Origin of the sequence: Blastococcus goldschmidtiae, assembly GCF_031845325.1 — a bacterium.
Lineage (GTDB): Bacteria > Actinomycetota > Actinomycetes > Mycobacteriales > Geodermatophilaceae > Blastococcus > Blastococcus goldschmidtiae.
This window is the reverse complement of sequence record NZ_JAVREI010000001.1, coordinates 170,207-227,877: the sequence shown is the minus strand read 5'-3', so window position 1 is coordinate 227,877 and position 57,671 is coordinate 170,207. Positions and strand designations below refer to the sequence as shown.

At 73.3% G+C, this 57,671-nt stretch carries 53 protein-coding genes (2 of these 53 running past the window's edge); 14 read left to right on the top strand and 39 right to left on the bottom strand.

Annotated elements, in window-relative coordinates; genetic code table 11:
* From RM425_RS01095 to crcB, 17 genes are all read right to left on the bottom strand, one after another.
* On the bottom strand, positions 1 to 187 hold the 5' portion of the coding sequence (locus RM425_RS01095) for a response regulator (RefSeq protein WP_311343332.1). The gene continues 176 nt to the left of window position 1, outside the view; only the first 187 of its 363 coding nucleotides appear in the window; the start codon lies at positions 185 to 187; the stop codon falls past the left edge of the window.
* A gap of 35 nt (positions 188 to 222) precedes the next feature.
* Positions 223 to 726 carry a chemotaxis protein CheX gene (locus RM425_RS01090; RefSeq protein ID WP_311344017.1) on the bottom strand — a complete coding sequence of 168 codons (504 nt, stop codon included), beginning with the start codon at positions 724 to 726 and terminating at the stop codon, positions 223 to 225.
* A 5-nt stretch (positions 727 to 731) separates the two neighbouring features.
* Positions 732 to 1,115, bottom strand: a complete 384-nt coding sequence (locus RM425_RS01085) for a response regulator (protein ID WP_311343331.1) — start codon at positions 1,113 to 1,115, stop codon at positions 732 to 734.
* The gene (locus RM425_RS01080; RefSeq protein ID WP_311343330.1) at positions 1,115 to 1,939 is read right to left on the bottom strand and encodes a CheR family methyltransferase; all 825 of its coding nucleotides are present in this window, start codon (positions 1,937 to 1,939) and stop codon (positions 1,115 to 1,117) included. The genes RM425_RS01085 and RM425_RS01080 overlap by 1 nt, the downstream gene beginning before the upstream one ends.
* On the bottom strand, positions 1,936 to 3,051 hold the full coding sequence (locus tag RM425_RS01075) for a protein-glutamate methylesterase/protein-glutamine glutaminase (protein WP_311343329.1): 1,116 nt from the start codon (positions 3,049 to 3,051) through the stop codon (positions 1,936 to 1,938). The genes RM425_RS01080 and RM425_RS01075 overlap by 4 nt, the downstream gene beginning before the upstream one ends.
* Before the next feature lie 359 nt (positions 3,052 to 3,410).
* Positions 3,411 to 4,316, bottom strand: coding sequence for a hypothetical protein (locus tag RM425_RS01070; RefSeq protein WP_311343328.1), 906 nt, complete (start codon positions 4,314 to 4,316; stop codon positions 3,411 to 3,413).
* A 217-nt stretch (positions 4,317 to 4,533) separates the two neighbouring features.
* Positions 4,534 to 5,001 carry a chemotaxis protein CheW gene (locus RM425_RS01065; protein WP_311343327.1) on the bottom strand — a complete coding sequence of 156 codons (468 nt, stop codon included), beginning with the start codon at positions 4,999 to 5,001 and terminating at the stop codon, positions 4,534 to 4,536.
* A gap of 1 nt (position 5,002) precedes the next feature.
* Positions 5,003 to 7,525: a chemotaxis protein CheA gene (locus RM425_RS01060; protein WP_311343326.1), complete on the bottom strand. Its 2,523-nt coding sequence runs from the start codon at positions 7,523 to 7,525 to the stop codon at positions 5,003 to 5,005.
* 165 nt (positions 7,526 to 7,690) lie between these two features.
* The gene (locus RM425_RS01055; RefSeq protein WP_311343325.1) at positions 7,691 to 9,358 is read right to left on the bottom strand and encodes a methyl-accepting chemotaxis protein; all 1,668 of its coding nucleotides are present in this window, start codon (positions 9,356 to 9,358) and stop codon (positions 7,691 to 7,693) included.
* A gap of 269 nt (positions 9,359 to 9,627) precedes the next feature.
* Entirely contained in the window at positions 9,628 to 11,226 is a 1,599-nt protein-coding gene (locus tag RM425_RS01050) for a methyl-accepting chemotaxis protein (RefSeq protein WP_311343324.1), read from the bottom strand.
* 265 nt (positions 11,227 to 11,491) lie between these two features.
* The gene (locus RM425_RS01045; RefSeq protein ID WP_311343323.1) at positions 11,492 to 13,099 is read right to left on the bottom strand and encodes a methyl-accepting chemotaxis protein; all 1,608 of its coding nucleotides are present in this window, start codon (positions 13,097 to 13,099) and stop codon (positions 11,492 to 11,494) included.
* 298 nt (positions 13,100 to 13,397) lie between these two features.
* A complete protein-coding gene (locus RM425_RS01040; protein WP_311343322.1) occupies positions 13,398 to 15,017 on the bottom strand; it encodes a methyl-accepting chemotaxis protein in 1,620 nt (539 codons plus the stop codon).
* 264 nt (positions 15,018 to 15,281) lie between these two features.
* Positions 15,282 to 16,889: a methyl-accepting chemotaxis protein gene (locus RM425_RS01035; RefSeq protein WP_311343321.1), complete on the bottom strand. Its 1,608-nt coding sequence runs from the start codon at positions 16,887 to 16,889 to the stop codon at positions 15,282 to 15,284.
* Positions 16,890 to 17,188: 299 nt separating this feature from the next.
* Positions 17,189 to 17,932 carry a trehalose-phosphatase gene (gene otsB / locus RM425_RS01030; RefSeq protein WP_311343320.1) on the bottom strand — a complete coding sequence of 248 codons (744 nt, stop codon included), beginning with the start codon at positions 17,930 to 17,932 and terminating at the stop codon, positions 17,189 to 17,191.
* A complete protein-coding gene (locus tag RM425_RS01025; RefSeq protein WP_311343319.1) occupies positions 17,929 to 19,419 on the bottom strand; it encodes an alpha,alpha-trehalose-phosphate synthase (UDP-forming) in 1,491 nt (496 codons plus the stop codon). The genes otsB and RM425_RS01025 overlap by 4 nt, the downstream gene beginning before the upstream one ends.
* A gap of 30 nt (positions 19,420 to 19,449) precedes the next feature.
* Positions 19,450 to 19,809: a fluoride efflux transporter FluC gene (locus RM425_RS01020; RefSeq protein WP_311343318.1), complete on the bottom strand. Its 360-nt coding sequence runs from the start codon at positions 19,807 to 19,809 to the stop codon at positions 19,450 to 19,452.
* Positions 19,806 to 20,192, bottom strand: a complete 387-nt coding sequence (gene crcB / locus RM425_RS01015) for a fluoride efflux transporter CrcB (RefSeq protein WP_311343317.1) — start codon at positions 20,190 to 20,192, stop codon at positions 19,806 to 19,808. The genes RM425_RS01020 and crcB overlap by 4 nt, the downstream gene beginning before the upstream one ends.
* Positions 20,193 to 20,285: 93 nt before the next feature.
* Between crcB and RM425_RS01010 the strand changes: the two genes are divergently transcribed.
* Positions 20,286 to 21,371, top strand: a complete 1,086-nt coding sequence (locus RM425_RS01010) for a CaiB/BaiF CoA transferase family protein (RefSeq protein ID WP_311343316.1) — start codon at positions 20,286 to 20,288, stop codon at positions 21,369 to 21,371.
* A gap of 97 nt (positions 21,372 to 21,468) precedes the next feature.
* Here the strand turns inward: RM425_RS01010 and ngg are convergent, their stop codons facing one another.
* From ngg to RM425_RS00975, 7 genes are all read right to left on the bottom strand, one after another.
* Positions 21,469 to 23,223, bottom strand: a complete 1,755-nt coding sequence (gene ngg, locus RM425_RS01005; RefSeq protein ID WP_311343315.1) for an N-acetylglutaminylglutamine synthetase — start codon at positions 23,221 to 23,223, stop codon at positions 21,469 to 21,471.
* An 11-nt stretch (positions 23,224 to 23,234) separates the two neighbouring features.
* On the bottom strand, positions 23,235 to 25,019 hold the full coding sequence (locus RM425_RS01000; protein ID WP_311343314.1) for an N-acetylglutaminylglutamine amidotransferase: 1,785 nt from the start codon (positions 25,017 to 25,019) through the stop codon (positions 23,235 to 23,237).
* A gap of 161 nt (positions 25,020 to 25,180) precedes the next feature.
* Positions 25,181 to 26,644: a S8 family serine peptidase gene (locus RM425_RS00995; RefSeq protein WP_311343313.1), complete on the bottom strand. Its 1,464-nt coding sequence runs from the start codon at positions 26,642 to 26,644 to the stop codon at positions 25,181 to 25,183.
* A gap of 176 nt (positions 26,645 to 26,820) precedes the next feature.
* On the bottom strand, positions 26,821 to 27,579 hold the full coding sequence (locus RM425_RS00990) for an iron ABC transporter ATP-binding protein (protein WP_311343312.1): 759 nt from the start codon (positions 27,577 to 27,579) through the stop codon (positions 26,821 to 26,823).
* A gap of 13 nt (positions 27,580 to 27,592) precedes the next feature.
* The gene (locus tag RM425_RS00985; protein ID WP_311343311.1) at positions 27,593 to 28,594 is read right to left on the bottom strand and encodes an iron chelate uptake ABC transporter family permease subunit; all 1,002 of its coding nucleotides are present in this window, start codon (positions 28,592 to 28,594) and stop codon (positions 27,593 to 27,595) included.
* Complete coding sequence (locus tag RM425_RS00980) at positions 28,591 to 29,625, bottom strand: ABC transporter permease (protein WP_311343310.1); 1,035 nt, start codon at positions 29,623 to 29,625, stop codon at positions 28,591 to 28,593. Before RM425_RS00980 ends, RM425_RS00985 begins: the two co-directional genes overlap by 4 nt.
* A 22-nt stretch (positions 29,626 to 29,647) precedes the next feature.
* Entirely contained in the window at positions 29,648 to 30,598 is a 951-nt protein-coding gene (locus RM425_RS00975; protein WP_311343309.1) for a siderophore ABC transporter substrate-binding protein, read from the bottom strand.
* Between the two features lie 125 nt (positions 30,599 to 30,723).
* On the opposite strand from RM425_RS00975, the gene RM425_RS00970 reads away from it, so the two are divergent.
* The 3 genes from RM425_RS00970 to RM425_RS00960 are packed head-to-tail and all read left to right on the top strand — an operon-like array spanning position 30,724 to position 32,572.
* Positions 30,724 to 31,716: an aldo/keto reductase gene (locus tag RM425_RS00970; protein WP_311343308.1), complete on the top strand. Its 993-nt coding sequence runs from the start codon at positions 30,724 to 30,726 to the stop codon at positions 31,714 to 31,716.
* A gap of 60 nt (positions 31,717 to 31,776) precedes the next feature.
* Complete coding sequence (locus tag RM425_RS00965) at positions 31,777 to 32,139, top strand: hypothetical protein (protein ID WP_311343307.1); 363 nt, start codon at positions 31,777 to 31,779, stop codon at positions 32,137 to 32,139.
* Positions 32,132 to 32,572 carry a hypothetical protein gene (locus RM425_RS00960; protein ID WP_311343306.1) on the top strand — a complete coding sequence of 147 codons (441 nt, stop codon included), beginning with the start codon at positions 32,132 to 32,134 and terminating at the stop codon, positions 32,570 to 32,572. The genes RM425_RS00965 and RM425_RS00960 overlap by 8 nt, the downstream gene beginning before the upstream one ends.
* Positions 32,573 to 32,574: 2 nt before the next feature.
* Here the strand turns inward: RM425_RS00960 and RM425_RS00955 are convergent, their stop codons facing one another.
* From RM425_RS00955 to RM425_RS00945, 3 genes are all read right to left on the bottom strand, one after another.
* Positions 32,575 to 33,285 carry a hypothetical protein gene (locus tag RM425_RS00955; protein WP_311343305.1) on the bottom strand — a complete coding sequence of 237 codons (711 nt, stop codon included), beginning with the start codon at positions 33,283 to 33,285 and terminating at the stop codon, positions 32,575 to 32,577.
* 118 nt (positions 33,286 to 33,403) lie between these two features.
* Positions 33,404 to 33,919, bottom strand: coding sequence for a flavin reductase family protein (locus tag RM425_RS00950; RefSeq protein ID WP_311343304.1), 516 nt, complete (start codon positions 33,917 to 33,919; stop codon positions 33,404 to 33,406).
* Positions 33,916 to 34,851: a hydroxymethylglutaryl-CoA lyase gene (locus RM425_RS00945; RefSeq protein ID WP_311343303.1), complete on the bottom strand. Its 936-nt coding sequence runs from the start codon at positions 34,849 to 34,851 to the stop codon at positions 33,916 to 33,918. Before RM425_RS00945 ends, RM425_RS00950 begins: the two co-directional genes overlap by 4 nt.
* Positions 34,852 to 34,996: 145 nt before the next feature.
* On the opposite strand from RM425_RS00945, the gene RM425_RS00940 reads away from it, so the two are divergent.
* Positions 34,997 to 35,905, top strand: a complete 909-nt coding sequence (locus RM425_RS00940) for a GGDEF domain-containing protein (protein WP_311343302.1) — start codon at positions 34,997 to 34,999, stop codon at positions 35,903 to 35,905.
* Between the two features lie 15 nt (positions 35,906 to 35,920).
* Here the strand turns inward: RM425_RS00940 and RM425_RS00935 are convergent, their stop codons facing one another.
* Genes RM425_RS00935 through RM425_RS00910 form a run of 6 tightly spaced genes read right to left on the bottom strand, consistent with a single transcriptional unit; the run spans position 35,921 to position 40,480 of the window.
* Positions 35,921 to 36,622: a hypothetical protein gene (locus RM425_RS00935; RefSeq protein WP_311343301.1), complete on the bottom strand. Its 702-nt coding sequence runs from the start codon at positions 36,620 to 36,622 to the stop codon at positions 35,921 to 35,923.
* Between the two features lie 45 nt (positions 36,623 to 36,667).
* Positions 36,668 to 37,003 (bottom strand): YnfA family protein, encoded by a 336-nt coding sequence (locus RM425_RS00930; RefSeq protein ID WP_311343300.1) that lies wholly within the window; start codon positions 37,001 to 37,003, stop codon positions 36,668 to 36,670.
* Positions 37,004 to 37,022: 19 nt separating this feature from the next.
* On the bottom strand, positions 37,023 to 37,430 hold the full coding sequence (locus RM425_RS00925; protein WP_311343299.1) for a VOC family protein: 408 nt from the start codon (positions 37,428 to 37,430) through the stop codon (positions 37,023 to 37,025).
* Positions 37,427 to 38,323 (bottom strand): AraC family transcriptional regulator, encoded by an 897-nt coding sequence (locus tag RM425_RS00920; protein WP_311343298.1) that lies wholly within the window; start codon positions 38,321 to 38,323, stop codon positions 37,427 to 37,429. The genes RM425_RS00925 and RM425_RS00920 overlap by 4 nt, the downstream gene beginning before the upstream one ends.
* Positions 38,320 to 39,168: an alpha/beta fold hydrolase gene (locus tag RM425_RS00915; protein ID WP_311343297.1), complete on the bottom strand. Its 849-nt coding sequence runs from the start codon at positions 39,166 to 39,168 to the stop codon at positions 38,320 to 38,322. Before RM425_RS00915 ends, RM425_RS00920 begins: the two co-directional genes overlap by 4 nt.
* Positions 39,169 to 39,217: 49 nt before the next feature.
* Positions 39,218 to 40,480, bottom strand: coding sequence for a DUF3152 domain-containing protein (locus RM425_RS00910; RefSeq protein WP_311343296.1), 1,263 nt, complete (start codon positions 40,478 to 40,480; stop codon positions 39,218 to 39,220).
* Positions 40,481 to 40,662: 182 nt separating this feature from the next.
* Here RM425_RS00910 and RM425_RS00905 point away from each other — a divergent pair, with 182 nt between their 5' ends.
* Both RM425_RS00905 and RM425_RS00900 read left to right on the top strand, forming a co-directional pair.
* Positions 40,663 to 42,411 carry a DEAD/DEAH box helicase gene (locus tag RM425_RS00905; protein ID WP_311343295.1) on the top strand — a complete coding sequence of 583 codons (1,749 nt, stop codon included), beginning with the start codon at positions 40,663 to 40,665 and terminating at the stop codon, positions 42,409 to 42,411.
* Between the two features lie 902 nt (positions 42,412 to 43,313).
* Positions 43,314 to 44,192, top strand: coding sequence for a DUF3626 domain-containing protein (locus RM425_RS00900; RefSeq protein WP_311343294.1), 879 nt, complete (start codon positions 43,314 to 43,316; stop codon positions 44,190 to 44,192).
* A gap of 196 nt (positions 44,193 to 44,388) precedes the next feature.
* On the opposite strand, the gene RM425_RS00895 is transcribed toward RM425_RS00900, so the two are convergent.
* Positions 44,389 to 45,924, bottom strand: coding sequence for a flotillin family protein (locus tag RM425_RS00895; RefSeq protein WP_311343293.1), 1,536 nt, complete (start codon positions 45,922 to 45,924; stop codon positions 44,389 to 44,391).
* Positions 45,921 to 46,475 carry an NfeD family protein gene (locus tag RM425_RS00890; protein WP_311343292.1) on the bottom strand — a complete coding sequence of 185 codons (555 nt, stop codon included), beginning with the start codon at positions 46,473 to 46,475 and terminating at the stop codon, positions 45,921 to 45,923. The genes RM425_RS00895 and RM425_RS00890 overlap by 4 nt, the downstream gene beginning before the upstream one ends.
* Positions 46,476 to 46,747: 272 nt before the next feature.
* Here RM425_RS00890 and RM425_RS00885 point away from each other — a divergent pair, with 272 nt between their 5' ends.
* From RM425_RS00885 to RM425_RS00870, 4 genes are read left to right on the top strand one after another with little or no spacing between them, the layout of a single operon-like run.
* Positions 46,748 to 46,906: a hypothetical protein gene (locus RM425_RS00885; RefSeq protein WP_311343291.1), complete on the top strand. Its 159-nt coding sequence runs from the start codon at positions 46,748 to 46,750 to the stop codon at positions 46,904 to 46,906.
* 35 nt (positions 46,907 to 46,941) lie between these two features.
* A complete protein-coding gene (locus RM425_RS00880) occupies positions 46,942 to 48,285 on the top strand; it encodes a DNA polymerase IV (RefSeq protein WP_311343290.1) in 1,344 nt (447 codons plus the stop codon).
* Positions 48,282 to 49,841, top strand: coding sequence for an FAD-binding oxidoreductase (locus tag RM425_RS00875; RefSeq protein WP_311343289.1), 1,560 nt, complete (start codon positions 48,282 to 48,284; stop codon positions 49,839 to 49,841). The genes RM425_RS00880 and RM425_RS00875 overlap by 4 nt, the downstream gene beginning before the upstream one ends.
* A 10-nt stretch (positions 49,842 to 49,851) precedes the next feature.
* The gene (locus RM425_RS00870; RefSeq protein ID WP_311343288.1) at positions 49,852 to 50,457 is read left to right on the top strand and encodes a class I SAM-dependent methyltransferase; all 606 of its coding nucleotides are present in this window, start codon (positions 49,852 to 49,854) and stop codon (positions 50,455 to 50,457) included.
* Between the two features lie 82 nt (positions 50,458 to 50,539).
* Here the strand turns inward: RM425_RS00870 and RM425_RS00865 are convergent, their stop codons facing one another.
* The 4 genes from RM425_RS00865 to RM425_RS00850 are packed head-to-tail and all read right to left on the bottom strand — an operon-like array spanning position 50,540 to position 54,529.
* Entirely contained in the window at positions 50,540 to 51,436 is an 897-nt protein-coding gene (locus RM425_RS00865) for a hypothetical protein (RefSeq protein WP_311343287.1), read from the bottom strand.
* Positions 51,433 to 52,755, bottom strand: a complete 1,323-nt coding sequence (locus tag RM425_RS00860; protein ID WP_311343286.1) for a CoA transferase — start codon at positions 52,753 to 52,755, stop codon at positions 51,433 to 51,435. The genes RM425_RS00865 and RM425_RS00860 overlap by 4 nt, the downstream gene beginning before the upstream one ends.
* Complete coding sequence (locus tag RM425_RS00855; protein ID WP_311343285.1) at positions 52,752 to 53,333, bottom strand: RBBP9/YdeN family alpha/beta hydrolase; 582 nt, start codon at positions 53,331 to 53,333, stop codon at positions 52,752 to 52,754. Before RM425_RS00855 ends, RM425_RS00860 begins: the two co-directional genes overlap by 4 nt.
* Entirely contained in the window at positions 53,330 to 54,529 is a 1,200-nt protein-coding gene (locus RM425_RS00850; RefSeq protein ID WP_311343284.1) for a PucR family transcriptional regulator, read from the bottom strand. The genes RM425_RS00855 and RM425_RS00850 overlap by 4 nt, the downstream gene beginning before the upstream one ends.
* 96 nt (positions 54,530 to 54,625) lie before the next feature.
* Between RM425_RS00850 and RM425_RS00845 the strand changes: the two genes are divergently transcribed.
* From RM425_RS00845 to RM425_RS00835, 3 genes are all read left to right on the top strand, one after another.
* Positions 54,626 to 55,735 carry a ferredoxin reductase gene (locus tag RM425_RS00845; protein WP_311343283.1) on the top strand — a complete coding sequence of 370 codons (1,110 nt, stop codon included), beginning with the start codon at positions 54,626 to 54,628 and terminating at the stop codon, positions 55,733 to 55,735.
* A 25-nt stretch (positions 55,736 to 55,760) separates the two neighbouring features.
* Positions 55,761 to 56,963 (top strand): fatty acid desaturase family protein, encoded by a 1,203-nt coding sequence (locus RM425_RS00840; protein WP_311343282.1) that lies wholly within the window; start codon positions 55,761 to 55,763, stop codon positions 56,961 to 56,963.
* Positions 56,964 to 57,322: 359 nt separating this feature from the next.
* On the top strand, positions 57,323 to 57,671 hold the start of the coding sequence (locus tag RM425_RS00835) for a glycoside hydrolase family 26 protein (RefSeq protein ID WP_311343281.1). Its footprint extends 884 nt past the window's final position; only the first 349 of its 1,233 coding nucleotides appear in the window; its start codon is at positions 57,323 to 57,325; its stop codon lies off the right edge, out of view.

The window sequence follows — 57,671 nt, the reverse complement described above, 5'->3', positions numbered from 1 at the left end:
TGCCGGTCATGTTGGGCATGTTCCAGTCCGACAGCACCAGGTCCGGCTTCTCCGACCCGACCTTGGCCAGCGCGTCGGCGCCGTCCTCGGCCTCCACGATCTCGTGGTCGTCGAAACCGGCCTGGCGCAGGGTCCGGATGACGATCTGCCGCATGACGCGGCTGTCGTCGGCGATCAGGATCTTCACAGCTGTACCTCGTTCTTCCGGCAGTAGGTGCGGGGTCAGTGGGCGGGGAGCGCCGGGAGCGCGCCCTGCACGGAGATGGAGACGGGCTCGCCGCGCCACAGCAGGTCGACGCGGCAGACGTCGGCGGCGTTGCGGGGGGCGGGTGCGTCCCCCACGTCGGGGAGGCTCAGGCCGGAGGAGCCGGGCAGCGCGGCCTTGACGTTGCCGCCGACCACGTTCGCGATCTCGCCGAAGGCGTCGACGACGTCCTCGTCCTCCAGTACCTCGGGGGAGTGCTCACGGAGCAGCGCACGGGTGAGCGCCTCGGCGGTGCGGCGTCCGGTCGTGAGGACGACGCTGCCGGTCCACGGGCCGACGACGTCGACCCAACTGGACAGCGGATCGGTGACGGGCTCCCCCGGCAGCGGCACGAGGACCTCGTCCTCGCCGACCAGGGAGATCCACGCCTCCTGGGCGATCGACTCGACGGTCGCCTCGTCGATCAGCTCGGTGATGACGGGACGGATGTCGGCACCGCGACGGCGCTCGCCGGTATCCATGGTCGTCACAGCATGGCCTCCTGGGGGAGCAGGCCGAGCAGCGCGAGCTTGTCGCGGATGGCATCGGCGGTGAACGGCTTGATGACGTACTCGTGGGCGCCGGCCGCCAGCGCGCGGACGATCTGCGTGTGCTCGCTCTCCGAGGTGACCATCATGATCGTCATCGCGCGCCAGGCCGGGTTGGAGCGCACGGCAGAGACGAACTGCAGGCCGTCCATCACCGGCATGTTCCAGTCCACGCAGACCAGGTCGGGGACCCAGCCGGTCTCGAGGACGTCGAGGCCCTCCCGGCCGTGGCCGGCCTGCTGGGTCTCGTAGCCGAGCCCCTCCAGGATCCCGGAGACGATCCGGCGCATCGCGCGGGAGTCGTCGATCACCAGAGCACGCATTACTTCCCCTTCAGCGGGCGGTAGGCGGAGCTGCGGCCGACGACGACCCGCTCCCAGGAGTCGTCCACCCCGAGCGTGGTCTCAGCCGCGCCGAGGAAGAGCCAGCCGTCGGGGCGCATCAGGTCGCGCACCCGGCGGAGGATCGCCTGCTTGGTGGGCAGGTCGAAGTAGATGAGGACGTTGCGCAGGTAGACCACGTCGAACGGACCCATCCGCGGCAGCGGGGCCGCCAGGTTGCACTCGGAGGCGGTGACCATCCGGCGCAGCTGGGGAGCGACCTCCCACTCGTTGCCGGCCCGCACGAAGTGCCGCACCAGCATGGGCGCGGGCAGCCCGCGGTTGACCTCGAGCTGGCTGAACCGGCCGGCGCGCGTGCGCTCGACCATCTCCCGCGAGATGTCGGTGGCGGTGATCGAGACCCGCGACGCCGCGTTGGGCAGGGCGTCCTCGAGCAGCATGCCGATCGTGTAGGCCTCCTGCCCGCTGGAGCAGGCCGCCGACCAGATCTGCAGCCGCTCGTTCGGGCCCCGGGCGCCCAGCAGCGCCGGCAGCACCGTGGAGGTGAGGGCCGTGAAGGGATCGCCGTCACGGAACCACGAGGTCTCGTTGGTGGTGAGGGCCTCGACGATCGCCCGGGTGCTGTCCGGGCTGGGCCGGGTGCGCACGCTCTCCACGAACTGGGAGACGTCGGTCAGCCCCGCTTGGCGGGCGATCGGCAGCAGCCGCGCCTCCACCAGGTACTCCTTGCCGGGCTGGAGCACGATCGCGCTCTCGCGGTGCACCAGCTGGCGCACCCAGTCGAAGCTGGTCGTGGTCAGGGTCATCGGAGGCCTCCGGTCAGGGCGGTGGCACCGGCGGCCGCGGGGAGGCGGCCCGGCATGACACCGGAGAGATGGCGCAGGATGGCGTCCGCCACGCGGTCGAGCGGCAGGATCTCGTCGGCGAACCCGGCCTGGCTCACCGCACCGGGCATGCCCCAGACCACGGAGGTGGCCTGGTCCTGGACGAGCACGCTCCCGCCGGCGGCGCGGATCTCGCCTGCTCCGTTGCGTCCGTCGGCGCCCATGCCGGTGAGCACCACGCCGAGCACGGCGCCGTCGTAGGCGGTGACGGCCGAGCGGAACAGCGGGTCGACGGCGGGGCGGCAGAAGTTCTCGGCCGGGCCCTGGTGCAGGCCCGTGGTGTGGATCCCGCGGCCGGGGCGCACCACCAGGTGGTGGTCACCGGGCGCCAGGTGCACGGTGCCCGGCTGCAGCGGCACGCCGTCGGTGGCCTCGACGACGCGCAGCGCGCTGAGCCGGTCGAGGCGCTGGGCGAACTGGCGGGTGAACACCGGGGGCATGTGCTGGACGAGCAGCACGGGCACGGGGAGCGAGGCCGGCAGCTGCGGGAGCAGCTTGGACAGTGCTTCGGGGCCGCCGGTGGAGGAGCCGATCACCAGCACCGCGGGCTTCTTGCCCGGGGTGCTGCGCGGCGCCGGGGGGCGCGGCGGGGCGACGGGTGCGGCGGCCCGGACGGGGCCGACCGGGCGGCCCGTGAGGCCCTTGATCTTCGGGATGAGCTGCTCGCGGACGCTCTCCATCGACTGCGCCACGCTGCCGACGTTGGCCGGCTTCGTGACGTAGTCGTTGGCCCCGGACGAGAGCGCGTCCAGGGTCGCCGTCGCACCCCGCTCGGTCAGCGTGCTGAACATGATGATCGGGACGCGGTTGCGAGCGGCGCGGATGGCGCGGACCGCCTCGATGCCGTTCATCTCCGGCATCTCGATGTCCATCGTGATGAGGTCGGGCTTGAGCTGCTCGAGCTTGCCGAGGGCCACCTTGCCGTTGACGGCGGTGCCCACGACCTCGATGCCGGGGTCCTCGGACAGCACGTCGGTCACGATCTTGCGGACGACGACCGAGTCGTCGACCACCATCACCCGGATCGGGTTCACGTGCGTCCTCCTGGGTTCCTGCCGGAATGCAGCCCGACAGGCTGTTCACCGCAGTATCGGCACCGATTCCCGGCTTCTTGAGCGGGATCGGTCGTGTGCGTGGATCGGCTCCCGGGGCTGCCCCGTCGTCCCATCCGCACCATGAGCATCGGCTGTCACAGCCGAATAGAAAAGGTCACGGACGCACTTGTTACGCAATTCCCGATGACCGCAATTCCGGCAGTCGCGATGACATTTCGGCGAGAAGTCGACACGCCTACGGGAGAAGAGAGCCGACCCGTTCCACCACGTCCGCCGGGATCGGCGCGACCTGCGCGTATGCGGCCGACCCGACCGCGCGCGCCCTCCGGGGGAGGTGGTCAGCGGGTACCGGAGACGCGCACCCAGGGGGCGCGCAGGACCGTCAGCGCGCCGTCGTCCAGCAGGTCGCCCATGGCGATGCCCTGGACGCATCCGGCGACGGCGTTCCAGGCACCGGCGGCGCCGTCGTGCCGGTCGAAACCGCCGTCGAGGAAGGCCTGGACGGCGTGCAGCTGCGCGGTGGCCAGCACGCGGGTGCGGCCCGACACGTGCGCCGCCCAGGAGGCCTCGTGCATGGCCGTGGCCCACGGCCGCCGCTCGGCACGCCCCTCGTCGACCGCGGCGCGCCAGCGGACCCGGCCGGCGTCGTCCAGCCCGCGCAGGCCGTCCAGGAACGCGACCAGCTCCTCCCCCGCCGCGCCCAGGTCGAGCGCCTCGGGGCCGGCCGGCAGCGCCGTGTCGACCACGCGGTCGTAGGAGGCGGTCAGCTCGCGCCGCACCAGCGGGGGGAGGACCCCGGCGGCCCAGTAGCCGATGGCGGCGTCGGCCAGGACGTCGGCGGCCTCGGCGACGAGGTCGGGGTCCAGCAGCGCGACGTCCGGGTGCTCGGTGCCGAGCACGTCCTCGCGCAGCAGCCGCTCGAGGGTGGGTGCATCGCCGATGGTGCCCTGTTCGAGCTGCTCGACCAGGACGGCGGCACGGTCGCTCACAGCGCCGGCACCGGCGGCAGCGGTCCGCACGTGCGGCACGGCGACGGCCATCTCGCGGGCCCGCCGGGACCGGACGGCCAGGACCAGGCGCTCGTCCCGCTCCAGGTCGCGCGCGGGATGGGCAGCGGCCAGCCGGCTCAGCGCGGCGTCGTCGCCGTGGAGGCCCGCGAGGAGGACCCCGGCGACGGCACGACCGGCGGGCAACCGGACGAGGTCGAACCCGAGCGTGGCGGCACTGACCAGCGTGTACGGCACGGCAGCGCCTCCAGAGCAGGGGATCGGATGTCCCATGCTGGTGCCCACGACCGCGGAACGCCACGCGGCCGTCACCCCAAGGCAGGAAGCTTCGGAGGTGACGGCCGCGTGTTCGGGTGGTCTCTGCTACTGACCGACTACATAGCGTTGCTGTTTGGCGGCTCCGTCCAGAGGCTCACCGCGAGCTTGCGAGTGGTGAGAGGGACGGGGTCCTTCCTCAGGCGCTGACCGCCTTGTGCACGTCCAGGGCCAGCAGCAGCTGCCCGTCGAGCTTGTACGCGCCGCGGATCAGGTCACGCCCCTGGCCCTCGAGGGTGTCCGGCGGCGCCTCGAAGTCGGCGGCGTCCACGTCGACGACGTCGGCGATCGAGTCCACCAGCAGGCTGACCGCCTCGCCGTCCAGGCGGACGACGATGACCACGGCGTCGGTGCCCTCGGGGCGCGCCGGGCGGCCGAGCCGCTCGCGCAGCTCGATGGCGGTGACCACCTGGCCGCGCAGGTTGATCAGGCCCGCCACGGCGCGGGGGGCCAGCGGCACGCGGGTGAGCTGCTGGCTGCGCAGCACCTCCTGCACGTGCTCCACCTCGACCCCGTAGAGGTCGCCGTCCAGGCGGAAGGTGGCCAGCTGGCCGCTGGTGGCCGAGGCCACCGCGTCGCTGGCCGCGTAGTCGGTCACGCTGGTCACGTCAGACCTCCAGGTAGGAACCGGTGACGCCGGCGGGCGTCTGGGCGGTGGTGTGGTCGGTGGCGGCCGGCGGGGCCGAGTAGAACGCCGGGTCCGCGGCGAGGATGGCGGCCCGGACGTCGAGCAGCTCGGTCACGCGGTCGCCGAGGACGGCGGAGCCCAGCAGCCCGAGGTCGTCGATGTCGCTGCGGATGGCGGCCTCGCCGTCGACGATGTCGAGGATCTCCTCGACGACGATCGCGACGCTGCGGCCGTGGTCGGCGTAGACGATGACCTCGAGGACCTCGCGCTCGGTCTCGCCGTAGGCGCCCAGGTGCCGGTCGAGCCGGACGATCGGCAGGATCGCGCCGCGGTACTGGACGACCTCGCGGTTGCCCACCTTCTCCACCGCGTCGGTGCGCACCTGCTCGAGCCGGGTGACGGTGTCCAGCGGGATCGCCACCCGCCGCCCGCCGCCGATGGAGGCCAGCAGCATCCGCTGGCGCTCGGTCTCGGCCGCCGCCGCGGAGCTGACGGTGGCGCGGGACTCCTGACGGTCGGCGGTCTCGGTGCGCAGGGCGCGCCGGGCCAGGGCCTGGACGTCGAGGATGAGGGCCACCGTGCCGTCGCCGAGGACGGTGGCGCCGGAGTACAGCCCGATCTGCTTGAGCTGGCCACCGACGGCCTTGACGACGATCTCCTCGGTGTTGATGACCCGGTCGACGACCAGGCCGAAGCGGCGCCCCTCCGAGCGGAGGACCGCGATGACCACGTGGCCGTCGTGCCGCTCGGAGGTCAGGCCCAGGACGTCGGTGAGCCGGACGAGCGGGAGCAGCTCGCCGCGCAGCCGGTAGACCTGCGCGCCACCGACCTCCTCGACGGCGTTGGCGGCCTTCTCCGCGTCCAGGCTGACCAGCTCCTGCAGGCTGATCTGCGGGATGGCGTACCGGTCGGTGGCGCACTCGACGGTCAGCGCCGGGACGATGGCCAGGGTCAGCGGGATGCGCAGCCGGCAGACGGTGCCCACGCCCGGGTCGGACTCGACCTCGATGGTGCCGCCGATGGACTCGATGTTGGTCTTGACCACGTCCATGCCCACGCCACGGCCGGAGACGTTGGTGACCGCCGCCGCCGTCGAGAAACCGGGCAGGAAGATCAGCTGCAGGACGTCGGCCGGGCTCATGCGGGCGAGGGCGTCCTGGGTGATCAGGCCGCGCTGGATCGCCTTGGCGCCGAGCTTGACCGGATCGATGCCGGCGCCGTCGTCCGCGACCTCGACGACGACCTGACCGCTCTCGTGCCGCGCCCGGAGCGTCAGCACGCCCTCGGCGGGCTTGCCGGCCTTCCTGCGTGCGTCGGGGGCCTCGATGCCGTGGTCGACGGAGTTGCGCACGAGGTGGGTCAGCGGGTCCTTGACCGCCTCGAGCAGGGTCTTGTCGAGCTCGGTCTCCCGTCCCTCCATGTCCAGGCGGACGGACTTGCCGCACTGCTGGCCGAGGTCGCGGACGACGCGGGGGAGCTTGGACCAGATGTGGTCGATGGGCTGCATGCGCGTCTTCATGACGCCCTCCTGCAGCTCGCTGGCGATCAGGTTGAGCCGCTGGGAGGCCCGGATCAGGTCGGTGTCGGTCTGCCGGGCGACGTTCTGCACGATCTGGTTGCGGGTCAGGACCAGCTCGCCGACGAGCAGCATCAGCTCGTCGAGGAGGTCGACGTCGACGCGGATGGTGCTGTCGGCGACCGCGCGCCGGGGCTGGCCGCCGGCCTCGGCAGCCGGGGCGTCGCTCTCGGCCTGCTCGGTGGCGGCAGGGGCCTCGAGGCTCACGGGCGGCTCCTCGGAAAGGATCTCGGGCACGGCGGGGGTCACGTCCTCGATGAGTTCGTCGGCGGGCACGGGCGCCGGCGCCGGAACGGCGGCCTTGGCGCGGGGAGTGCGCTTGGCGGGGGTCTTCGCGGCTGCCGTGGCCGGGGCCTTGGCGCCGGGCGTCGCGGGCGCCTTGGCCGGGGCCTTGGCGGCCGCCTTGGCCGGGGCCTTGGCGGCCGCCTTGGCCGGGGCCTTGGTGGCCGCCTTGGCCGGGGCCTTGGTGGCCGCCTTGGCCGGGGCCTTGGTGGCCGCCGGCGCCGCCGGGGCCGCCGCCGCGGCGGGGGCCGGCGCGGGGGCGTCCTCCATCGCGGCGGTGACGGCGGCGACCGCGGCGGAGACGTCGACGGAGCCCTCGCCCCCGTTGGCCTCGATGGAGGTGAGCAGCGCGCGGACCGTGTCGACCATCTGCAGCAGCACGTTCGTGCGGTGCGGCGTCAGGGCCAGCTCACCGTCCCGCAGCCGCGACAGCATGTTCTCGCCGACGTGCGTGACCTCCTCCAGCCGGTTGAAGGCCAGGAAGCCGCTGGTGCCCTTGATCGTGTGGATCGTCCGGAAGATGCTGGAGAGCCGCTCGCGGGAGTTGGGCTCCTGCTCCAGCGCGACCAGGTCGGAGTCCAGCTGGTCGAGGTTCTCGTGGCTCTCGACCAGGAACTCCTCGACGATGTCGTCCAGACCGTCCACGGAATGTCCTTCTCTCTGCTTCGCATCGGGGCGTGGTCGCCCCGCTGGGTTCTCGGCGCGGGGGGCGGCGGACTCAAGGTGAATCGCGCCGCCCGGCCACAGCCGTCCGGATCGTTATCGGCACTCCTCCCCTGCGGCCGGTACGGCCGCAGGGGAGGAGTCACCTCAGTAGGTGAACCTGCCGACGGTGGTGCGCAGGTCGGCGGCCATCCGGGACAGCTCGTCGACCGCCGTCCGCGTCTGGGTCAGCGCCTGCGTGGTGGAGTCCGCCGCGGCCGAGACGCCGGTGATGTTCTCCGCGATCTGACCGGAGCCGGACGCGGCCTCCTGGACCGAGCGCGACATCTCGTTGGTGGTGGCCGTCTGCTCCTCCACCGCGGAGGCGATGGTGGTCTGCCGGTCGGAGATCTGCGCGACGATCGTGGAGATCTCCTCGATCGCCGCGACCGCGGCGGTCGTGTCGCCCTGGATGGCCAGCACCCGGCGGGCGATGTCCTCGGTCGCCTTGGCCGTCTCCTGGGCCAGCTCCTTGACCTCGTTGGCCACGACGGCGAAGCCCTTGCCCGCCTCGCCGGCCCGCGCGGCCTCGATCGTGGCGTTGAGCGCCAGCAGGTTCGTCTGCTCCGCGATGGACGTGATGACCTTGACGACGTTGCCGATCTCGGCCGAGGACTCGCCGAGCTTGGTCACCGTGGCGGTGGTCTTCTCCGCGGCGGTCACGGCACGGGCCGCGACCTCGCTGGCCTCCGCGGCGTTGCTCGCGATCTCGCGGATCGAGGCACCCATCTGCTCCGCACCCGCGGCGACGGTCTGCACGCTGCGGGAGACCTCCTCCGCGGCACCGGAGACCACACCGGACTGGGCGCTGGTCTCCTCGGCCGAGGCCGAGATCTGCGCCGACGAGGCCGACAGCTCCTCGCTGCTCGCCGCCACCGCGTCCGCGGAGCCGGCGACCTGCCCGAGAACGGTGCGCAGGTTGACGACGGCCTCGTCGAGGGACCGGCCCATCTGCCCCAGCTCGTCCTTGCCGGTCAGCCCGCTGGAGCGGGTCAGGTCGCCGTCGGCGAGGGCGGTGGCGACGGCCTGCACCTTGCGGGTCGAGCGGGCGATACCGGTGGCGACGGCGAAGCCGATCGCGAGCGCGGCGAGGACGCCCACCACGATCACCGCGATGGTGAGGGTCCGCTGCGACTCGTAGCTGTCACGGACGGCGGCGCTGGCGGCGGCGGCCTGCTCCATCTCGATGCCCCGAAGCTCCACGAGATCGGCCGTCAGCTCCTCGACGAGAGGTGTCACCTGCGCGCTGTTGGCGGCGTCCCATCCGCGGACGTCGCCAGCGACGGCAAAGGGCGCCAGCACGGTCTTCTGGAGACCCAGGTAGCCCTCGATGTCGGCGCTCACCTCGTCCATCATGGCCAGCTTCGCCGGGTCCGTCGTGCCCGCCCGGTACTCCTCCACCACCTCCAAGAAGGCAGCGACGTGCTCCTCGGCGGCGGCGAACCGCTGCTGGGTCAGCTCCGGCGTCGCGACGATGAGGGCGTCACGGGTGGTCACGCGCAGATCGCTGAGCAGACCGTCCATCTCGGCGGCCAGGACGGCACCTTGCAGGTTGTTGCTGTAGATCTCGTCGGCGTCGTCCGCGGCGGCGCCCATCCCCGAGATGCCGAGGACGCCGATGCCGGCCGCGACGACCGCAGTCACCGAGACGGCGCTGAGGATCTTCGTCTTGACCGAGAGGTCGGACAACCGGGCCATGGACGAGCGGCCGGTTGCCTGGTCCTCGTCGGGGCGACGGCTGCCCGTGGCGAGGGTCGTGCGGGCGGCAGCGGTCATGGCGGTGCTCCAAGCGTGAAGGGGAAGACGCGCACCGGACCTCGCCCGGCCAATTGCGGGGCATCCTCGCGCGGGTGGTGACAGGAAAAAGATAGGGCGCGAATGGATGGCGGACAGTCCAGATGGCGGCGTGTCGGACGGACCATCGGGAATGGCTGGTCGCTGCACGTTCAATGTCGACATGGCGCCATTCCCGCTAGCTCATGAATGGCGAATGCCGGCGATGGCCGCAGGCCACCGCCGGCATCAGCCAGGGGAAGGAGGAGGGTCTAGTAGGTGAACCTTCCGATCGAGGTCCGAAGGTCGGCGGCCATCCGGGAGAGCTCGTCGACCGCCGTCCGCGTGTGGGTCAGCGCCTGGGTCGTGGAGTCCGCAGCGGTGGAGACCCCCGTGATGTTCTCGGCGATCTGCCCGCTGCCCTGAGCGGCCTCCTGCACCGAGCGGGACATCTCGTTGGTGGTGGCCGTCTGCTCCTCCACCGCGGAGGCGATGGTGGTCTGCCGGTCGGAGATCTGCGCGACGATCGAGCTGATCTCCTCGATCGCGGCCACCGCAGCGGTCGTGTCGCCCTGGATGCTCTGCACCCGGCGGGCGATGTCCTCGGTCGCCTTCGCCGTCTCCTGCGCCAGCTCCTTGACCTCGTTGGCCACCACCGCGAAGCCCTTCCCGGCCTCGCCCGCACGGGCCGCCTCGATGGTCGCGTTGAGCGCCAGCAGGTTCGTCTGCTCCGCGATCGAGGTGATGACCTTGACGACGTTGCCGATCTCGACCGAGGACGCCCCCAGCTTGCTGACGGTGGCCGTGGTGCGCTCCGCGGCGGTCACCGCACGGGCGGCCACCTCACTGGCCTCCGCGGCGTTGCTCGCGATTTCCCGGATCGAGGCACCCATCTGCTCCGCACCGGCGGCGACCGTCTGCACGCTGCGCGAGACCTCGTCGGCCGCTCCGGCCACGACACCGGACTGGGCGCTCGTCTCCTCGGCCGAGGCCGAGATCTGCGCCGACGAGGCCGACAACTCCTCGCTGCTCGCCGCCACGGCGTCGGCCGAGCCGGCGACCTGGCCCAGGACCGCACGGAGGTTGACGACGGCCTCGTCGAGGGACTTCGCGGTGCGGCCGACCTCGTCGTCCTGGGCCAGCCCGGTCGCGACGGTCAGGTCACCCGCGGCCAGCCGGCCGGCCGCGGCCTGGAGCAGGGCCAGGCTGCGACGGATCGTGCGGGCGACCACGTAGCCCAGCCCGACCGCCAGCAGGACGCCCAGGACGCACACCACGATCATCGTGCGGACGGCATCGGAGACCGTGCGCTCGTACGACGCACCCGCCATCAGCTGAGCCTCGGCCTCCTCGAGGCCGGCCTCGAGCGTGTTCTCGTAGGTCTTGCGGAGCTCCCGGGTGGCGCCGAACGCCAGGTCGATGCCGGCCTGGCGGTCCTGGGCGTAGAGCGCGAACTCCGACCGCATGCTGGCCGACCACGCGTCCAGTCCGGCCTCGAGCTCGTCGAGGTAGTCGCTCTGGGCGTCGGTGGAGGCGGCGCGCGCCTCCGCCAGGTGCACGTCGACGGTGGCCAGCCGCTCGTCGATCTCCGGGAGGAACTCCGGATCACCGGTGAGGAGGTACCCCCGCTCGTCGTTGGCGGTCGCCTTCGCGGTCAGGCCGACGTCGTGCAGGCTGTTCAGGTAGGGCATGGCGGTGCTGAGTTCCTGGGAGCGCGCGTCCCGGAGGTCGCCCAGGCTCCCGACACCCAGCGCGCCGACGCCGATCGCAGTGGCCGAGGCGATGCCCACGGCGGCGAGGACCCGCGTGGCGACCGGGCGGTTGTTCAGCCAGCCGGCGCGGCGGGCCGCGGACGTGGTGGACGAGGTCATGGCAATTCTCCTGGTCTCAGGAATGGAGGCAACGAGTGCACCGCCCGGCCGTCGTCATCACCGGTCCGCTGGCGTGCACGAAGGAATCTAGGGTGCGTGGAAGAACATCGTCTGCGGCTCCTTCGGAGTGTCCGATCCGTTTCCGCAATTGGTCGGCCAGCGGATTACCGATGTCGACATGGCCACCGCGAATGGTCGTCGACGCACTCCGGAAATGCACGAAGGGGCCCGCGACCGGTTCGGTCGCGAGCCCCTCGTCCTCGCCTCAGTAGGTGAAGCGACCCACGGTGGTGCGCAGGTCGGAGGCCATCCGGGACAGCTCGTCGACCGCGACGCGGGTCTGGGTGAGCGCCTGGGTGGTGGAGTCCGCCGCGGTCGAGACGCCGGTGATGTTGTCCGCGATCTGGCCCGACCCCGAGGCGGCCTCCTGCACCGACCGGCTCATCTCGCTGGTCGTGGCCGTCTGCTCCTCCACCGCGGAGGCGATGGTGGTCTGCCGGTCGGAGATCTGCGCGACGATCGAGCTGATCTCCTCGATCGCGGCCACCGCAGCGGTCGTGTCGCCCTGGATGCTCTGCACCCGGCGGGCGATGTCCTCGGTCGCCTTGGCCGTCTCCTGCGCCAGCTCCTTGACCTCGTTGGCCACCACCGCGAAGCCCTTCCCGGCCTCACCGGCCCGCGCCGCCTCGATGGTCGCGTTGAGCGCCAGCAGGTTCGTCTGCTCCGCGATCGAGGTGATGACCTTGACGACGTTGCCGATCTCGACCGACGACGCCCCCAGCTTGGCCACCGTCGCCGTCGTCGTCTCCGCCGCGGTCACCGCACGAGCCGCCACCTCACTGGCCTCCGCGGCGTTGGCCGCGATCTCCCGGATCGACGCGCCCATCTCCTCCGCACCGGCCGCGACGGTCTGCACGCTGCGCGAGACCTCCTCCGCCGCGCCGGCCACCACGCCGGACTGCGCGGAGGTCTCCTCCGCCGAGGCCGAGATCTGCGCCGAGGACGCCGACAGCTCCTCCGAGGAGGCGGCGACGGCGTCCGCCGAGGCGACGACCGAACCCATCAGCTGGCGGAGGTTCCCCTGCGCCACGTCCAGCGCCGCGGCCATGCGGCCGATCTCGTCGGACTGCGCGATGCCGGTCCGGCGGGTCAGATCGCCCTCGGCGAGCCCCTGCACGACGGTCTGCACCGCGGACAGGTTGCGGCGGATGCGGCGCGCGACGAGCAGGCCGATCACCGTGGCGATGACGGTGCCCACCGCGACCAACGCGATCAGCAGGATCCGCGAGCGTTCGTTGGTCGCGCCGACGTCGGCCGCCGAGGCGCGCGCCTCGGCGATCTCGGAGTCGACGAGCTGAGCGATCCCCTCGCGCAGCGAGGTCTGGAACTTCAGCGACTCGGCGTACGCGGGAGCAGCCGTCGCCAGGTCCCCGGCACTGAACGCCTCGGTCACGATGGCGAAGTTCTCGCTCCAGCCCCGGTAGTCGTCGAGCACCTGCGCGGACAGCCGCGCCTGCGCTGGAGTCGGCGCCGTGGAACCGTACTGCTCGGCAGCGACGAGGAAGGCCGCGCTGCCGTCCTGCGCGCCCGTGGTCCAGGCCTCCTTGTTCTCCTCGCTGACGCCCGGGAGCATGAGAGCGGTCTGGTTGAGCTGGATGCTGAGCTGCTGCGCCCGCATCTCCTCGGCCTGCACCAGCGCCTGGGTGCTCTCCCGATAGCTGGCGTCGAACTCCCCGGCCGCCTGGTCCAGGGAGATCGCGCCGACCGCGCCCACCGCGATCGCCGTGACGACGGCCACCGCGACCGACGCCAGGATCTTGCGCGAGACCGACACGTTCGCCAGGGACCGCCGCGCACCACCGTTCTTCGACAACGCACACATCCATTTCGCATTCAGGGAGGACCGGCCCGTCCAGTCCGGGCGGCGCGTCACCGCAAACTGCCGGCGACGCGGTCGAACATAAACCTTTGGGGAATGTTGGACAGGAGGGACACGTGTGTGTCGTGGGACTGCTGTGACACGATTGGGCAACGAAGTCGACACGCGGGAAAATAATCGCGGCGACCATTCCGGAAATGTCGACATGCCTTGTCCGCATGGCGGGTGATGCATGACGACGCACGACGGCCCCGCGACCTGTGGGTCGCGGGGCCGTCGTGCGCAAGGCCTGTCAGTAGGTGAAGCGGCCCACCGTGGTGCGCAGGTCGGAGGCCATCCGGGACAGCTCGTCGACCGCGACGCGGGTCTGGGTGAGCGCCTGGTTCGTCGAGTCCGCCGCCGCGGACACCCCGGTGATGTTCTCCGCGATCTGACCCGACCCCGAGGCGGCCTCCTGCACCGACCGGCTCATCTCGCTGGTCGTGGCCGTCTGCTCCTCCACCGCGGAGGCGATGGTGGTCTGCCGGTCGGAGATCTGCGCGACGATCGAGCTGATCTCCTCGATCGCGGCCACCGCAGCGGTCGTGTCGCCCTGGATGCTCTGCACCCGGCGGGCGATGTCCTCGGTCGCCTTGGCCGTCTCCTGCGCCAGCTCCTTGACCTCGTTGGCCACCACCGCGAAGCCCTTGCCCGCCTCGCCCGCACGGGCCGCCTCGATGGTCGCGTTGAGCGCCAGCAGGTTCGTCTGCTCCGCGATCGAGGTGATGACCTTGACGACGTTGCCGATCTCGACCGAGGACTCCCCGAGCTTGCTGACGGTGGCCGTGGTGCGCTCCGCGGCGGTCACCGCACGGGCGGCCACGTCGCTGGCCTCCGCGGCGTTGGCCGCGATCTCCCGGATCGACGCGCCCATCTCCTCCGCACCCGCGGCGACCGTCTGCACGCTGCGCGAGACCTCCTCCGCCGCGCCGGCCACCACACCGGACTGCGCGGAGGTCTCCTCCGCCGAGGCCGAGATCTGCGCCGAGGACGCCGACAGCTCCTCCGAGGAGGCGGCGACGGCGTCCGCCGAGGCGACCACCCCGGCGAGCACGTCGGCGATGCTGCTCTGCGCCGCGTCCAGGGCGGCGGCCATGCGGCCCAGCTCGTCCCGCGAGGTGACTCCGGTCCGCGTGGTGAGGTCGCCGGCAGCCATGGCCGCGGCGGCGGACTGGACCGAGTGGACCGTCCGGGTGATCCGCCGGACGACGACGACGGTCAGGCCGATCGCGAGGACGACGGCGACCAGCACCGTGACCAGCAGCTGGGTGGTCGCGCTGGACGCCTGCTGCTGGCTCTCGGCGTTGCGGGCGGCGGCCTCCTCCGACTGGGCGACCCCCTCGACCTCGAGGTCGTCGGCCATGATCTGCAGCAGCGGCTGGAGCTGCTCGGACTGCACGGCGGCGAAGCCTGCGAGGTCACCGCGGTCGGCCGCCGGGAAGAGCTGGGTGGTCAGCAGCGTCAGGAACTGCTGACGCGTGGCGAGGAACTCCTCCATGGCCGCCGGGTTCACGATGAAGGGCTCGTAGGCGTCGTAGCCGGCCTGCAGGTCGGCGGTCTTCTCCTCCATCTCGCCGAGGAGCTCCACCCGGCGCTCCGGGCTGGACACCGCGTACTCCAGGGTGCGGGCGCGGTGGGCGGCGTGGGCGCGCTGGACCTCGGACAGCGCGTTGAGCGGCTGCAGGTTCTCCGAGTAGATCTCCTCCTGCGCCGTCCGCAGCTGGTCGATGCGGGAGATGGCCAGGGCGTTGGTCGCCAGGGCCACGATGGCGAGCAGGGCGACGACGACGCCGACGCGGAAGGCGACGGGGCGGTCGGCGAACCAGGCGCCGGGTGAGCGCCCGGATCGGGCGAGGGGTGCGGGGTGGGTCACGGGGGTCTCCTGCTCGGCCTGGCAGCACATCGGGTCTGAATGTGCCGAACGCGATTTCGCCTGCACAGCATGGAATACGGACGGCCTTCCGCGAGCTTCGAAACATGCTGTGTCGAATCTCGGTCGAGAAAGGTCGGCCACCGCAATCCGGCCGGATACTTGTCGACAATTCCGGGCCATTGACCGGTGCCGGATACGCAGGAAGCGCACAGCCGGATCGGCTGTGCGCTTCCTCGTCCGCGCGGCCCCTGCGGCCGCACCAGGTCAGTAGGTGAACCTGCCGACGGTGGTGCGCAGGTCGGCGGCCATGCGCGAGAGCTCGTCGACCGCGATGCGGGTCTGGGTGAGCGCCTGGGTGGTCGTGTCGGCCGCGGCCGAGACGCCGGTGATGTTCTCCGCGATCTGGCCACTGCCCTGAGCGGCCTCCTGCACCGACCGGGACATCTCGTTGGTGGTGGCGGTCTGCTCCTCCACCGCGGAGGCGATGGTGGTCTGCCGGTCGGAGATCTGCGCGACGATCGAGGAGATCTCGCCGATCGCCGCCACGGCCGCATTGGTGTCACCCTGGATGGCGCTCACCCGGCGGGCGATGTCCTCGGTCGCCTTCGCCGTCTCCTGCGCCAGCTCCTTGACCTCATTGGCCACCACCGCGAAGCCCTTGCCGGCCTCGCCGGCCCGCGCGGCCTCGATCGTGGCGTTGAGCGCCAGCAGGTTGGTCTGCTCGGCGATGCTCGTGATCACCTTGACGACGTTGCCGATCTCCGCGGAGGACTCGCCCAGCTTCGCGACCGTGGCGGTGGTGTGCTCCGCGGCCGTGACGGCGCGTGCCGCGACCTGGCTCGCCTCGGCGGCGTTGGACGCGATCTCCCGGATCGAGGCGCCCATCTGCTCCGCACCCGCGGCCACGGTCTCCACGCCCCGGGTCACCTCCTCGGCCGCTGCGGAGACGACGACCGACTGGGTGGAGGTCTCCTCGGCCGAGGCGGCGATCTGTGCCGACGAGGCCGACAGCTCCTCCGACGATGCGGCCACGGCGTGCGCCGATCCGGCCACGCCGGCCATGACGGCGCGCAGCGACTCCTGCGCGGCGTCCAGGGCGGCTGCCATCTGACCGACCTCGTCCTTGGACCGGACGCCCGTGCCGACGGTGAGGTCGCCCGCAGCCAGCGCCTCGAGCGAGAGCTTGACGGCGCGCACCGGCCGGGTGACGGAGCGCATGGTGCCCCAGCTGACGAGGCCAACCACGGCGATTCCGACCGCCGCGATCAGCATGCTGATCGCCTGCGCGCGGGCGATGGCGTCATCGAGCTCGGTCTGAGCGAGGTCGCTCTCCGCCGACAGGGCGTCCTTGGCGGTGGACACATCGCCGTCGGTCAGGTCGTTGGCCGCCTGGATCTCCTCCCACCGGCTCCGCATGCCCACCGGGTCCGCCACGGCGAGGTCGACCCACGCCGAGATCGCGTCCGTGTACCTCCCGAAGCTGTCGGCCAGCCCGGCGACGGACTCCGCGCTCGCCCCCGTGAGCGGGATGGTCGCGAGCTCCTCGAGCATGCCCTGCGGCGTGGCGATGTCCTCGGCCAGCTCGTCCAGCTGGGCAGCCGGGTCGTCGCGGACGATCGTCTTGAAGCCGTCGACCTTCAGCTCGCTGGCACGGGTGTCGAGCTGGAGGACCAGCTCCTCGGCCTCGTTGAGGTTGTCCAGACGAGTGTTGGCGTCGCGGACCGAGACGCTGCCGACCAGCACGGCGGTGATCAGGCCGCCGAACGCCAGCAGGACGACGCCGAGCAGGATGCCGAACTTGACGGCGAGCGGACGGTCGGCGAACCAGCCGGCTCGCCGCCCGGGACCGGGGGAGGAGGGAGAGGCGTTCACGGGTGACCGTCCTGAGAGAGAAGTGGCGCTCGTGCCGGAAGGGGAGCGCGGTCAGTGTGGTCACTCCAGCGACGCGCACGTTCACCATTCATGCTTTCCGGCCAATTCGTGATGCGTGAGGCAGGTCAGCGCACGATGTGCCGATACTTGTCGATACGCGTCGCCGATCCACGCGCTGGCGGAGGTCGGTGGAGAATCACGCGACCTGGGCATTTTCCGCCCATGTCGACAATGGCGGTCCGGTGACCATTCGCTCGGACTCTCGTCCTCTTTCGCCGCGAGCGACACGGCGGCCGGGCTCAGGCGAGCAGGTCGGCCAACCGTTCGAGCAGGGCGCGCACGGCGGGGATGTCCGGCACGCGGTGGGCGGCCACCGTCTCGCCCGCACCGACCTTGACGGTGATGTCGGAGGGGCCGAGCGCCCGGAAGGCGTCCTCGTCGGTGACGTCGTCGCCGAGGTAGATCGTCGCGGCGACACCGAGCTCGCGGCCCAGCCGGACCAGGGCGCTGCCCTTGTCGGCGTCGGTGACCGCCAGCTCGAGCACTTCCTTGCCCGGCTTCATCGTCAGTGACGGATCGGCGTCCTGCCCCGCCTCGGCGAGGAGAGCGGCGGCTGCTGCGCGGTCCGGGACCTCCCGGACGTGCACCGCCACGCTGGCCGGCTTCACCTCCAGCCGGGCACCGGGCGTCGCCGCCACCAGGGGGGCCAACCGCGCAGCGAGCGCGTCCCGGCGATCGGCGCGCTCGCCGGTCAGCGGTCCGTCGAACTCGGCGCCGTGACTGCCCACCCAGCGGTAGGGGCCGGTGAAGCCGCTCGTGGCCCGGAGGTCGGCCACGCCCCGGCCGCTGACCAGCGCGACCGTCACGCCCTCGGCCGCGCCGAGGCGCGCGAGCACCTCCGCCATGCCCGATGCCGGGACCGCCGCGGACGGATCACCGACCAGGGGGGCGAGGACGCCGTCGTAGTCCGAGGCGACCAGCAGCGGACGTCGTCCGGCCAGGGCGGTCAGCGCGGCGTCGAGCTCGCCGGCCGACGCGGTCACCCCTGCGCTCCGCCGCGGCCGTCCGAGAGCGGCTCGGCCGTCCGCCCGGCAGCCCGGCCGCTGGGCTGTCCGCTGTCCTGGGCCTTCAACGCATCGAAGAACGAGGTCGCCCAGTGCTCCAGGTCGTTCTTGGCCAGGTGACGGCGCATGGCGCGCATGCGGGACGCGGCCTCGCGGGAGTCCACCCGGAGCGCCCGCAGGAGCTGGCTCTTCACGCCCGCGATGTCGTGCGGGTTGACCAGGAACGCCTGCTTGAGCTCGGCCGCGGCCCCGGCGAATTCCGACAGCACCAGCGTCCCGCCGAGGTCGGAGCGGGCGGCGACGTACTCCTTGGCCACGAGGTTCATCCCGTCGCGGTAGGGCGTCACCAGCATGACGTCGGCCGCCCGGTACAGCGCGGCGAGCTCCTCGCGGGGCATGGACTGGTTGAAGTAGTGCACGGCGGGGCCGGCGATCGAGCCGAAGACGCCGTTGATGTGGCCGACCTGCTGCTCGATGGTCTCGCGCATGTGCACGTAGTGCTCGACCCGTTCCCGGCTGGGCGTGGCGACCTGCACCAGCACGGTGCCCGGCGCCTCGACGGCGCCGTCCTCGAGCAGCTCCTCGAAGGCCTCGAGCCGGACGCTGATGCCCTTGGTGTAGTCGAGCCGGTCGACGCCCAGGATGATCTTGTCCGGATTGCCCAGCTCCGTGCGGATCTCCTCCGCGCGGGCCAGCACCTCGCGGGAGCGTGCCAGCTCGTCGAAGGCCGCGACGTCGATCGAGATCGGGAAGGCCTTCGCCGTCACGGTGCGGCCGTCGTACTCGACGGCGTTCTTGCGGGCCGGGAGGTCGTGCAGGCGGCGGGCCAGCTGGACGAAGTTCGTCGCGGCCGAGGGGCGCTGGAAGCCGACGAGGTCCGCGCCCAGCAGGCCCTCGACGATCGCCGAGCGCCAGGGCAGCTGGGTGAACAGCTCGTAGGGCGGGAAGGGGATGTGGAGGAAGAACCCGATCGTGAGGTCGGGCCGCTGCTGCCGGAGCATCGCCGGCACGAGCTGCAGCTGGTAGTCGTGCACCCACACGATCGCGTTCTCCGCCGCGATCTCCGCCGTCCGCTCCGCGAACCGCTTGTTGACCTGGACGTAGGTGTCCCACCAGTTCCGGTGGTACTCGGGCTTCTCGACGACGTCGTGGTAGAGCGGCCACAGCGAGGCGTTGGACATGCCCTCGTAGTACCGGTCGACCTCCTCCTCCGTGAGGGGGATCGGGATGAGCGACATGCCGCCGGACTCGAACGGCTCGGGCGCCTCGCCCGCGGACCCCGACCAGCCAACCCAGGCGCCCCCGCGACCCGCGACGAACGGCTCCAGCGCCGTCACCAGGCCGCCCGGGCTGCGCTGCCAGCGCGTGCTGCCGTCGGGATCGGTCACCTGGTCGACGGGCAGTCGGTTGGCGACGACGACGACGGGGCTCTCGCCCCCGACCTCGTCACCTGTGCCATCGGTCATACCGCGTCGAACCCTACCCAACGGGCCTGCTCAGAGCAGGCCGGCCGCCCCGTACGCGGCCGCGGCCGCCCCGATGCCCAGGACGAGCGTGCCGCCCAGGTAGGCCGCGGCGCGGCCCGGCCGCCGCTGCTCGCCGAGGCGGACGACATCGGCGCCGAGGGTGGAGAAGGTCGTGAGCGTGCCGCAGAAACCGACCCCGATGAGCGCCAGCACCCAGCCGGGGATCCCGGCCAGCCCCACCAGGAGGCCGAGCAGGGCACTGCCGCCGACGTTGACCACCGCCGTGCCGACGACGGAGCCGGGGCCCCGCCCGGCCACCGCGAGACGCTCGGCCAGCAGCCGGAGCGGCGCACCGGCCATCGCCCCGAGGACCACCAGCAGCGGCGTCACGGGAACGGCTCCGGCGACCGGGCGGCGGCACGGCCGGCGAGGGTGCCGAGTGCCGAGGCGGCGACCCCGCCGAGGACGGAGGCGGCCACGTAGCCCGCGGCGAGCCCCGGACGGCCGGCGTCGGTCAGCTGCACGGTCTCCACGGCGAAGGCGGAGTAGGTGGTGAAGCCGCCCAGCACGCCCGTGCCGAGGAACGGGCGCAGCCAGGGGGATCCGGCGTCGACCAACCCGATCAGCAGCCCCAGCAGCAGACAGCCGGCGACGTTGACCAGCAGGGTTGCCGTGGGCCAGGAGCCTGGCTGGTACGGCAGCGCCTCGGCGACACCCCACCGGGCCAGCGCACCCAGCGCACCACCGAGCGCGGCGGCGACGTAGGCGACCACCGGAAGTCCCCCTGTCCCATCCGCACCGACATCGGGCAGCATGCCACCGACGAGGGCGCACGACGGCGTGGCCCGGGCAGCAGAGGAGGAACCGTGGGTCCGCTCTCGGGTGTGCGTGTGGTCGAGTTCGCCGGGCTCGGGCCGGGGCCGTTCTGCGGCATGCTCCTCGCCGACCTGGGGGCCGACGTGGTCCGCATCGACCGGCGCGGCAGCGGTGGGGGCATCGGGACGACGTCTCTGCTGGACCGCGGCAAGCGCTCCATCGCCCTGGACCTCAAGGACCCCGCCGACGTCGAGGTGGTGCGCGCTCTGGTGCGGCGCGCCCACGTGCTGCTCGAGGGCTTCCGCCCGGGGGTCATGGAGCGGCTGGGCCTCGGGCCGGACGCGCTGCTGGCGGAGAACCCGGCGCTGATCTACGGCCGCATGACCGGCTGGGGGCAGACCGGCCCGCTGGCGCCCACCGCCGGGCACGACATCGGCTACATCGCGCTGACCGGGGCCCTGGGCGCGAGCGGGCGGCCGGACGAGCGACCGGCGCCCCCGATCAACCTGCTGGGCGACTTCGGTGGCGGGGGAGTGTTCCTGGCCCTCGGCGCCGTCGCCGCGCTGCTGCACGCCCGGGCCACGGGGGAGGGGCAGGTGGTGGACGCCGCGATCGTCGACGGCACCGCCGTCCTGACCACGATGATCCACGGGATGCTCTCCACCGGCGGCTGGCAGGACGAGCGGGGCGTGAACCTGCTGGACACCGGGGCGCCGTTCTACGACGTGTACCGCTGCTCCGACGGCCAGTTCCTCGCCGTCGGGGCCCTGGAGCCGCAGTTCTACGCCGCGCTCCTGCAGGGGCTGGGCGTGGCCGGGGACGAGACGTTCCCCGATCGGTACCAGCCCGAGCAGTGGCCGGCGCTGCGCGAGCGGTTCACCGAGCTGTTCGGCAGCCGGACCCGCGACGAGTGGTGGCAGGTCTTCGCCGGCACCGACGCGTGCGTGGCGCCGGTCTGGTCGCTCGTCGAGGCGACGACCGACCCGCACAACGTCGAGCGCGAGGTCTTCGTCGAGGTCGACGGCACGGTGCAGCCCGCCGTCGCCCCCCGGTTCTCCGCGACGCCGGGATCGGTCGGGTCCGTGCCCCGGGCCGGCCAGCACAGCGACGAGATCCGGGCCGAGCTCGGCCTCTGACCGCCGTCCTCCCTCACCGCCGCGCGTCCTCCCCCACCGCTCACCGTGAGGGAGGACGCGCCACGATCAGGTCACCTGATCGTGGCGCGAAGCCGGGTCAGCGGCGGCGGGTCTCCGGGAAGAGCAGGTCCACGAAGCGTTCGGCGGTGGGCTGCGGCTCGTGGTTGGCCAGCCCGGGCCGCTCGTTGGCCTCGATGAACACGTAATCGGTGCCGCCGACCTCCGGCACGAGGAAGTCGATGCCGGTGACCGGGATGTCCAGCGCCTCGGCGGCCCGCACGGCGGCCGCGGCGATCTCCGGGTGCAGCTGGTCGGTGACATCCTCGATCGTGCCGCCGGTGTGCAGGTTCGCCGTCCGGCGCACCTGGATCCGCTCCCCGAGACGGGGGACGTCGTCCATGGCGTATCCGGCCTCGGCGACGACCTCGGTGGTCGTCGCGTCCATCGGGATCCGTGACTCGCCCCCGGTCGCCCGTTCGCGCCGCCGGCTGGTGGAGCGGATGAGCGCCGCCACCGTGCTGCGCCCGTCACCGATGACCTCGGCGGGGCGCCGGACGGCCGCCGCCACCACCTCCCGGTCGATGACGACGACGCGCAGGTCCTGGCCGGGCACCAGCTCCTCGACGAGCACCTCCGGGCAGAACAGCGCGGCCGCGTCCACCGCGCGCTGGAGCGCGGCGTCGCCCTTGACGCCGACGGTGATCCCCTTGCCCTGCTCACCCCGCGCGGGCTTGACCACGACCGCGCCCACCTCGCGCATCAGGGTCGACGCCGCCGCCACGTCGTCGATGCCGGCCACCGCCCCCCGGGCGACGCGTACCCCGGCCCGCTCCATGATCCGGCGGGTCACCCGCTTGTCGTCGCAGCGGCTCATGGCCACCGCGGTGGTGAACTCCGACAGCGACTCCCGGGTGACGACCGACCGCCCGCCGACCGACAGCCGCATCTCGCCCCATCCCCCGTCGGTGACCTCCACCCGGATACCCCGGCGCAGCGCCTCCTCGGCGATGATCAGGGCGTAGGGGTTGAGGTCCTCCAGGCCCTCGGGGCGGGCGGCGAACAGCGGCGAGTTGATCGGGTTCTTGCGCTTGACGCAGACGGCGGAGACGCGCCGGAAACCGAGCTTGCGGTACAGCCGGATCGCGCCCTCGTTGTCGTGCATGACCGACAGGTCGAGGTAGGCCCGCCCGCGGCCGACGTAGCGCTCGGCCAGCACGCGCACGAGCGCCTCACCGGTGCCCGTGGGTGCGTCCTGGTTGTGCACCGCGAGGCACCAGAGGCTGGTGCCGCCCTCGGGGTCGTCGAACGCGAGGGTGTGGTCCACGCCCGTGACCGAGCCGATGATGCGGCCGGTGCGGCGGTCCTCGGCGACGAGGTAGGTGAAGCAGCGGGTGCGGTGGTTGTCCCACATGATGTCGGCGTCGCCGACCACCATGCCGTTGAGGGCGTAGATCTCGTTGACCGCCTCCATGTCGGCCCGCGAGGTGGCCGTGCGCACGAAGACGTCCCGGATGAGCTCGGGCCGGCCTCGGTAGCGGTGCAGGTCCAGACGGAACGTGTAGCTCGGGTCGATGAACAGCTCGTCGGGAGCCAGGCCCACGAGCACGTGCGGGTCGCGCGGGTAGATGCAGATGTCCCGCTCGCCGACCTCCTCCGCCCGGAGAGCGTGCACGATGCCGCCCAGGTCGGCGAAGGTCTGACCCATCACCAGCCGGCCCCAGCCCATGTCCAGGACGACGTCGTCCTGCATGCCCTGGCGCTGGTGCTCGGAAGGCTGCCGCCACGACCGGTCGGTCATGGCCGGGCTACGGGTCACGGCCGTCCGGCGCCGGTGGCCGGCGATGCGGGGCATGCCGGCGTCCCTCAGGCCACGTGGGTCTGGAGCCACAGCTCGAGCAGACCCAGCTGCCACAGCTTGTTGCCGCGCAACGGCGTGAGCTCGCTGTTGGGGTCGGCGAGCAGCTCGCGGACGTACTCCGGCCGGAACAGCCCCCGGTCGCGGGCGGCCTCGCTGGTGAGCGCGTCGCGGACGAGGCCCAGGACCTTGCCCTCGAGGTGGGTGATGGAGGGCACCGGGAAGTAGCCCTTGGGCCGGTCGATGACCTCCGGCGGGATGATTTGCCGGCCGATGGCCTTCAGGATGCCCTTGCCGCCGTCGGCCAGCTTGAGCTCCGGCGGGCACAGCGCCGCGAGCTCCACGAGGTCGTGGTCCAGGAAGGGCACGCGGGCCTCCAGGCCCCATGCCATGGACATGTTGTCCACCCGCTTGACCGGGTCGTCGACCAGCATGATCTCGCTGTCCAGGCGCAGGGCGGCGTCGACGGCGGTATCGGCCCCCGCGGCCGCCATGTGGGCCCGCACGAACGCCAGGCTGGGGTCCTCGGCCAGCGCGTAGCGATCGGCGACGACGCCGCGCATCTGGGCGTGGTCCCGGTCGAAGAACGCCTGCGCGTAGGTCTGCACCGCGTGCTCGCGGTCGATCCCGGCCAGCGGCGGGTACCAGTGGTAGCCGGCGAAGACCTCGTCCGCGCCCTGACCGGACTGCACCACCTTGATCGTCTGGGAGACCCGCTCGCTGAGCAGGTCGAAGGCGACGACGTCGTGGCTGACCATCGGCTCGGCCATGGAGCCGATGGCGTGGCCGAGCGCGCCGGCGAGTTCGTCGGCGCCCACCCGGATGCGGTGGTGGTTCGTGCCGAAGTGCTCGGCGATGACGTCGGAGTAGGCGAACTCGTCGCCCTCGTGGCCGCCGACGGACTCGAAGCCGATCGAGTAGGTCGCCAGACCGGTCTGGCCCTCCTGCGCGAGCAGCCCGACGATCAGGCTGGAGTCCAGGCCTCCGGAGAGCAGCACGCCGACGGGGGTGTCCGCGACCAGGCGACGCCGGACGGCGACCCGCAGCGCATCCTCGATCGCGTCCTCCCAGTCGCGCGCGGTCCAGGTCGCGTGCTCGGCACGGCGCTCGTAGGTGGCGTTCCAGTAGCGGTGCTCGGTGCTCGACCCGTCGGCCTCGATGATCCGCATCGTGGCGGGCGGCAGCTTCCGGACGCCGTTGAGGATGGTCCGCGGCGCCGGGACGACGGCGTGCCAGGACAGGTAGTGGTGCAGCGCGACCGGGTCGATGGACGTGTCGACGTCACCGCCGCGGAGCAGTGCCGGCAGCGTCGAGGCGAACCGCAGTCGCTTGCCCGGCGTCTCTGAGAGGTAGAGCGGCTTGATCCCCAGCCGGTCGCGGGCCATGATCACGCGCCCGGTGTCCCGCTCGGTGATGACGAACGCGAACATGCCGTGCAGGTGGGAGACGACGTCGGTGCCCCAGTGGTGGTAGCCCTTGAGGATCACCTCGGTGTCGCTGTGCGAGAAGAACCGGTAGCCGTGGCCCTCCAGCTCCGCCCGGAGCTCCTGGTAGTCGTAGATGCAGCCGTTGAAGACCGCGGTCAGCCCGAGGTCGTTGTCCACCATGGGCTGGGAGCCACAGGTGGACAGGTCGATGACCGACAGCCGGCGGTGACCGAAGGCCACCCGGCCGTTGCTCCACGAGCCCTGGCCGTCCGGACCGCGGGGGACCAGGGCCTCCACCATCCGGGCGACGGCCGTCGTGTCCGCCGTCGAGCCGTCGAAGGTGATCTCGCCGCAGAGGCCGCACATACGGACCTATCTAACCCGCGTCGATCACCGCACGCGACGCCGGGAGGGCCCGGGATGGCGTACGTCACGCCGTCCCGGGCCCTGTTCCACGTGGAACCCCGGCGGCCCGCCTGCAGGGTCCCGCCGCGAGCTCGCGAGTGACGGGGGGCAGGAGGGTCCTTCTACAGCCGCGCGACCGCCGCCACGGCGTCCACCAGGCCGGCACCCTTGTCGAACGACGTCGTCCGGCTCCCGACCGTCGCGTACGGCGCGCCGTCGGTGAACCGGTGCGCGGTACCCGTGAGCGCCGCCTCGACCTCCGCCGGCGTGGCCCCCGGGTCGGCCTGGAACAGCTGGGCCACGATGCCGGCGACGTGCGGCGCGGCCATCGACGTCCCGCTGATCGTGTTGAAGGTGCCGAGGTCGAGCAGCCCCGGGCCGTTGCGGAAGTCCAGGCCGGTGGCGCAGATGGGCAGGTAGGGCCGGCAGGCGGAGGTGATGGTGTCGCCGGGCGCGGACAGGTCCGGCCAGGTGGTGGGGTCGGCCGACGCACCCCGGGAGGAGAACTCGCTGACGACGCCGTCGCGGGTGCCGGTCTCCTGGTCGGAGTAGGAGGCGACCGAGAGGATGCCGCCGGTCGGGTCCTGGCCTGGCGGGTTGGTGAGCGAGGCGGAGCCGTCGCCGCCGTCGTTGCCGGCGGCCCACACGGTGACCACGCCCTCGGCGGCCAGGGCCCGCTGCAGCTTCACCGTCGCGGAGTCCGGGTCGAACGCGCCGCCGCCGGTAGGGCCGTAGCTGTTGTTGGTCACCTTGATGGGCGGGCAGACGGCGGGGGAGACGCCCTCGCCGCACGGGGCCTCGTGGTTCTCCAGCACCCAGTTCAGCGCCGAGTCCGCGCCGACGATCAGGAGGACGGCGCCGGTGGAGATCGACACCAGGCTCGCACCCGGGGCGGCGCCCTGGAGCCGGTCACCACCGGACAGCGTCGTCGGCCGGCCGGCGACGATGCCGCTCACGTGCGTGCCGTGCCCGCCCAGCGACAGCGTGTCGGTGTCGACCACCGTCGGCACCCGTACGACGCAGTCGGGGTTCGGAGTCGCCTCGACCAGGCACAGGCTCTTCAGGTTGGCGACGACGGCGCTGCTGCCGTCGGCGTTGCGGAAGTAGGGGTGGTTCGGGTCGATCCCGGAGTCGATGACCGCGACCGAGACGCCGCTGCCGTCGAGCGACCCGCCGTCCGCGCCGGTCAGCGTGGCCGCGGCCTCCGCGCCCCGGGTGGCGACGTTGGAGGTCTCCTGCGCCATCTCGATGGGGGTGTTGCCCTCGAGGTAGGTCACCCCCGGCCGGGTGCGCGCGGCCTCGATCTGGTCGGCGGTGCCCGACGCGACCACCACGCCGATCCGTTCGAACTCGGTGACCGGACGCATGCCGGTCGCTGCGACGGCGGCGCGGGCCGCGGCGGCGTCGACGCCGTGCACGAGGACCGTCGTGCTGCCGGTCAGGTTGCCGAGCTGGGCGGCCAGGAAGTCCTGGACGGGCGCTCGGGTGTCCGGCGGCGGTGCGGCGGAGGCGGGGGTGGCGGCCAGAGCGGCGACGACGGCCGCTCCGCTGACGGCACCGAGAACTCGGCGGGACGAGCGGCGCATGGGCCCTCCAGAGGGAGCACGACGATGTGTGCTCTGTCTCAACGACGCCACTCCCCGGGGGTTACCGCCGGATACAGGCACCGTCCTCCCTCACCGTGGCGCCTCCTCCCTCACCGCACACCGTGAGGGAGGACGCGCCACGATCAGGTTCCCTGATCCCCGCCGGAGCGGGCATGTCAGGTGGAGGGGACGGCGACCAGCCGGCCGCCCAGGTCGTGCACGTCCACCTCGACGTCGAACACCTTGCGCAGCAGCTCGGGGGTCATCATCTCCCGCGTCGGCCCGGAGGCGATCAGCTGGCCCTCCCGCATGGCCACGATGCGATCGGAGTAGGCGGCGGCGACGTTGACGTCGTGGACCACGAGGACGACGGTCCGCGCCAGCTCGTCGGCCATGGCGCGCAGCATGCGCATCATCTGGACGGCGTGCCGCATGTCCAGGTTGTTGAGCGGCTCGTCGAGCAGGACGTAGTCGGTGCCCTGGCACATGACCATGGCGACGTAGGCGCGCTGCCGCTGACCGCCGGAGAGCTGGTCGAGGTGCCGGTCGGCGAAGGGACCGAGCTCGAACCAGTCCAGCGCCTCGTCGACGCGCCGCCGGTCCTCGGCGGTCAGCCGGCCGCCGGAGTGCGGGAACCGGCCGAAGGCCACCAGCTCGCGCACGGTCAGCCGCACGGTCATCGAGTTCTCCTGGCGCAGCACCGCCAGTCGGCGGGCCAGGACCGGCCCGGGCGTGCGAGCGACGTCCATGCCGTCGACCACCACCCGCCCGGAGTCCGCCGGCAGCAACCGGGAGGCGATGGACAGCAGGGTGGACTTGCCCGCCCCGTTGGCGCCGATCAGCGACGTGATCCCGCCCGCCGGGATGGTCAACGAGACACCGTCCACCACGCGTACGTCCCCGTAGGCCTTGGTGACGGATTCGATCTCGATCACTGGCCCTGCTCCCTCACTGGCGTGGCTCCCGGATCAGCAGGGCGATGAAGACGATCCCGCCCACGAAGTTGATGACGATGCTCAGGGCGGAGTTGAAGCCGAACACCTGCTCGAGCACGAACTGGCCCCCGACGAGCGCCAGCAACGCCAGCAGCGCAGCACCCGGCAGCACCCAGGCGTGCCGGTGCGTTCCCAGGAGCTGGCGGGCCAGGTTGGCCACCAGCAGGCCGAGGAAGGTCACCGGGCCGACGAGGGCGGTGGCGACGCCGACGAGCACGGCCACGGCGAGCAGGGCCTGGTTGACCACGCGCCGGTGCTCGACCCCCAGCCCGATCGCGGTGTCGCGGCCCAGCGCGACGACGTCCAGGCGGGGCAGCAGCCGCAGCACCCAGCCGACGACGACCGCCACGACTGCCGCGGAGAGGGCCAGCAGCTGCCGGTCGACGCTGTTGAAGCTGGCGAACAGCAGGTCCTGGAGGGTGAGGAACTCATTGGGGTCGATCAGCCGGGACACCAGCAGCGTGACGCTGGTGAACATGGTCCCGAGCACGACCCCGAGCAGCACCAGGACGTAGATGTCGCGCTCGGTGCGGCCGAACAGCATGCGGTAGAGCCCGGCGCCGAAGGCCACGAGCGCGACCACCTCGATGGCGAAGCGCAGCCGCGGGTCGGCGGAGGTGACCGTGCCGGCGCCGAGGAAGAAGACCCCGAGGGTCTGGATGAGCACGAACAGCCGGTCGAAGCCCATGATCTCCGGCGTCAGGATCCGGTTCGTCGCGACCGTCTGGAACAGCACCGTGGAGACCGCGACCGCCACGGCGACCACGGCCATGGCGGCCACGCGGAGGGCGCGCCGCTCGAGGGCGAACTCCCAGGAGCCGGTGACGTCGTAGGTGAGGAAGGCGGCGACCGCCCCCGCGGCGAGCACGGCCAGGACGACGAGGGTGCGCCGCCGGCGGACCGTCCGCTGCTCCGCGGTGGGGGAGGTGACGCTCCGCCGGGTGGGGCTGCTCACGCCGTCCCCCGGCTCTGCGAGCGGAGCAGCAGGACGATGAAGAGCACGCCGCCGATGACGCCGCCGACCATGCCCACGGGCACTTCGTAGGGATGGCGGATTGTCCGGGCCAGGACGTCGCAGAGGAGCACGAAGGCCGCGCCGGTCAGGGCGGTGACCGGCAGGACGCGCCGCAGGTTGTCACCCATGGCGAGGGTGACGATGTTGGGGATCACCAGGCCGAGGAAGGGGATCGATCCCACGGTCACCACCACGATCGCGGTGACCACGGAGGCGATGGCGAGGCCGATGGTCACCACGCGGGTGTAGGCGATGCCGAGGTTGATCGCGAAGCTCTCGCCCATGCCGGCGACGGAGAACCGGTCGGCGAAGAGGTAGGCCGCCACCGTGGCGGCCAGCACCAGGTAGAGCAGCTCGTAGCGGCCGGCCATGACCCCGGAGAAGTCGCCGTTCATCCAGGCGTCCATCGACTGCAGGAGCTCGTAGCGGTAGGCCAGGAACGCCGCGGCCGCGCTGACGACGCCGCCGAGCAGGATGCCGACGAGCGGCACGACGATCATGTCGGTCAGGACCATCCGGCGCAGCAGCCAGATGAAGAGGAAGGTGCCCGCCAGCGCGAACAGGATCGCGATGGACATCTTGCCCATGAGCGAGGTGCTGCCGAACCACAGCGTGGCGACGACGATGCCCAGACCCACCCACTCCGTCGTGCCGGCTGTCTGCGGCGACACGAAGCGGTTGCGCGTCAGCGACATCATCACCAGCCCGGCGACGGCCATGGCCGACCCCGCCAGCAGGATGGACACGAGCCGGGGCACGCGGGACACCCAGAAGACGTGAGCGTCGGCCTCGTCGGGGTCGAGCAGGTCCAGCGGGGACAGGTCGGTCACCCCGACGAAGAGCGAGGCGAAGGCGCCGGCGGTCAGCAGCAGCAGCGCGACCGCGACGTGCCATCCGCGGACACCACGACGCCGCCCCCCTTCCGGTGCGGCTGCCGGAGGAGGGGCGACGTCGGTGGTCGGTACGGCCATGGCGGTGTGCCCGGGAGGAGGGTCACTCCACCGCGGCGGCGATCTCCTCGACCATCGTCTCGACCGAGGGCAGCCCGTTGGGGGCGATGTACCAGACGGCCGAGTCCAGGTAGTGGACGGCGTCGTCCTCCCAGGCGTTCGTGCTGCGCACCAGGTCGTTGTCCAGCACCTGTCCGGCGGCCACACCGCTCTCGCCGATGGCGGCGTCGCGGTCGAGCACGAACAGCATGTCGGGGTTCTTCTCGGCGATGTACTCGAACGAGATGGCGTCACCGTGGTCGGCGGCGGTGAGCTCCTCGTCGGCGGGCTCGATGCCCAGCTCGTTGTGGATGAGCCCGAACCGCGTGTCGGGTCCGTAGGCGCTGACCTCGCCCGCGTTCGTCATCACGAACAGCCCGGTGCCGGCGTCGCCGGCGGCCTCCTCGAGCTCGAGGATCCGCTCCTCCAGAGCGGCGAGCCGCTCGGCGACGGCGTCCTCCTCGCCGAAGATCTCTGCCAGGGCGGTGACCCGCTCCTCGAACGAGGTGAAGAAGTCGGTGTTGTCCACCGTCAGGTCGATCGTGGGCGCGATGTCGGAGAGCTCGGGGTACGCGGCGGCGGAGCGTCCCGCCACGATGATGAGGTCGGGTTCCAGGGCGTTGACCGCCTCGTAGTCGGGCTCGAAGAGCGACCCCACCTTCGTGTAGTCGTCGTCGCCGTACTGCTCCAGGGACTCGGGGAACGTCGCCTCCGGAACACCGGCGACCTCGACGTCCAGGCTGTCCAGGGTGGAGAGGACGCCGACGTCGAACACCACGACGGTCTCCGGGTCGACCGGCACCTCGGTCTCGCCCTGGGCGTGGTCGACCGTGATCTCCGAGGAGCCCGAGGCGGCGGCGTTCTCGGTGCCGGGCTCCTCGCTCCCGCAGGCGGAGAGCGCCAGCACGGCGACCAGGGGGAGGGCGGCGGCCGAGAGGGGCCGGACAGCGCGCATGGTGCTCCTTCGGAACTGAGGACAGGGTGCCCTAACTAAGCGGGCCCTAACCTGCCACACGCGTTCCGGATCCCGGGACCGGGGGTCACCGGTTGGGACCGGCCCCCTCCGGGCAGGAGCGACGCATGCAGACACGCACCCTCGGCTCCCTCTCCGTCCCGGCCCAGGGCCTTGGCTGCATGGGGATGAGCGAGTTCTACGGCACTGCGGACCAGGCGGAGGCGGAGCGCACCATCTCCCGCGCCCTGGACCTGGGCGTGACGTTCCTGGACACCGCGGACATGTACGGCCCCTTCACCAACGAGCGCCTGGTCGGGCAGGCGATCGCCGGCCGGCGGGACGAGGTCGTGCTGGCCACCAAGTTCGGCAACGAGCGCGGGGAGGACGGCGGGTTCCTGGGCGTCAACGGGCGCCCCGAGTACGTCCACCGGGCCTGCGACGCCTCGCTGCAGCGACTGGGCGTCGAGGTCATCGACCTCTACTACCAGCACCGCGTCGATCCCACCGTGCCCGTCGAGGACACCTGGGGCGCGCTGCGCGAGCTCGTCGAGGCCGGCAAGATCCGGCACGCTGGCATCTCCGAGGCCGCCCCGGACACCATCCGGCGCGCGCACGCCGTGCAGCCGGTGACCGCGGCGCAGACGGAGTACTCGCTGTGGACCCGCGACCCCGAGGACGACGGCGTGCTGGCCACCTGTGCCGAGCTGGGCATCGGCTTCGTGGCCTACTCGCCCCTCGGTCGCGGCTTCCTGTCGGGGACCATCCGCAGCCGGGAGGACCTCGAGCGGGGCGACTTCCGCCGGGGCAACCCACGGTTCCGGGGCGAGGCTCTCGAGCACAACCTGGCCCTGGTGGACCGGGTGCGCACGATCGCCGAGGAGAAGGGCGTGACGGCCGGGCAGCTGGCCCTCGCGTGGGTGACGGCGCAGAGCGGGCGCGGGGGGAACCCGGCGGTGGTACCGATCCCGGGCACGAAGCGGGTGCGGTACCTGGAGGAGAACGCCGCGGCCGCCGGGGTCGCGCTGACCGACGACGAGCTGCGCCGGATCGACGAGGCCGCGCCGGTCGGCGCCGCGGCCGGTGATCGCTACCCGGACATGTCCTCCGTGCACCGCTGAGGGCGGGCCCGCCGCCCCCCGTCAGCAGGATCGGCTGGGGCGGCGCGGGAGGATGGCCCCGTGCAGCCCGGGCTCGTCGTCGTCACCACCGTGGTCGCCGTGCTGCTCGTGGTGGCCGGCGTGGCCTCGACGCTGGCCCGGCGCCGGATCGGCCTGGTGCACCTGGTCCTGGCCGGGGTCCTGGAGGCGCTGCTGCTGGTGCAGGCGGTCGTCGCCCTCGCGGCGCTGGACGCCGACACCCCGGCCGACACCCCCACGTTCCTCGGCTACCTGTCCGGCGTCGTGCTCATCCCCGTCGCCGGCGTGCTGTGGGCGCGCACCGAGGTGACCCGCTGGGCCGGCACCGTGCTGGCCGTAGCCGGTGCATCCGTGGGCGTCATGGTCTGGCGGCTGCTCGAGCTTTGGGAGGCGACCGGTGCCTGACGACCGCACGCTCGGGGCGCCGGCGCAGCCGGGGTCCGGGACGCCGGGCGCCGCGCGGGTGCTGGTGGCGCTCTACGCCGTCTTCGCGCTGGCGGCAGGGGCGCGGGCCGGTGTGCAGCTGGCCACCCGCTTCGACGAGGCGCCGCTGGCCTACCTGCTGTCGGCGCTGGCCGCGGCGGTCTACCTGGTGGCCACCCTTGCGCTGGCCTGCGGACCGGCGGGACGTCGGGTGGCCCTGGCCGCGATCAGCGTCGAGCTCGTCGGCGTCCTCGTCGTCGGCACGCTGTCACTGGCCGATCCGGCGGCCTTCCCGGACGAGACGGTGTGGTCGGGCTACGGCCGCGGCTACCTGTACTTGCCGCTGGTGCTGCCCGTGCTGGGCCTGCTGCTGCTCCGCGGCAGCCGTCGGGCGGCCGGTCCGACGGGGCGCTGAGCTCAGAAGTCGCCGCCCCCGAAGTCGCCGCCCCCGCCGAAGTCCCCGCCCCCGAGATCGCCGCCCCCGAAGTCGCCGCCGCCGCCGAAGTCCCCGGCACCGGAGTCCCCGCCGTCCTCGAAGCCCTGGGCGTAGGCCTCCTCGTCCCCGCCGCCGAACAGGCCACCGTCACCCAGGCCGCTGTCGAAGAGCGCATCGGCGACGGCGGTGCCGATGACCAGGCCACCGATGGTGCCCAGCAGGCTGCCGCCGATCATGCCGCCCATCCCCATGCCGCCGCCGTAGCCGGCGCCGTAGCCGGGACGGGCGCCGTACCCGGGGTCCGCGCCGTAGCCGGGCCCGTGACCGCCCAGGGCACGTTCCAGCGTGCCCGGCCGGCGCATCTCGGCGCGGGTGGCCACCCGGGCCAGGGTCTCCACGTCGTCGGTGCGCGGGCGCTCGCCGGCCGGCACGGCCGCGGCCAGCTGGGCGAGCACCTGCTGCCGCTGGTCGGTCGTGAGCTGCGCGAACGCCTCGGCGTGGGCCTGCTCGATCTGCTCCGGCGGCGCGGTGCGCAGCAGGTACCGGTACCGGGCGACGGCCTGTTCGTCCGGCAGCGGCTGCCCGTCGGGCTGCCGGGCGTAGCGACCCGGGCCCGCCTGCCCGTACCCCTGACCTCGGGAACCGGCGGCGTGCCCCCGGCCGCGGCCGAAGAGCCGGTCGAGCAGTCCCATGACGTCCTCCCTCGCGGTGTCTGTCCTGCGGTGCCCGTCGGCGCCCCGGCCCACACCCAGGCCCCGTCCCGGGGCTCGTGCCGAGCGGAGCGAGGGATGAGGAGACCGGGATCCTTCTTCAGCCCTCGGCGCGGTGCAGCAGCTCGTAGGAGCCCCGGTGGAACAGCAGGGGGCGCCGGTCGGACGAGGCGCCCAGATCGAGCACGCGGGCGACCACGATGGTGTGGTCGCCGCCGTCGTACTCGGCCCACAGCTCGCCGTCGATCCAGGCGACGACGTCGTCGAGCACCGGCGAGCCGTGCGGGCTGGGGGTCCACGGCACACCGGCGAACTTGTCGGGCACCGAGCGGGCGAAGTTCTGGGACACCGCGTCCTGCCCCTCGGCCAGGACGTTGATGCAGAACCGGCCGAGGTCGCGCAGCCGCGCCCAGGTCCGCGACGAGCGGGCCGGCGCGAACGCGACCAGCGGCGGCTCGAGCGACAGCGAGCTGAAGGACTGGCAGGTGAAGCCGATCGGGCCGTCGGCGGTGTCCGCCGTCAGCACGGTGACGCCGGACGCGAAGTGGCCCAGGACGTCGCGCATCACGAGCGGGTCGACGATCCGCTGCGGCTCCTCCGAGCCCGCGGCGCTCACCGGGCGTCCAGGGGACGCGGCACGGAACGCCCACCGGCCCGGTACAGCGAGCTGGGCAGCTCGTGCCCGACGGCGCGCTCGGTCGCGCGGGCGGCGACCAGGAGGGCGTCGAGGTCCAGGCCCGTCCGCACGCCGGACTCCTCCAGCATGTACACCAGCTCCTCGGTGGCGATGTTGCCGCTGGCGCCCGGGGCGAAGGGACAGCCACCGAGCCCGCCGATGGAGGCGTCCAGCTGGGTCACGCCCGCCTGCACCGCGGCCAGCGCGTTGGCCTGCCCCGTGCCGCGGGTGTCGTGGAAGTGCACGCCCACCGGGATGCCCGGGCACGCCCGGCGGACCGCGTCGAGCAGCTGCACCACGCGCAGCGGCGTCGTCGTCCCGATGGTGTCGCCCAGGCACAGCTGGTCGGCACCGGCGGTGACGGCGGCGCGGGCGACGTCGACCGTGCGGGCGATGGGCGTGCGGCCGTCGAAGGGGCAGTCCCAGGCGGTGGCGATGATGACCTCCAGCGAGCCGCCGGCGCCGTGGGCCAGACCGGCGATCTCACCGACCGCGGCGACGGCCTCGGCGGTCGAGCGCCCGGCGTTGGCGCGGCTGTGCCCGTCGGTGGCCGACACCACGTATTCGAGGTCGGCCACCCCGGCGTCGACGGCGCGGACGGCACCGCGCGGGTTGGCCACCAGCGCCGACCAGTGCACCTCGGGCCAGCGGGCGAGCTCTGCGGCCACCTGCTCGGCGTCGGCCAGCGCCGGCACGGCCTTCGGCGAGACGAACGACGTCGCCTCGATGCGGCGCACGCCGGTGGCGACGAGCGCCTCCAGCATCTCCAGCTTGGCCTCCAGCGGGACCGGGGCCTCGAGCTGCAGGCCGTCGCGCATGCCCACCTCGCGGACGTCGACCGCCGCGGGCAGCACCAGGTCGAACTCGTTCACGGACGCCTCCTGACGGGACTCTCCGTGCATCCTGCACCCGTCCGGGGTCCCCCATTGAGGCGACCCGGAACGGTTCCGTGACGCCTGCCGCACCGTTCGTCGGTGCCGTCGCGCAAGATGAAGGCACGGCGACGGAGGTGGGGATGTGATCGAGGTGGTGGATGCGCTGCCCCCTGCCGACCATGCCACCGTGTTCGCCCACGCACCCATGGGTGTCGCCCTGACCACCACCGACGGTGTGCTGATCGACGTGAACCGGGCCCTGGGCGAGCTGCTCGGCGCCTCCCCGGAGGAGCTGCGCGGGCGTTCGCTGTTCGACCTCACCCACCCCGGCGACGCGACCGCCGCGCGGGAGGCCTGCGCCGGCCTCCGGGTCGCGCCCGAGCGGGCGGTGCGCCAGGAATGCCGTCTGGTGCGCGCCGACGGCAACCCCGTGCCGGTGCAGATCGCCACCTCGTGGGTCACGCCCCAGGAGACCGGCCGGGAGCCGCACCTGGTCATGATCATCGAGGACATCACCGAGCGGAAGGAACTCGAGGCGCAGCTGGTCCACCGCTCGCTGCACGACCCGCTCACCGGGCTGCCCAACCGGTCGCTCTTCCAGGACCGGCTGTGGCACGCCCTGGAGCGTGGCCAGCGCGAGCGCACGCCCACGTGCGTGCTGATCATGGACCTGGACGGCTTCAAGGCCATCAACGACGAGCTGGGCCACCCGATGGGCGACCTCGTGCTCGTGGCCTTCGCCGACCGGATGCGGTCGGTGCTGCGGGCCAGCGACACCGCGGCCCGCCTGGGTGGCGACGAGTTCAGCATCGTGTGCGAGAACACCGACCGACCCGACGCCGAGGTGCTGGCCGCCCGCCTGCGCACCGCGGTGACCGCGCCGCTGGAGCTCAGCGGTCAGGAGGTCTCCATCGGCCTCAGCATCGGGATCGGCTCCGCACCCGGAGGCGAGGAGCCGGCCGACGTGCACGAGCAGGTCGTCCGCGCGGCCGACGACGCGATGTACCGCGACAAGGCCCGCCGCCGGCGTGCACGGTCCCGGTCCCGCTGAGACCGGCGGGCCCCGTCAGGGACCGGACGACACCCAGCCCGTCGTCGCCCGGTTCCGGGCCAGGACCGCGGTGACGGCCGGCAGCGGTGCCCCCAGGAACGAGAAGACGAGGATGAATTCGGCCTCGTCCGCGTAGAGCGTGGTCGCGCCCACCACGGCGATGAGCGCGAGCGAGGCGAGCGAGGCGAGCGCGCTGACGAAGAGCAGGTCGGCCGATGTCCGGCTCAGCAGCCGGACGGCGCCGGTGAGGAGCCCGGCAGCGCAGAGCGCGCCGGTGACGATCGTCAGCACGTACACGGCGTCGTCGTCGCCGGCGGCGAATCCGAGGAGGAAGCCGGCGGTCATCAGGGCCGTCAGGCCGGCGGTGACGAATCCCAGGACGGCGGCCGAGGTGGCGACGCCGGGTCGCCCCGGCCCGGCCGGCCAGGTCGGTACCGGCCCGGGAAAGCCCCTGCCGTATCCAGGAGGCGGGCCGTAGCCCGGCGGTGGCCCGTGACCGGGTGGCGGGCCGTAACCGGGTGGCGGGCCGTAACCGGGTGGCGGACCGTAACCGGGTGGCGGGCCGTAACCGGGTGGCGGGCCGTAGCCCGGCGGTGGCCCGTAACCGGATGGCGGACCGTAGCCAGGGGGCGGGCCGTAGCCGGGTGGCGTGCCGTAGGACGGCGGCCCCGTGTACCGCTCCTCGGAGCCGTCGGACTCCGACCCGTTCCCGTTCACGCCGCCAGTCTGCCGGGCTGCCCGTCGGATCCTGCGACGGCCGGCTCAGCCGGCGCGCGGCGCGTACATGATGACGGCGACGCCGACCAGGCACAGCAGCGCGCCGGCGACGTCGTACCGGTCCGGCCGGAAGCCGTCGACCGCCATTCCCCACAGCAGGGATCCGGCGACGAAGACGCCGCCGTAGGCGGCGAGGATCCGGCCGAAGTTCGCGTTCGGCTGGAGGGTGGCCACGAAGCCGTAGGCGCCCAGCGCGATGACCCCGGCGCCGATCCACAGCCAGCCACGGGCCTCGCGCACGCCCTGCCAGACCAGCCAGGCGCCGCCGATCTCGGCCAGGGCGGCCAGCACGAACAGCAGGACGGAGCGCGCGACGGTCACCCTCGGACGGTAGAGCGCCTCACGCGGACCGCCGCGGCTCCCCCGCGTACGTGCCGAACTGCCAGAGGTTGCCCTCGGGGTCCCGCAGCGTGACGTCGCGGGAGCCGTAGTCGGTCGTGTACGGCGCGCGCAGGATCTCGGCGCCGGCCGCCACGGCCCGGGAGTGCACGCCTTCCGGGTCGGCGGTCACGACGTAGCAGGCCGCGGTGCCGGGCACGACCGGCCACGGGTCGTCGACGGCGTCCCTGGCCGACCCGAGCATCACGCCTCCGCCTTCGGGCCAGGCGAGTTGGGCGTGCGCGACGAGGTCGCCGTCGCGGTGCACGACCGTCTCCTGGAATCCGAGGACGTCCACGAGGAAACGGATGAGGGCGCGGGCGTCGCGGGCGCGGAAGGCGGGCCAGACGGTGGGCTGGGGAGAGGTCATGCCGTGGACAGTGCCGCGGAGAGCGCCCGGGTGTCTTGCACGAATCCGAACTCCCGGGCCAGCCAGCGCGTCGGCGGCAGTCCGGAGAACGCCCGCCACTCGCGGGTCAGGTGCGCCTGGTCGGCGAAGCCGGTCGCTCCGGCGAGCCCGGCCAGGTCGAGCCCCCGCCCGGCTGCCGCCCGCTCGGCCAGCGCCCGGCGGGCCCGGTCGAACCGCGCGACCCGGGCCGCCTCCTTGGGGCCCAGCCCGGTCTCGGCCCGGAACCGCTGCTCCAGGTGCCGCACCGACCAGCCCACTCGGGCGGCGACCTCGGCCACCGGCAACCGGCCGGCCGACGCCGTCGTGAGCCGCCAGGCCTCCGCCACCTCGGTTCTGACCTCGCCGTACCCGACCCGGCGGAGCAGCGCCGCCTCCAGGACGGCGAAGCGGGCGGCCCACCCCTCGGCGGACCGCACCCGCTCGATCACCTCCGCGCCGACCGGGCCGAGGACGTCGTCCAGTGGGGCGTCCAGCGACGCCAGCGCCGCGGCGGGGCAGCCGAGCAGAGCACGGGCGCCGGCCGGGGTCAGCGACAGCTGGATGCCGGACTGCCGCCCCGGGTGGGCGATGCGTGCCGGGCGGGTGTGCAGCCCACCCACGAGCCCGTCGTAGCGTCCGGGGGACTGGGCGGGGTCGGGATGGGCGGCCATCTCCAGCGGCTCGTCGAGCGCGACGATGACGGTGAGGAAGGGGGAGGGCAGGCCCAGGTGCTGACCGGGCGGCAACCCCTCGTGCCGGTAACCCACCGCAGCGGCGACGAACGGGCGCAGCCGGGGGTGCACCCGATGCACCACCGACTCCTGCCGCATCGCCTCAGCATGGCCCGAGCGCGCGGCCGGCGACAGGGTGCTCACCCGTCGGCGGTGTACACGGCGTCCAGGAACAGCCGCAGCGTCTCGAGGAAGACCTCGGGCTGCTCGGAGTGCACCCAGTGGCCGGCGTTCTTGACGCGGACGAGCCGGGTGGAGGGAAACAGCTCGTCCATGCGCTCCCGGTCGCGGGGGAGGACGTAGTGCGAGTTCGCCCCGGCGATCCAGAGCACGGGTCCGTCGAAGGTGGCACCGGCCGGCGGGTCCGGGAAGCCGCGCAGCTCGCCGAGGTCGCGCCCGAGCAGGTCGAGGTTGAGCCGCCACTGCCAGCCGCCGTCCGGGCCCAGCCCGTCCCGCACCAGGCTCTGCAGCAGAAAGCTGCGCACCATCCGGCTCGGGACGGCGGTCCTCAGCGCGGCGTCGGCGTCGGCGCGGCTGTCCAGCGCGCTCAGGTCCATGGCCTTCATGGCGGCGATGAAGGCCGCGAACGGGGACGCCTCCTCGTCCTCGTCGTCCGTCCGGCCGCCCTGGAGCGGGTACTCGACGGGTGCGATGTCGACGACGACGAGCGCGTGCAGCAACTCGGGACGGCGCAGGGCGAGGGTCATCGCCACCTTGCCGCCCATCGAGTGACCGACCAGGGTCACCGGTTCGCCGTGCACCGCCAACCCGGCGGCGACCAGGTCGGCCATGTCCACGTAGTCCACGCGGTCGGTCCAGGGCGAGTGGCCGTGGTTGGGCAGGTCGAGCAACGTGACCCGGTGCCGGTCGGCCAGCCCCTTGGCGATCGTGGTCCAGTTCTTCCCCTGGCCGAACAGCCCGTGCAGGAAGACCATGCGGGGCCCGGCGTCGCCCAGGGTGCGGCCGTGCAGCCGGAGGTCGTCGTCCACCCGCCCATCCCACCAGGCCCAAGCAGCGGCGGCCGCCCGGGGCGCGCCGTCAGCGCGGCAGCACCTCCGTGGCGCCGGTCGCGGCGTTCCAGCGGATCGAGCCGCCCTCGAAGTCGCTCTGCCGGCCGCCGGGCACGTCGTACTCGCCGCTGACGGGGTAGCCCAGCGGTCCGCGCTCCCAGCCCCGCTCCGCCCAGCGCCCCCGGATCGCGCCGTAGACCTCGTGCGCACCGGTGCTGGGGGTCCAGTAGATGGACGCACCGCCCGAACCCGCGAAGTGGTTGAACCGGCCCCGGCCGTCCGGGGTCGGCCATTCACCGGTCACCGGGTAGCTGAGCCGGCCCCGCTCCCAGCCCAGCTGGCCGTACTTCGCCCGGATGGCCCCGTAGACCTCGTTCGCGCCGGTCCACGGGTGCCAGTAGATGGACCCGCCACCCGAACCCGCGAAGTGGCTCATCCGTCCCGTCCCGTCCGGGGTCGGCAGTTCACCGGTCACCGGGAAGCCGAGGGGACCCAGCTCCCAGCCCGTCCGGGCCCAGCGGGACCGGATCAGGCCGTAGATCTCGTGCGCTCCGGTCGACGGCGACCAGTAGATCGACGCGCCGTCGGGGCGGTTGTAGTGCTGCATCCGGCCGCGGTCGCCCGGCGTCGGCAGCTCCCAGGTCACCGGGCCGCCCAGCCGACCGCCGGCCTGTCCCAGGTCCCGGTAGCGCCGCTCGATCGCCGACCAGTTCACCGAGACGCCCATGCGCTGCCCCGCCCGCTCCCGCTCGGCGATGACCGGCCACACGTTGGCCAGGCAGCCCTGCAGCGAGATCGACTGCTGCTGCATCACCCAGGCCGTGCGGCCCCGGGCCGGGCAGTCGGTGTGCGGGATGCCGATCCAGTGCCCGACCTCGTGCAGGATCACGTACCGCTGGTAGTCGGCCAGGCTGTGCGTCCAGGCGTCGGTGCCGAACCGCCAGCGCTCGTCGTTGATGTAGACCGAGCGCCCCACCCGGCAGCTCCACTGGGCGCTGCAGCCGGGCGCCGCGTTCGCGATCACCGACGGGGACGCCAGGATCAGGTCGAAGTCGCTGCCCGAGCCCACCTGCTGGAACGCGAGGGTGCCGCCGAGGCTCCACCCGCGGGGGTCGCTGAGGGCGTCGCGGGCGACGGCCGCGAACTGCCCGGGGTCGGCGGCCACCCCGCCCCGTGAGGACACGGTGTAGGTGACCGTCCGCTCGGCGGCCTCGGCCGGGGCGCTCGGCGGGACCAGGACCGCCGCGAACGCCGCCAGGGCCACCAGCAGTGCGCGCCAGGTGCTGGACATGGTCCGCTCCTCACCGTCCGGGTCCGGGGGCACGACGCGATGCACCGTAACGGCCGTCCCCGCTCCAGGGGAACCCGCGCGAGCGCCGGCGTCCGCTGCCGGTGCCGCGACATACCGCCCGGCGAGGCGACTCGGTCGAAGGCGGCGCCTACCGTGCCCCGGGACGAGGGGGAGGTACCGGCATGCCGGGACGACGGCGGCGCACCAGCCGGAGCACCACAAGCACGACGACCCGCACGGGGTCCGCGGCACCGCGGAAGCGGGCACCGGCGAAGCCGAGCAAGGCGAACGCGGAGCTGCCGTGCGCGGGCCCCGGTGAGCGGGTCTGGGTGCTGGCCGTGCCGTTCCGGGCTCCTGCGCCGGGCGCGGTCTGGCACGCCGGGCTGCAGGCACACGTGTGGGTCGGCGGCGAGCTGCCCGCGGCGCTGGTGCCCTACGACCCGCCGCCGTACAGCTTCGAGCGCTTCGTCGAGGACGAGCTCAACGAGTCCCCGCGCCCGCTGCCCGAGGCGCGCCCGCTGACACCGCGCGACCAGCAGTGCGATGGCGCCGACGTCGTGGCTGCCCACGCGGCAGCCGGGGGCCGGGTCTTCCTGCTCGGCGACGACCCCGGCGTCGGCAAGACCGGTACGGCAATCCTGGCCGTCAAGGCGATCGCCGAGCAGCGCGACGTCCGGCGGGTGCTGGTCGTGGCCGACCGGCCGGCGGCCATCACCATCCCGCACTGGTCCCGCTCGATCGCCGGGTTCGGCGACGGCGGCCTGCGCTGGTGCGTCACCACCTGGGACCGGCTGGGCAAGGTCGCGGCGGTGCAGCGGGCGACCGCCGCCCGGTTCGACGTCGTCGTCGCCGACGAGGCACACATGGTGCGGCACACGACCACGCAGCGCTGGAAGCACTGGAAGGCCGTCTCCGGCGCGGCCCGGGTCAAGGACGCGCCCTACGTGCTGGCCTGCACCGCGACGCCGGCGCACACCCCGCTCGAGCTGCCCTACCTGGCGCCGCAGTTCGCCGCCCAGCACGGGGACCCGCTGAAGGACTGGGCCGACCTCCCCGCCCGCCTGGCCGCGCGAGGGTTCCACGTGGAACGTGGCCGCTACGGCTGGCAGTGGACCGAGGACGCCGACGAGCGACGGGCCGACCTCGCGACGCTGCAGGGCTGGCTGGCCGAGGCCGAACCGCCCGCCACGCTGCACCGTCCCGCGCCCTGGGGTGCGGTGTCGGTGGGTGGGGCGCCGGTAGCGCTGACGCCGACCGAGCGGGCGTCCTACGAGGCGGAGTGGTCCGAGTTCCGCGCCGAGATGCAGCTGGCCCGGCGGGGGCGGCAGACCGCCCGCGGCCGCGCCGCGCTGCTGCGGTTCCGGCAGAAGGCGGGGCTGATCCGGGTCCAGGCCACGGTCGACTGGGTGAGGGCTCAGGTCGAGGCCGAGCGGCAGGTCGCGGTGTCGGTCGAGTTCGTGGAGACCGCCGCCGATCCCATCCGGGAGGCCCTGCTGGCGGCGGGGATCGAGGTGGCCGGCATCTACGGCCGCGACCGGTTCGACGTGGAGGCCGAGCGGCTGCGCTTCCAGCGGGGCGAGGCTCAGGTGTGCGTGTTCACCGTGACCGCCTCGATCAGCCTGCACGCCGGTGAGCTGCTGCCGGACGGTTCGCACGCCTCCGAGCTGCCGCGGGTCGGGCTGTTCCACCAGCCGCGGTTCTCCGGCATCCAGGCCCGCCAGGTGACCGGCCGCACCCACCGCGACGGGAAGACCTCGCCGTGGCTGGTGGCCTTCGCCGAGGACACCGTGGAGGAGCAGGTGGCGCGGGTGATGGTGGAGCGGCTGGCGGTCACCGGCTCCACCGCGGGTGCGGACACCTCGGCGCTGCAGGAGATCGCCGAGCTGCTCGAGGCCGACTGGCTGCCCGCGACGGCGCTCGCCGACAGCTGAGCGTCAGCCCTCGCCTCCGCCGCCCTCGAGCACGCGGTACCGCGTGACGTCGATCGGCTGGGAGTCCGTGAAGTAGTCGGACTGACCACGGCCGATACCGAACCGGAGCCCTCCACCGCCTGCGCCGTCAGGCCCTGGGGCGTCAGGGCCCCGGGCTCGACCGTCGCCACCGGCTGCCCTCCCGGGCTGTCGGCCACGTAGGCACAGGACTCGGCGAGGTCGTCGACGGCGTAGCAGTGTCCCGGCGCCGCCATGATCCAGATGTCGGCCAGCTCCGGCCGCTGCTGCACCACGTCCCTGGGCAGCGCACCAGGCCGGAGGAAGACGTAGAACGGCTGGTCGACGAGGTAGCTGTTGAGGTTGTACGTGCTGGGCCGGGTGCCGAGGAAGGCCTCGACCGGCAGGTCCCCGCGCATGGCGCCGACGTCGTTCACGCTCGCACCGACGAGGAAGGTGCCGCGTCGCTCGTCGGCCAGGCGCGCCGGGGCGTCGGGCACCCGGACGTCGCGGTACACCTCGTCCGGCGCGAACTCCCACACCACCTGGTGCGTGACCATGCCCTCGTCGTGCTGCGTGTGGACGACGGCGGGCTCCCCGGTGAACCGGCCTCGCGCGACCACGTAGGAGTCAGTGACCAGCTCGCCGGCCGTCCCGTGCACCGTCGTGCCGTCGGCTCCCGAGACGGACACCGTCGGCAGCGCTTCCTGCGTCGCCGGCTCGGGCTCCTGCGCACCGCAGCCCGCGCCGGCGGCCACGACGAGGGCGGAGAGGGCCGCGGCTCCGCGTAGACGGATCACGGAGCTCGTCGTCCTGGCATGGCTCGCATGTGTAGTCCCAGCGAGTGACGGCGTCGAGCACATCCGCCACGCTCCGCGTCGACCGCGCGATGCCATGATCGCGTCGTGCCCCCGCCATCCGCGCTCCCGGCCCGGCTGGCCGTGGCGCACGTGGCGGGGTCGGCGTCGGGTGGGCCCCTGGACCGGTCGCTGCGCGTCACCCTGAACTTCCACCCGGACCGGCTGGTGGGCGGCGCCACCGTGCTGGAACGGCTGTCCCGCGACGGCCGATACCGGTCGCAGTTCGAGACCGGCACCAGCAACGGCGGGCTCACCGCGCATCCCGGTGGCGCCCGCTGGGGCTGGGAACAGCGCATGTTCGGGCACGCCTACGACGACGCCCCGGCCGCCGAGCGACCGAAGTACGGGGCGCTGAACCACCGCCGTCGTCGCATCGGCGGGGCTCTGCGCTTCGGCTCGGCCCAACTGCGCCTGACCGGAGCTGTCCTGGATCGCACCACGTTCTGCTTCCCGGACTCCGTGTTCGAGCCGACCGCGATGGCGACCGCCGACCGGTTCGGGCTCTTCCCCCTCGTCGAGCGGTTCGCGGCCCGGCCACTGACGGACGAGATCGAGGCCACGGACGGGGGCCTGCTGGACGACTACGTCGAGGCCCACGTGCACGGCCCCATCGACCTGGCGTCGGATGTGGAGGCCGTCGTCCTCGACCCGTGCTTCCGCGGTTCGCCGACCGAGTTCCAGGCCCGGGCGCTCGGTCTGCCCCTCGAATGGCACGAGGGACGCCGGCTCACGGTGGAGAAACTGGCCCGCCATCCCCGGTTCCGCGGCCCGCGCACCGTCGAGGTCGGCCGCAGCATCGCGGTCGACGGCGTGCTCGATGCCGCGGTGATCGGCCAGGCCGCTCGGGCAGGGCAGGGGGACCCACAGGACCTCAAGCGCGTCTGGCACTGCGTCGCCCGGTTCGGATCTCCACTCGAGGTTTGAGCTGCTGTTCGTTGGTCAGCGCCTGACCGCCCGCTGCGACCGCCCCCGGCGGCAGGCGACGGCCGCACCGGCGAACCTCGAAAGCGAAGCGCGGGTGACGCCGCAGCAGTCGACGTTCCACCGCGCCAGGATGCGGCGGAACGTCATCCGGCGCGGCTGCACCCACCACAGCCGCCGGTGCGGAGGCGCTGCAGACTCAGCCGGAGGTGCCGTTGTGCGCCGCGCCGTCGCCGTCGGCGGTGATCGGGACGCGGGTGACGGCGTCGGTACCGGTGGCGCCGCCCAGGCGGCGGAGCAGCGCGGCGACGTCGATGCCGGTGAGGTCACCGGAGAGCTGCAGCCCCTGCGCCACGTTCGACGCGACGGACTTGCCGAGCGAGCCCGCGCCGTCGGTGGAGATGACGGTCATCTTCTCCACCGCCGACAGCGGCGCAGCAGCAGCGCCGACGACGTCCGGCAGCACCTTGACCAGCATCTCCAGGATGGCTGCCTCGCCGTACTTGGCGAAGGCGTCCGAGCGGGCGTCCATCGACTCCGCCTCGGCCTGACCGCGGGCCAGGATGGCGGCCGCCTCAGCGGCGCCTTCCCGCTCGACGGCGTCGGCGATGGCCTGGCGGCGCAGCTTCTCGGCCTCACCGCGCTTGGCGCCCTCGATCGCCTCGGCGTCGGCCAGTGCCGAGCGGCGGGCCCGCTCGCCCTCACCGGAGAGCTTGGCCTGCTCGGCCGCGGCCTGCGCGGCGGCGATGGTCGCCTGCCGCTGCGCCTCGGCGGTGAGGATCGCCGTGTTCTTGCGGCCCTCGGCCTCCTGCTCGACCTTGTAACGCTGGGCGTCGGCGGGGCGGCGCACCTGGGTGTCCAGCTGCCGCTCGGTCAGCGCCGCCGTCCGCTCCGCGACCTTCTCCTGCTCCATGAGGATCGCCTGGTCCTGCGCGGCCTGCGCGAGCGGACCGGCCGCGGCGGCCCGAGCCTTGGCGGCGTCGGTCTCGGCGGTGATCTCGGCCTGCTTGAGCGCCAGCTGCCGCTGGGAGATCGCGATCGCCTCGTCGGCCAGCAGCTGCTCCTGCTGGGACGCCTGCCGGGCCCGCGCCTCCGCGATGCTCGCCTCCTTGAGCACCCGCGCCGCCTCGGGGCGGCCCAGGTCGGCGAGGTAGGAGCCCTCCGCCTGGATGTCCTGCAGCTGGAAGGTGTCCAGGACCAGGCCCTGGCCGGTGAGCGAGGACTCGGCCTCCTCGGCCACGGCGGAGGCGAACGCAGCCCGGTCGCGGATGATCTCCTCGATGGTCAGCCGGCCGACGATCGAGCGCAGGGCACCGGCCAGCACCTCCGAGGTGAAGGTGTCGATGCCCTCCTGCTGGTTGAGGAACCGCTGCGCGGCGGCGCGGATGGAGTCCTCGGTGCCACCGACCTTCACGATCGCGACGCCCTCCAGGTCGCACTTCACGCCCTGCTTGGACACCGCGCCCCGGATGCCGACCGGGATGCGGCGGCTGGACAGGTCCATCGTGTGCAGCTTCTGGACGACGGGCAGCACGAAGACGCTGGCGCCCATCACCACCTTCTGGCCCGAGGAGTCGCGGGACACGACACCGGACTCGCTCGTCACCTGACGCCCCTGCCGGCCGGTGACCAGGAAGGCCTGGTTGGGCCCGGCCACCTTGATCCGGGACAGCACTAGCAGGACCAGCAGGAGAACCAGGACGGCGATGCCGCCGATGGCGTAGACCAGCGTCACGGGGATTCGCCTCCGGGCAGGGGATGGGCTTCAGGGGCGGTCGAGACGACCTCGACCGCGGTGTCGCTGAGGGCTTCGACCACGTAGACCGGCGTCCCGGTGGGCAGCGGTACGTCGCTGCGGGCGGAGAACTTGAGCTGCTGGCCGGCGAGGGTCAGCCGCACCTCGCCGTAGCCCGGGCTGGGCACGGCGGAGACGACGACGCCCTGGGCGCCGACCAGGGAGTGGCGGGTCAGCGTCGGCTGGGTCGGCATGTCCTTGAACGCGCGGGACAGCCGCACCGCGCCCCACGCGAGCGGGACGGCGACGGCGAGGCCCACGGCCAGCGCGAGCAGCGCGGCGACGGCGTCGGGCAGGTCGTCGGGCAGCAGGCTGGTGGCTGCGGCGCCGCCGAAGCCGATCCCGCCGAGCAGGGCCGCGATCGCCGGCACCGAGAAGGGCCCATCGGCGTCGACGTCGCCGATGCCCAGGTCGCCGAACTCGCCGACGAACAACGAGAGGACCAGGACCACCAGGCCGAGGACGCCGATGACGAGGAAGACCGCTGCCACTCCGTGCGCCCTCCCGTCGGCCTGTGACCAGCACCCTTCCAGTTGCGGCACGGCGGCGGCAAGGAAATCCACCGTCGGGTGAACGGGGCCTCCGACGGAGCGCCGGGGGCAGGGGAGCAGGCTGCCGCAGCACCCGTTCCACATGGACGGCCGACGACCGGGGTAGCGGCCGCCGCATGGCCATGCCCCCCACGTCCACTGCGGGGCACGGCTTACGCGGTCGCCGCCGCCCGTGGCCTGCGCGGACAGCGGGCGGTGCACGGGTCTTCGCCGTGGTCTACGGCGGCGACCTCGTCGCCAACACGGCTCTGCGGCTGTACCGCCCGCTGCAGTGGTCGGGCGGGGACTGGCTGGTCGACGTCGTGGACGAGTACGTCCAGGCACGGACCACCGGCGTGGTGTCCGACCGGCCGCTGGACCCGGCGCGGTAGCCGCAGGGCGACCGGGCAGCGCCGACAATGGGGGAGTGAGGCGTGAGGCGAGCATCCTGCACCTCGACCTCGATGCCTTCTTCGCCGCCGTCGAGCAGCGGGACAAGCCCTCCCTGCGCGGGCGGCCGGTCGTCGTCGGCGGTGTCGGCGGGCGCGGCGTCGTCGCCACGGCGTCCTACGAGGCCAGGGCCTACGGCGCCCGCTCGGCCATGTCGACGGCGGAGGCCCGGCGGCGCTGCCCGTCGGGCACGGCGTTCCTGGGCGGCCGGTTCGCCGCCTACCGCCGGACGTCCGACGTCGTCATGGGGTTGCTGCGCGAGCTGTCGCCGCTGGTCGAGCCGGTCTCGATCGACGAGGCCTACGTCGACCTGGCCGCCGGGGGACACGACCTCTCGGTGGACGGTGTGACGGAACTGGGGCGGTCCCTCAAGGCCCGCATCGCCGCGGCCACCGGGGGAGTGACCGGCTCGGTCGGCATCGGGTCGTCGAAGCTCGTCGCCAAGATCGGCTCGGACCTGCACAAGCCCGACGGGCTGGTCGTCGTACCGCCGGGCACGGAGCTGGACCTGCTGCACCCCCTGCCGGTGACCCGGTTGGGGGGCGTGGGCCCGGCGACGGCGGAGCGGCTGCACCAGGTGGGCGTGACGACCGTGGGTGACCTGGCCGCCAAGTCGCTGGCCGACCTGGTCGCGCTCGCCGGCCGGGCGCACGGCGCCGGCCTGCACGCGCTGGCCCGCGCCGAGGACGACCGCGCCGTGGTGCCCGATCGCGAGGCGAAGTCGGTGTCGCACGAGGAGACCTTCGAGCGCGACCTCACCGATCTCGTCGTCCTCGGCCGGGAGATCGACTCGATGGCCACCCGCGTCGGCAGACGGCTGCGGGACTCGGCGTTCTCCGGCCGCACGGTCACGCTCAAGCTGCGCCGCTACGACTTCACCACCCTCACCCGCTCGCAGACGCTGCCCCAGCCGACCGACGACGCCCGCCAGATCGCCACGATCGCCCGCCGGCTGCTGGCCGACGCCGGCGCCGAGGGCGGCCTGCGGTTGCTCGGCGTCGGGGTGTCCGGGCTCTCGCTCTACGCCCAGGGCGACCTGTTCGCCGAGGACGACGACGGCTCGCCGATGGCCGCCACGGAGTTGGCCGTGCCGGACGACGCCCCTCCGGAGCCACCGCTGCCCGCCGACAAGCGCTGGTGGCCGGGGCAGGACGTGCGGCACGAGGAGCTCGGCCCCGGCTGGGTGTGGGGCCGCGGGCTGGGCCGGGTGACGGTCCGTTTCGAGGGCCCGTTGACCGCGCCCGGGCCGGTGCGCACACTCGCGGCGGACGACCCGCTGCTGCAGGCCGCCGATCCCCCCGACTGGAGGCCGCCGGCATGACGGAACGCTCGTGGTGGGGCTGGGGCACCACCGACCACGCCCTGACCGATGCGGAGTGCGTCGCCCGGGCGGCGGCGCTCCCGGGGCTGCCCGACCGCCCGCGGCCGGTCCCGCGGCTCGCCGACGTCGTCCTGCCCGCGTCCCGGGTGGCCCCGCCGGACGGGCTGCCGCTGTCCACCGACCACGACGACCGGGCGCGGCACGCCTACGGCAAGGCCTACCGCGACGTCGTCCGCGCCCTGTCGGGCGAGCTGCCGGGCGCTCCGGACGCCGTCGCGCATCCGGCGGACGAGGACGACGTGGTGCGGCTGCTCGACTGGGCGTCCTCGGCCGGCGTGGTGGTGGTGCCCTTCGGCGGCGGGAGCTCGGTGGTGGGCGGCGTCGAGTACCGCGGCGACCGGCCGTGGCTGTCGATGGACCTCACCGCGCTCGACCGGGTCCTGGAGATCGACCGGGTGAGCCGGGCGGCCCGCATCCAGGCCGGCGCACTGGGACCGGTGCTCGAGGAGCAGCTGCGCCCGCACGGTCTGACGCTGCGGCACTTCCCGCAGAGCTTCGAGTTCTCCACGTTGGGCGGCTGGCTGGCCACCCGGGCCGGCGGGCACTACGCCACGGTGCTCACCCACATCGACGACCTGGTCGAGTCGATGCGCGTGGTGACGCCGGTCGGGATCAGCGAGTCCTGGCGGCTGCCCGGTTCGGGTGCCGGCCCGTCGCCGGACCGGATGTTCCTGGGCTCGGAGGGGACGCTCGGCGTCATCACCGACGCGTGGGTGCGCCTGCAGGATCGGCCCCGCTTCCGGGCGTCGGCGTCGGTCGCCTTCCCCGACATGAGCACCGCGTTCGGCGCCGTCCGGGCGATCGCCCAGGCCGGTCTGCACCCGGCGAACTGCCGGCTGCTCGATGCCGACGAGGCGGCGAACTCGGGCGCCTCGACGTCCGGCGCGTGCGTGCTGGTGCTGGGCGTGGAGTCCGCGGTGCATCCGGTGGAGAGCCGGCTGGAGGAGCTCACCGGGCTGGCCCGCGACTCCGGCGGCGTCGTCGCCCCCCGCCGGGAGGGCGCGCGGGACACCGCCGCCGACGCCTGGCGGACGTCGTTCCTGCGCGCGCCCTACGGCCGCGACGGGCTCGCCCGGATGAGCGCGATCGTGGAGACCTTCGAGACCGCGTGCACCTGGGACCGCGTGGACGAGCTGTACGCGACGGTGCAGGACGAGGTCGGCGCCGCGGTGCACGAGGTCACCGGCGTGCCCGGCCGGGTCAGCTGCCGCTTCACCCACGTCTACCCCGACGGACCCGCGCCCTACTTCACGGTGGTCGGCGTGGGGCGGCCCGGCTCCGAGGTCGCCATGTGGGACGACGTGAAGACCGCCGCCATGGAGGTGTTGACCCGGCTCCAGGGCACCGTCACCCACCACCACGCCGTCGGCCGGGACCACCGCCCCGGGTACGACCGGCAGCGCCCCGAGCCGTTCGCCGCCGCGCTGCGGGCCGCGAAGGGTGCGCTGGATCCGGCCGGGATCCTCAACCCCGGCGTCCTGCTGGACCCCGTGTAGAACGGGACCCGTGACCGAACAGAACGCGTGGCTGCGGATGACCGAGGAGGACCCGGACCACTCGGCCGCCTACGTGCGGCGATTCCGCACGCTGGCGGAGCAGGGGATGGACCTGGTGGGCGAGGCGCGGCTGGTCGACGCGATGCTGCCCCGCGGCTCGCACGTGCTCGACGCCGGCTGCGGACCCGGCCGCGTGGGCGCCCTCCTGCACGAGGTCGGGCACCAGGTGGTCGGGGTGGACGCCGACCCCGTGCTGATCGCCGCGGCCGAGGAGGACCACCCCGGCCCGCGCTGGCTCGTCGGCGACCTGGCCGAGCTCGACCTGCGCGCTCAGGGCATCGACACCGCCTTCGACGTCATCGTGTGCGCCGGGAACGTGATGACGTTCCTGGCCGAGAGCACCCGGCAGGAGGTCCTGCGCCGGATGCGCGCCCACGTCGCCGCCGACGGCCGTGCCGTGCTCGGCTTCGGCGCCGGGCGGGGCTACGAGTTCGACGACTTCCTCGCCGACGCGCGGGCCACCGGCTGGGCCGAGGACTTGCTGCTGTCCACCTGGGACCTGCGGCCGTTCACCCCGGACGCCGACTTCCTCGTCGCGGTGCTCCGCCCGGTCTGAGTCCCGCCGACGGGGTGCGCGGATGCGCCACTCGCCGGCCTGGAACGGCGCATCCGCGCACCACGTCGGCCGGGGGAACGGCTCAGCGGCGGCCGTTCGCGCGCAGCAGGGCCGGCGCGTTCACCGTCCGGTGCCCGCGCCACTCCAGGGCGGCGGCGGGGGACCAGCTGTCGAAGTCGACGATCCACCCGCCGTCGGGCTGCTGCCCCGCGGCCAGCCGGTCCAGCTCGGCGTCCACCACGGCGGGCGCGAAGAGCTCCCGGGCCGGCCCGCCGGGGAAGGGAGCGAAGTCCAGCGGCCGCATGAACTCGTCCTCGGCGCCCCCGGCCACGTGCAGCAGCCCATCATCCGGCATCAGCCCCCGCAGCCCGTCCAGCAGCGTCCGCGCCTCGTCCGAGACCGCACCGGAGCGGCCCGCCGCGTCGAGGAACTGCACCGCGAAGGCCAGCTCCATGGCGTTGACCGACGCGTCCAGCGCCGCGATGGCGCCCAGGCAGTACGCCGTCGCCCCCGCCAGCCACGGGTGCTCCCCCACCGCCCGATCGACCGCCGCCAGCCGGTGGGCGGTCGCCGCCACCACGGCGGTGATCTGCAGCGAGGACGTCGTCGGATCCGCCTGCGCCCAGAACGGCGCGCACGCCGCCGGATCGGGCACCGGCAGCGCGAACGGCAGCCCGCCGTCGGGCAGGGAGACCGACGCCAGCCAGTCGCACACCTGCGCGGCCCGCGGCGTCGAGGCCGGCGCCAGGTCGGCGAACGCCTCCAGCGCGTGCAGCGCACCGCCGGGCTGGCTGGTCCCCGAGCGCAGGTCCGGCTCCAGGCCCCAGCCGTAGCCGCCGTCGGCATTCCGGTAGCCGTCGACGGCGGCGACCACGGCGTCGGCGCCGCCCGACCCGGTCAGCAGCTCGAAGCGGCGGCGGTCGAGCACCCGGCCGGACGAGGCGAGGAACGCGGCGGCGGCGGGAAGGTCCACGGTCACGGCGGCGATCCTGCCCGGAGGTGCCAGACCGGCGCAGCCGCCGGCGGCAGCACGGCCGCCGCCGTCCACCGCGGGGAACCGGGCGGCGCGACGACCTCGACCGGGCCGTCGGTCGAGTCGAGCCGTTGCAGGTAGGGGGCGGGATCGGGCGCCGGGGCCGGCGCGGACGGGTCCCGCGGGGCGGCGAGCAGCGCCTGCGCGGTCTGCGCGAGCGACAGCTCGCCGTACCAGCCGCCGCCCTCCTCGCGCTGCCGCACCAGCGCCGCCAGCACCGTCGCGGCCGCCAGGTAGCCGGTCGCGTGGTCCAGCGCCTGCGCCGGCAGCGCCCCCGGCTCCTTCGCCGTCCCGCACAGCGTCGCGATGCCCGTCGCCGCCTGCACCAGCGAGTCGAAGCCCCGCCGGTCCGCCCACGGCCCGCCCAGCCCCCACGCCGACAGCCGGACGACGACCAGGTGCGGGTGCCGCCGCCCGAGCGCCGGGGGATCCATGCCGAAGGCCTCCAGCGCGCCGGGGCGGTAGCCCTGCACCACCACGTCCGCCGCCGCCAGCAGCTCCTCGACCCGAGCCCGGTCCTGCGCGTCGGCCAGGTCCAGCACCACGTGCCGCTTGCCGACGCCGGTGTCCACCAGTCCGTCCCGCAGATCGGGGTGCCGCGGCCCGTCCACGCGCAGCACGTCCGCGCCGTGCGAGGCCAACACGCGCGTGGCCACCGGCCCGGCGATGACCCGCGTCAGGTCCAGCACCCGCAGCCCGCGCAGCGCGGGTCGCCGCGGGGCGCACTCCGCCACCCGGCGCAGGGTCAGCAGCGGCAGCCCGGCCGCCGCCCGGCCCTGCGGGGAGCCCGCCCACTCCTCCGGCGTCCGGACGGCGGCCGCCGCACCTCCGGCCGCGACCACCGCGCTCTCCAGCTCCTCGGCCGCCCATCCCCTCGCAGCGGCCGCCACCGCGCCGACCTCCTCCGAGCCCAGGACCGACGCCGCGGCCGCCCGGTGGTGCGGATAGTTCCCGTGCAGCCGCAGCCAGCCGTCGGCGGTCCGCCAGAACCGGGACAGCGGCGCGAAACCCATGCCCACCGGACGCCCACCCAGCCGTGCGTACCGCTCGCTGCGCGCCGCCAGGCCGACGTGTGCGGCGTCCAGGCGCACCGGCGCGGGCTTCCCGGTCAGCAGCCGCGCCGCCACGAGCTGGGCGGCGACCGATCCGAGCACGAGGTCGGGCACGGCCAGGGGCCCGCCCAGGCCCGTGTCGCCGTCCACCTCCACCGCGACGTCCAGCGGCACGCCGGTCGCCCCGGCCACCGCGGCGCGGAGCGCGCTCACCGGCCCTCGATGCGCACCGACGGGTCGGTGCACCAGGCCCGCACCGACGGCCACGAGCCGTACCCGGCGGGCAGGTCGAGGTGCCGCCCGCCGGGGATCACGTCGGCGTCGATCCCGAAGGTGCCGGCGTACAGCGACGCCGCACCGCCCGGGAAGTACGGGTCGTCGTCGCTCGCCACCAGCCGCACCCACGCCCGCAGGTCGGCCGGCAGCGGTGTCGTCTCGATGCCGGCCGGGGCGAACGCCGCCACCTCGGGGTACCCGCGCAGCACGTCGGCCGACGGCGGCGCCACCAGCAGCACCCGGTCGGGCTGCAGCACCCCCAGCGAGGGCGCCGCCTGCCACCACAGCAGGACGGCGAGGCTGTGGCACACGAGGACCCGCTCGCCGTCGCTGCCCAGAGCATCCAGCTCCGACCGCAGGAGGTCCAGCCAGTCGCCGAGCACCGGGACGTCGGGCTCCGGGAACTGGGGGTACCGCACCTCGTGCCCGTCGTCGGCGAGCCGCTCGGCCAGCCAGCGCTGCCAGTGCCCTTCCGGCCGCCGGTTCTCCCACCCGTGCACGATCAGAAAACTCACGTCGTCGTCCCCTCCGGCAGCACGCCCAGCGCCAGGACCAGCGCGAGGACCGTGGCGGGCTCCTCCAGACGGGGCCCGTACAGCTCGCGGAGCTGGGTCATCCGGTAGCGCACGGTCTGCGGGTGCACGAAGAGCTCCGCTGCGACGGCGTCCCGTCGGCCCTGGTGCAGCAGCCACGAGCGCAGCGTCTCGGTCAGCTTCTCCCGGGCGCTCTCGCTCAGGTCGGCCAGCGGGGCGAGCGCCTGGGCGCGCAGGTCGGCCAGCGCCGACTCGTCGGCCCGCAGCACCAGCTCGGTCAGCCGTGCCTCGGTGTCCAGCGGACCGCCCTCGCCCGCCGTCCACCCCAGCTGCCGCGCCCGTAGCGCCCGCGCGTAGGAGACGTCGACCTCGTCCCACGGGCGCGCGGGGCCCACGACCGCCTCGGCCTCGCGCAGGGAACGCATCAGGGCCGGCCGGGAGCGGCCCTCGGCGTCCGGGACCAGGAGGGCCACCAGTTCGCCGGCGTCGGCCGAGCCGGGCACGTCGTCGGTCGACCGCAGGGTGCGCTCATCCAGCGCGGCCAGGGCGGTGCGCACCCGCGCCTCCGGGACGATCACCGCCGTCAGCGTCCGTGGCAGCGTCCAGTCGGCCCGCTCGGCGGCCGCCTCCTTGTCCCGCCGGGAGCCCCGGCCCAGGAGGACGTTCGCCAGCCGCTCGCGGTAGCGCTCCCGCACGCGGCCCGTGGTGGCCAGCTCGTCGCTGTGGCCCGCGACGCTCGAGGCCGACAGCTGGTCGATGTAGGCGAAGACCAGCTCCGCGAAGTGGGCGAGCTGCTCCGCGGAGAGGCCGGCCCGCACAGCGCTGTCGGCCATGTGCCGCCAGGACACCCGGGCGCCGACCCGGTAGGCGCCGAGCAGGGCGTCCATCGACCGACCGCTGCGGGCCTCGCCCCGGCCCAGCGCGTAGGCGCCGTCCAGCGCCGGCTGGATGGGCGTGCTGGCGTCGCCGTCCCCGCCCTCGGACGCGAGCTCCAGGAAGCCGCCGAGGGCCAGCTGGACGGCGTTCTCGATGTTCCGGCCCATCTCCCCGCTGAACGCGCCGGTGTAGCTGGGCACCTCCACGACGATCGCCGCGACCGTCTGCTCGGCGACCGACGGCAGCTCCCGTCGCATCTCGTCGGCAACCGGGGCCGGGATGCTCAGTGATGGGTCCGCCATGCCGCGCCTTCCCTTGTTCGCAGGGAACAGAACATAGCGGCTGATTCACGTCCGTCACACAGGTAACTGACGCCTGAGTTGGACAACCCTCTGTGTATGACGACGACCGTTCCCCGCCCGACCTCGGTGCGGTCGCCCCTGGCCACGCTTCGGAAGCGGGCCGTGCGGCTGGCCGAGATGGTGACCACGCCTCTGCTGCCCGTCGACTACCTCGACCTGTTCGACCCGCTCCGGTCCGGCGCAGCCCTCCGCGGCCGCATCGAGGCCGTGCACCCGGAGACACAGGACGCGGCCAGCATCGTGATCCGCCCCGGCAAGGACTGGCTGCCGCACGTCCCCGGCCAGTACGTCCGCATCGGCATCGACATCGACGGCGTCCGCCAGTGGCGCGCCTACTCGATCACCTCGGTCCTGGACCGCGCCGACGGCTGCTTCACGATCACCGTCAAGGCCATCCCGAGCGGCAAGGTGTCCAACCACCTGGTGCACCGCGTGCAGCCGGGCACGATCATCCAGCTCGACCAGGCCACCGGGGAGTTCTGCCTGCCGGAGGAGGTTCCGGCCAAGGCGCTGTTCGTCACCGCCGGGTCCGGCATCACGCCGGTCATGGGCATCCTGCGCAACCACGCGGAATCGCTGGCCGACACCGTCCTGGTGCACTCGGCGCCCACCGCCGACGACGTCGTCTTCGGCGCCGAGCTGCGGCAGCTGGCCGCCGAGGGCCGCATCCGGCTGATCGAGCAGCACACCGACTCCGCCGGGATGCTCGACGCCCGCTCCATCGCCGAGCTGGTGCCCGACCTGCACGAGCGCGCCACCTGGGCCTGCGGGCCCGTGGGCATGCTCGAGGCGCTCGAGGAGCACTGGGCCGCCGTCGGCGTCGCCGAGAAGCTCTACACCGAGCGCTTCCGCCCCCGCATCCTGGCCGGCGCCGGCGAGGGCGGCGCGGTCACCTTCGAGAGGAACGGCACGACCATCGAGGTCGAGGGCACCACGCCGATCCTCGACGCCGCCGAGGAGGCCGGGGTCCTCATGCCCAGCGGGTGCCGCATGGGCATCTGCTACGGCTGCGTCCTCCCCCTGCGCGAGGGCGCCGTCCGCGACCTGCGCAACGGCGAGATCACCTCCGCCGACGACGTCGGTGACGGCGTCCTCGTCCAGACCTGCGTCAGCGCGCCCGCCGGCGCCTGCTCCATCGACCACTGACCGTCCGAGCCCGAGGAGTCGCACCGTGACCGTCATCCAGAAGAAGCCCGAGAACCCGATCGCCCACCTCTCCGCCGAGGACATCGAACTGATCGGCAAGGAGCTCGACACCATCCGCCAGGAGGTGCGCGACAGCCTGGGTGAGGACGACGCCGCCTACATCCGCAGGGTCATCGACGTGCAGCGCAAGCTCGAGCTGGGTAGCCGCGCCGTCCTGCTCGTCTCGATGTTCCCGCCGGCCTGGCTCGTGGGCACCGCCGGGCTCTCGCTGGCCAAGATCCTCGAGAACATGGAGATCGGCCACAACATCCTGCACGGCCAGTGGGACTGGATGCGGGACCCGAAGATCCACTCCACGACGTGGGAGTGGGACATGGCCAGCCCCGCGGCGCAGTGGAAGCACTCGCACAACGAGCTCCACCACACGTACACGAACGTGATCGGCAAGGACAACGACCTCGGCTACGGCATCATGCGCGTCGACGAGGACCAGCCGTGGCACCCGCTGTACCTGGCCCAGCCGGTGTGGAACTTCCTCAACGCCTGCTTCTTCGAGTACGGCATCGCGGCCTACGACCTCGAGCTGGGCAAGAACCTGGCGACGAAGAAGCGCCGGGCGAACCCGGAGTTCCGCGCCGCCACCAAGCAGGTGCTGAAGAAGATCCGCAACCAGGCGACCAAGGACTACGTCCTGCACCCGGCGCTGTCGGGTCCCTCCTTCCTGCCGACCCTGGCCGCGAACTTCACCGCCAACGTCGTCCGCAACCTGTGGTCGCACTCCGTGATCATGTGCGGCCACTTCCCCGAGGGCGTCGAGACCTTCGAGAAGGCCTCGATCGAGGGCGAGACCCGGGGCGAGTGGTACCTGCGCCAGATGCTCGGCTCCGCGAACATCTCGGGCAGCAAGGCCATGCACATCCTGACCGGCAACCTGAGCCACCAGGTCGAGCACCACCTGTTCCCCGACCTGCCCAGCAACCGCTACGCCGAGATCGCCCCGCGGGTGAAGGACATCTTCGACCGCTACGGCCTGACCTACCACTCCGCGCCGCTGCCCCAGCAGGTCGCCTCCGCCTGGCACAAGGTGATCCGGCTGTCCCTGCCCAACGACTGGCTGGCCGAGACGCGGCCTGCGAACCTCCCCTCGCAGCTCGGCAAGCTCTGGAAGATGACGACGGGCGGCAAGAAGGTCCGCCGCGCCCTGCAGGCCCGCCCCGCGGCCGCCTGATCCCAGCCGGTCCGACGGACCGTTGAACCCGAGGGGCCCAGGACCGCCATGGTTCTGGGCCCCTCGGGTTCACTGCTCCCGGCCCGCCGTGATGGCCGGCTGCTGCACAGCCCGCGATGTTTCCCGTGGAACCGACGCTCGGTGGACCGCCGGCGTTCGCACGTGAGGTGGTGAGCGGAGCCGACCGAGCCGGAACCGCACGACCCTCCTCGGGGTGAGACCGGGCCGCGCGGGCTGACGCCGGCCCGGTCAGCCGCCGATGTGGACGGCATGCAGCTCCACGAGCCGACCCGTGCCGGCAGCGCCGACCACGGCGGCGTGCAGGGCGCACCGGCCTGCCCGTCGGCAACGGCCCCGGCATGACCCGCTCGCGCGCGGACCGGCGACGGCAGCAGGGCCGCGAACGACCACAGCTCGGCCCCGCGGTGCTCGCCGCTGCCCTGCTCACGGCCGGAACCGGCTGTGCCGTCTCCGACGACGCAGCGAGCACCGAGCCGACCTGCACGCCCGCTCCTGCCGAGACCCTCGTTCCGGCCGACGGGATCTACCTCGGCGCCAACCTCGACTGGGGCCAGCAGACCCTGGCCGCCTACGCCGATGCCCTCGGGCAGGACCCAGCGGTGGTGGTCAGCTTCACGAGCTTCCCGCTCACGGGCGACGACGGACGGAACGTCGATGCGGCCGTGGACCAGGTCAGGGCCGAGGGGG

What these genes read in the sequence shown, in the direction of transcription:
- RM425_RS01050 (WP_311343324.1), bottom strand. Translation starts at nt 11,226, where the DNA reads ATGACCTCGTCCACCACGTCCGCGGCCCGCCGCGCCGGCTGGCTGAAC.
- RM425_RS01025 (WP_311343319.1), bottom strand. Translation starts at nt 19,419, where the DNA reads ATGACCGATGGCACAGGTGACGAGGTCGGGGGCGAGAGCCCCGTCGTC.
- RM425_RS00850 (WP_311343284.1), bottom strand. Translation starts at nt 54,529, where the DNA reads ATGGCGGACCCATCACTGAGCATCCCGGCCCCGGTTGCCGACGAGATG.
- RM425_RS01000 (WP_311343314.1), bottom strand. Translation starts at nt 25,019, where the DNA reads ATGTGCGGCCTCTGCGGCGAGATCACCTTCGACGGCTCGACGGCGGAC.
- RM425_RS00995 (WP_311343313.1), bottom strand. Translation starts at nt 26,644, where the DNA reads ATGCGCCGCTCGTCCCGCCGAGTTCTCGGTGCCGTCAGCGGAGCGGCC.
- RM425_RS00970 (WP_311343308.1), top strand. Translation starts at nt 30,724, where the DNA reads ATGCAGACACGCACCCTCGGCTCCCTCTCCGTCCCGGCCCAGGGCCTT.
- RM425_RS00925 (WP_311343299.1), bottom strand. Translation starts at nt 37,430, where the DNA reads ATGACCTCTCCCCAGCCCACCGTCTGGCCCGCCTTCCGCGCCCGCGAC.
- RM425_RS01090 (WP_311344017.1), bottom strand. Translation starts at nt 726, where the DNA reads ATGGATACCGGCGAGCGCCGTCGCGGTGCCGACATCCGTCCCGTCATC.
- RM425_RS00980 (WP_311343310.1), bottom strand. Translation starts at nt 29,625, where the DNA reads ATGGCCGTACCGACCACCGACGTCGCCCCTCCTCCGGCAGCCGCACCG.
- RM425_RS00875 (WP_311343289.1), top strand. Translation starts at nt 48,282, where the DNA reads ATGACGGAACGCTCGTGGTGGGGCTGGGGCACCACCGACCACGCCCTG.
- RM425_RS00905 (WP_311343295.1), top strand. Translation starts at nt 40,663, where the DNA reads ATGCCGGGACGACGGCGGCGCACCAGCCGGAGCACCACAAGCACGACG.
- RM425_RS01085 (WP_311343331.1), bottom strand. Translation starts at nt 1,115, where the DNA reads ATGCGTGCTCTGGTGATCGACGACTCCCGCGCGATGCGCCGGATCGTC.
- RM425_RS00910 (WP_311343296.1), bottom strand. Translation starts at nt 40,480, where the DNA reads ATGTCCAGCACCTGGCGCGCACTGCTGGTGGCCCTGGCGGCGTTCGCG.
- ngg (WP_311343315.1), bottom strand. Translation starts at nt 23,223, where the DNA reads ATGCCCCGCATCGCCGGCCACCGGCGCCGGACGGCCGTGACCCGTAGC.
- RM425_RS00845 (WP_311343283.1), top strand. Translation starts at nt 54,626, where the DNA reads ATGACGACGACCGTTCCCCGCCCGACCTCGGTGCGGTCGCCCCTGGCC.
- RM425_RS00955 (WP_311343305.1), bottom strand. Translation starts at nt 33,285, where the DNA reads ATGGGACTGCTCGACCGGCTCTTCGGCCGCGGCCGGGGGCACGCCGCC.
- RM425_RS00975 (WP_311343309.1), bottom strand. Translation starts at nt 30,598, where the DNA reads ATGCGCGCTGTCCGGCCCCTCTCGGCCGCCGCCCTCCCCCTGGTCGCC.
- RM425_RS01055 (WP_311343325.1), bottom strand. Translation starts at nt 9,358, where the DNA reads ATGACCGCTGCCGCCCGCACGACCCTCGCCACGGGCAGCCGTCGCCCC.
- RM425_RS01080 (WP_311343330.1), bottom strand. Translation starts at nt 1,939, where the DNA reads ATGACCCTGACCACGACCAGCTTCGACTGGGTGCGCCAGCTGGTGCAC.